This is a genomic window from Hahella sp. CCB-MM4 (genome assembly GCF_002260525.1).
GTDB lineage: Bacteria > Pseudomonadota > Gammaproteobacteria > Pseudomonadales > Oleiphilaceae > Hahella.
Genome location: NZ_MRYI01000003.1, coordinates 519,042 through 576,712, shown reverse-complemented (window position 1 = coordinate 576,712; position 57,671 = coordinate 519,042). Strand labels below are relative to the sequence as shown.

Genomic DNA, 57,671 nt, shown 5'->3' with positions numbered 1-57,671 from the left:
GTGCCGGGTCATGCGATGGCCTGGTACAGCTCCATTCCCTATTCATTGAGCCTGGATAATATCCCTGTTGGAGCCCAGCTGCCTTCGGTTATTTGGATGAGTCATTACGAAGGTGACCGTGGCGATGTTCGTGGTCAGGCTCAGTGGCATGACGGACGTTGGACTCTGGAGTTGGCCCGTGCACGGGACACCGGCTCTCCCTATGACATTGCCCTGGAAGACGGTGTGTATATGTGGGTGGCCCCGTTTGACCACGCCCAGACGCGTCATTCCTATCATCATCGTCCATTAAGATTGAGGTTTGCGCCGTGAGCAGGTCTCAAAGGATTCTGGTATCTCTTGTTGTGGCGGTATTACTGCCAGTATCGGTTGTGACGGCTTTGGCATTCAGCTCAGGCTTCCCCGGAGGGGATGACGAAATGAACGCCCGTCAGAGAGTGTCCGAGCAATTGGAGCGCTGGAGGAAACTGGATGCCGGTGGGGAACCGGTAGCTGTTCACCAGGGACCCTGGGCCTGTGTGGAAGATGTCGGGGAAAAGCTCATCTGGGAAGTCAAAAGCTGGCAGGAATATACCCACTATTACAAATCAAGTTATTCCTGGCGTCATCAGGAAACCGGGGAAAAGGACCTGGGCAGCTGTGTTTTTGGCAAGCAATTTGTGCCCTGTGATACCGAAGATTTGATTCAGCGTTTGAATCAGGCCCGGTACTGTGGCGTAACTTCCTGGCGTTTACCTACCTATGACGAACTGAAGTCACTGGCAGATCCGGAAACTGTTGCCGGGCAGCCTATGATTAATCGCTATCTGTTCCCTCGAACGGCCAGAGGACCCTATTGGACTTCAACTCTGGAGCCGGGTGCTGAATTGAATATCTGGACCTATGACTTTTATCAGGGGAGTGGGAAACCGCTGCCGCCCCATATTGCCGGTTGGGCAAGGTTGGTGTCTTCAAAGAATCAATAACCGAAGACGGAAAGGGAACTAAAGACGAAAGGGAGCGGCGTGATGTAATTTTCCGGTACTGCAAAGCCGGGCGCTGCAATATCAACGACGACGTAGAGAGAGGATAACGATGGTAAGGAAACATCATTACATCACCTTCGCCGCGGGAGTTGTGATCACCGCAGCAATGTCTAATGCGCTCGCTGCGCCGGAGCAGATTCGTGTTGTCTGGGATCATGATCCCGCCCATGAAGCGGTGATCGCTTTTTCCGAAGGTTCCGGAACGAATCCGTACATCAAGTGGGGAGATAACGCCGATGGAAATGGCTGGAATCAGCAAGGGTTCCAGAAAAGCCATACCTTTGATGGCAGCTTAAAGAGTTACTTTGTACGGCTCACGAATCTCCAGTCATCTTCAAATTACTATTTTCAGGCTTGTGACAGCGCCGGTTGTGGTGACTATTTCTGGTTCACGACAGCGCCGAATGAGAATGCAGACCTGACCTTTGTTGCCGGTGGGGATTCCCGCAGCAATCCCACCTCAAGACGCCAGGGTAACCGGCTGGTCAGTAAAATCAGACCCCGGTTTGTCCTGTTCGGCGGGGATCTGACGGATGACAATCGTGCCAGTGAGTTGGATGAATGGCTGGACAACTGGACCGAGAGTTATTCGGAAGATGTGATCGGGGGGATCGACTATTACCGCGTTTATCCTTTGGTGCCGACAGTTGGAAACCATGAGAACGACGATCATACCTTTATGTGCAAGGTCTTCGGTGTTGATGCGAATCGAGACGGCGCCTGCTCATTGGAGGACACCTATTTTGCCTTTTCAGTGGGCGGGGACCAGGCCCGCTTTTACACATTGAACACGGAGTTCCGCAACTCAGGCTACGAGACGGAATGGCGTGAACAGATGAATTGGCTGCAGTCCGATCTGGCCTCAGAGGGATCTTCCGTTTCCTGGCGAATGGTGCAGTATCATAAACCGATGTTTCCCCGCACGACCTCCAAGCCATACAAGTACGAGAAAATGTACGAGTGGGCAGATCCCTTCTTTGCCTACAAGATGAATGTTGCCTTTGAGTCCGATAGCCATCTGGTGAAATATACCTGGCCGGTGATACCCCAGAACGACGGTTATGCCCGGGCTGATGCCGGAACACTTTACGTTGGTGAGGGGAGTTGGGGAGCCCCGACCCGATCGGCAGACCGCTATTCGGATTGGATCATTGACCAGGACAGCTTTGCGCAAATGAAGATTGTGCAGTTCTCTGGCGAAAAAGTTCTGGTGCGCACCGTACGCTTTTCCGGTGAAGGAGAGGTGGTATCGTTGTCCCGGCAGGAGCGGGAGAGTGATCCATTGGCGCTTCCTCAAGGTCTGAATCTCTGGAAACCCCAATCCGTTGGAGAGGTGATGCCACTGTCCTTGTCGGGAGAAGGTTTGACCCGGGTGGACACTGATGATGGGCCTGATACTGGAGACATATCAACGCTGGCGGTAGCACAGGATGTCACCGTGGGAAGCGGAGGCTTCTATTCCAATGGTGACGAAGTGTATGCGGACGGTTCTGATTCCGGCCAGGAACTGCGGGCTATGCTGGCCTGGGATATGAACGGATTGCCGTCTGACGCAGAAGTGGAGTCGGCGGAATTGGCTTTGCAAATTGTGAACACTTCAAGTGGTGCCTACGGTATTTATGCCGGTGTCGAGACTTGGTCAGAAGGTAACGCTGACTGGGATGCCGCTGACCTTGGCACTAAATTGGGAGAATTCACACCCTCCAGCACCGGAAGTGTCAGCGTCCAAATGAATGAAGCCGGGCGCATCCTTGTTCAGGGCTGGGTGGATGGTTCGATGGCGAATCACGGGGTGATTATTTCCAGTGAAGGCACCACCAATGGGGTGGATTTTATCTCAAGAGAAGGCGGGCAGGGGGCCAAACTACTGGTGAAACACCAGTCCGGTGATCCCTCCAGTGGTCAGGGCTCGCAATCACTTGCGGCAGACAAGGACGTGACGCTTGGGTCGCAGGGACGCCGGAATAATATTTCCCGACTTGAGGCAGATGGCAGTGATGGAGGGGAGGAACTGCGCGTATTGATGCATTGGGATACCGGGGATATTCCGGCCTTAGCCAAAGTCACCGGAGTCAAAGCAGAGTTGTCTATCATAAACCGGTCGACAGGTAGCTACAGTCTCTATGTGGCCGGGCATGACTGGGATGAAAATTCCGCGCAGTGGAGTGATACGGAAAATGCTGGTGCTCGGCTCGCAACCTTTACACCCTCCAATAACGGCACGCTGACGGTCAATCTTGGTTCTGCGGGTGTGGAAGCGATACAGGGATGGTTAACTGGCACTCCCAACAATGGGATTGTGTTGATCTCAGATGGTACTCGTGACGGCGTAGATATTGATAGCCGGGAAAGCAGCCATCCACCCCGATTGATCGTTGAGTATGAATTGTTTTAATTAAATGGAGATGACGGCCTTTCTATCTAATAGCTGTCCTTATAAATAAAAGGCCGTCACTGTCAAACCTTTGCCAGAGAAGCTATCTCTGGCAGCCTCCTCAATTAGCTCAAATACCCCAAATAGCTCAAATACCCCAAATAGCTCAAATACCTTGAAAGTATATAAATGTGTCCTCGATATTGTGTCCATGTCATGCATATGGACTACGTGATATTAGTGCATTTAGACGACTGAACTTGGTTAATTTATATCTTATTCTCCAATACCTAATTTCAAATATATATTGATATCTATCGATATATTTAAAATTTGTAAAATCAAAAAAATATATGAACTGAGTCACATATATTTTGAGTATTACCTAAATAATTGCACTTTTTACCTATTTGAGACTGAGCCTTACATTTGGCGCGAACAGCCTACTTTATGCTGAAAGTGGCGGTTGTGATGCAAGTGCTGCTCTTTCGGAATGTATTGGAAATAGAGGATATATAATGCGGTTTTATCCCTGGATGAGTACTTTGTTACTGGCTGGAGCTATTGTGCTGACCGGCTGCGGCTCCGGAGGTGATTCCGGTTCTGATGGTAGCCGCTCAGGAGGCGACAATCAGTCATCTGGAACAGATAACAATACCAGTCCTCTGGAACGCGCTATTCAGACTGGTAACGCAATGCAGGCGGAAAGCAGTCGGGATCTGGTGCAGGCAGGGCTGGATACCATCGAGGCTATCCGTGATCAATACCTCCAGGCGAGAATCACTCTGTTTAATCTGGACGCTGACGGCACCGCCAAGGGCAGCGGCGACAGTTTGACCTCCATTACCTGGGATCCGACCCATGATGCTGCCCAACTGATCGCCAGCTATGGACGAAATGAAGCGGTTCTGATCTCCAATGCCTCAAAGAATGGCGGAGATGCTGCTCAACGGGGACTGGCTATTGTCGGAGAAGAGAAGACCCGATATCTGGTCATGGGAAGCAACCCCATGCGAAATCAGGCACGGGATGCGACGATCAATGAGCAAATGTACCAGTTCATGCGGAATGCTTTTACCTGGTTAACCGGCAGGAACAATTTCGCTGACCGGCCCCTGAAACTGGTGATCGCCCAGATGGACGACGGGTATTGGTTTCCGGATGCTACCCAGACCCGTAACTGGCTTAATGAGCGCTTCCCGGATCAGGTGAGTTTTAATGACAAGGGGAGCTGTGACGGAGACAAGCTGGCCGCCTGTTTAAGCGCCAAGCCAGACCTGCTCATCATCTCCCAGAAAAGTTCAGAGGAAGAGGCCGAGACCATCGCTGATACGGTGGAGCAGGCCATGGAAGCAGGCGTACCAGTACTGTATATGCATCTCGATGGGAACCTGACTTCACTGGGCAGTAAGCTGTTCGGTCTGTTCAACGTAACATATCAGGAAGATAACTACTGGAAGAAACTCTATCTGAATGGCTATGACTCAAGGGATCACATGGGAAGCATTCCCGATAATGTCGTGAAAGTTAACACCATGCTGAACCATTTTCTGCAGGAGGATTACTCTTTTGACTGGTCCGCCTGTGAGGATGAAGACTGTTCCGCGGTCAGTGGTTTGAACTCCGGATTTTTTGAGGGTGCCGAGGAAGTTCGCCGAATCATGACCAAGCTGGATGAAAGCAAAACCAACATTTTTAAAACCTCTGCAACCAGCGAAAGTCGTTATGAAAAGGTGTTGGCTTTGTTGGGGGACTATTACCGTTCTACCGTCAGCTACCCCATGGATAAGGAATCCACGGACGATATGGCCTTTCTTAAGTCTCTCTATGCAGACTATGCGGTGTACAACTACCGGAATATGAATCCGGTACAGACGGATATGGGAAATTTCAGCCGTAGCAATTTCGATCATGTAACGCCGGTGACCAAAACGATCACGATGGAGAGTAAGCGATATTTCAGGGCGGCTGGTGTATATGCATTGCCGGGACAGACGGTGACCGTTACCCGCCTGGATGACGCCGAGGTGGCGACCAGCATATTCGTCAATACCCAGCGTTCAGGTGCAACTCATCAGTTTCAGAAAGATGGTTACACCCGTCCGAAGTTCTTGCAGACGCCGAAGTTCAGTGTGGCTCCCGGTGAAACGATTTCCTTTACCTCCACCTATGGTGGTCCGATACAGATCCAGTTTGACACTAACGGACAGACTATCTCGCTTCGCTTCAATAATGTGGGGCAGCATCCTTTCTGGAATGGAGAAGAGGACAATGACAGCTTCGAAAGGGCATTGGCCGACGGTGATTATGACTGGGCTGAATTAGTGACTCCCGGTTTCGAAGTGCATTCCAAGCTGGAGAAGATGCGTGAGTCCATGCGGGATGATAACTGGAAAACAGGTGCTGCACTGGCCGCCGGGACCATGCGCTATATTCACAACTTCCCCCACATTTTGGCTGGCTTCAAAGGTCCGGGCATTGATGTCATACCTGAAATCCAGAACTTTGCCACGGCCCATAATCTGGATATTGCTTACATTGATCTGGTTAAACACATGAATGCAGACCAGGCAACCTGTGGTTACGGGTGTTCGGGCAATCCCTATGACGCCTATTGGGCATTTAGCCCCATCGGACATGGCGATATTCATGAACTCGGTCATGGTCTGGAGCGTTCCAGGTTCCGGTTCGAAGGTTGGGAAGGTCACGCCAGTACCAATCCTTATTCCTATTACTCAAAGTCCCATTTCTACCTGGATACCGGTAAAGCACCTGAATGCCAAAGTCTGCCTTTTGAAAGTATGTTCAACGTACTGCAGGACAGCGTCGGCCAATCTGATCCAGCCGCTTATGTGCGGGGCCAGAACCTCAATGGCTGGTCCAACGGGGTGGGGATCATGATCCAGATTATGATGAGTGCCCAGGGGGAAGGGACGCTAGGCGATGGCTGGAACCTTTTGCCGCGGATGCATATTCTTGAGCGGAACTTCAATTCGGCCTTGAGTAGCGAATCTGCCTGGCTGGCAGCGCGGACTAATCTGGGACTGTCGACCTACAGCTATGATGAAGCCAAAAATATCGAGCACAATGATTGGCTGGCAATCGCCATATCCTATGCATCAGGCCTGGATTTCCGCGATTACCTGACAATGTGGGCGTTGCCATTCAGTGACAAGGCCTCAGCCCAGATTGCCGCCTATGGATATTCCGTTGCGCCTCGCAAGTATTATGTGTCGGGCGGTGATGAATACTGTTATGGACTGAATAAAACCAGTATCGCTGTGGATGGTGTACAGACCTGGCCATAAAGGCGCTTTCTGTTTCTCATCATCTGCAGAGTATCGGCCGGCGCTTATGCCGGTCGTTTTTTTTCAGGTGCCTGTCAGATACCTGTGCATCTGTTTTACAAGCCCGTTTACAGATCTTGTCTTTGAGGAGCCGGATGAAATTATTCATTCCCCGCAAGCATAAGATTCTCTCTCTTTAGATTAAATCATAGAAACTCTCAACTCTTTTAGGGTAATGCCAGTGAGTCGGCTATTATATAACCATTAGGATACCAATAATAACAATTCTCTCGTGTGAGCAGGTCCATTTAAGCAAGAGGTAAGGTGTACATACTCGTTAGTCAATAAAAATGGAATTAATTACCTAATGTGAGAGGACCGTATGAACACAATAGCAACCTGGATTGCTGGAATATTCTTCATCATGACGCTGTCTCCCGGTACATGGGCAGCGTCCACTCAGGAGGTTAAAGCAAACTCACCACAAATACTCACCATTGCATCAAAGAAGTCATTCAAAGCACTACTGACCCATCAACCGCAGCTTAGGTCTGAAGTTAAATCAACCTATCAGGCAGTAGACTCACGCAAGATTACCATCCATAGAGAAAATGCCAGCTTCATCAAAGTTCATTTCAGAGAATTTAATATTCCTGAAGGAAGTTATGTGGAAGTCAGAAATGCTGCGGGCACTATGGTTCATCGTTATGGAGGAGAGGAAAGCTCCCTCTATACGAAGCAGGAAGGGGACGATGGTATTCGTTCATTTTCAGCACTGACGATCATCGGGGATACGGCGATTGTGGAATTCTTTCCCGGCAGCAGCGGAAAGCATTCCTATGCGGTTGAAATCGACTCTTTTATGGAAGGCTACCCGGAACAGGAAATTGAAGAGATGTCGATGATGGAGTCTGCGGCATTCTCCACCTGTGGGGTAAATGAACGGCGTGACGTGCAGTGCTGGGTGGACTCCCATCCGACTGAGTTTGAACGTTCTCGTCCGGTTGCCCGCCTTTTAATGAATGGCTCCGGGTTATGTACGGCCTGGCGGGTGGGAGCCGGCAATTATGTGTTTACCAATAATCACTGTGTGTCGTCCCAGTCTGATGTGTCTAATGCTGAAGTATGGTTTAACTATCAGCGTACGGGCTGCGGCAGCGGTAGTCTTGCTGGTACGACGGTTGTCACGGGTGCCACCATGCTGACCACAAATTACACACTGGATTACACCCTGTTCTCGGTAAATAACTTTTCACAGATTGAGTCTTTCGGTTATTTCGGGCTTGAAGTCCGCCCGGCTGACAGTCAGGAAAGGATATACATCCCCCAGCATGGCAGTGGCAATCCCAAGGAACTGTCCATAGAAAGTGATCAGAACAATGATGGACTGTGCAGGGTGGATTACCCTTCGGTCAGCGGCCGTGGTAATGGGACCGATATGGGGTACAACTGTGACACGATTGGCGGAAGCTCCGGCTCGCCCGTGGTGGCGGCCAGGACGAATCGTGTTATTGCGTTGCACCATTTTGGCGGCTGCCCTAATCAGGGAGTGTTGATCAATGAAATCTGGCCACAGGTTGCCAGCTATTTCAACAACGAAATTCCGCGGGGCGATAATGAAATTCCCAGCGGTAATCCGGTGGCAGACTTTACCTTCTCAGCCGACAGGTTGGAGGTCACCTTTACTGATAAGAGCACGGATAGCGACGGCAGTATTGTCAGCCATCAATGGGATTTGGGGGACGGCAATACCTCAATTTCACGTAACCCTGTGCATACATACGCCTCTGCGGGTGACTATGTTGTGGAACTCACCGTGACCGATGATGACGGCAAGACTGATAACAAAAAACAGAATGTCAGCGTTGGTGAGTCGCCGAGAATTGAGGAGACTGATTTGTCGGACAATTCAGGAGACTGGAAGCATTATACCCTGGATGTGCCGGCCGGATTCGCCAGGCTTACCGCTACCATCTCCGGAGGAAGTGGGGATGCTGATTTGTACGTCCGTTATGGCGCACAGCCCACAACCAACCAATATGACTGCCGTCCGTATTACAACGGCAATAATGAGGAGTGCTCCTTTGATAATCCCTCCGCGGGTCGCTGGTACTTGAGTATTCGGGCGTACAGGGACTATTCCGGAGTGACCTTAATCGGCGAATTGCAGTAACGGTTGGAGTCGTGTCGTAGCCACTGCAGCTGCCCCGCTGTGTTTGAGATGGCTTATTTGGGCAATAGCTATATACCTGCTTCGGCGAATCGCTATTGATCTGTAAGAGTCACCACAGCAGAGCGGGGTGGTTGCCGCCCCCCAAATGCCTGAAATAGATCATTGATTGATTAAAAAATAGTCTAACCTTTATAGGTGAAGGCGATCTTGTATCAACTATTTCAGAGGGGGAGCGTATGGATAGAAAGTTTGTTCTAACCGGGCTGGTGTATGCCCTCATCGGTCTTTCACTTGGGTTGTTCATGGGGATTTCCGAAGATCACGGGCAGATGGTGACTCATGCCCATATCATGCTGATAGGTTTTGTTGTTTCTATGATTTACGGCATTTGCCATAAGCTGTGGTTACCGCCGGTAAAATCCATGCTTTCCATTATTCAATTCATGGTGCATCAATGCGGTACCGTATTGCTGCTGAGTGGACTATTCCTGGTGTATGGCGGATTTGTCGATCCTCATATATTGGGGCCTTGGTTGGGGGTGTTCTCCATCATTGTTTTCGTCGGCATGATTCTGATGGCGGTGATGTTCTGGAAATCCTATAACAAGGTCGCCTGATACACTCATAAACTACGGACTGACTTAAACTACGGACTGGGGATACGCCTGGACTGGCCCCCGGTCCGCCTTGTCTGGATCATTCGATGTCAGGGATGCGTCATGAAAATACTTACTTTCTGTCTGTTTTATACTTTTCTGTTTCTTTCTTTTCTGAGCCGGGCAGAACTGGTGCCTGTTAACGGTATGATGGAATCACCCCGGACCTTCAACGGTTTTGTCCACTTTCCGAGTAATTACGATCCTGTGAATGTTCAGGGGTACCCTCTACTGATAGCGTTTCACGGATTGGGTGAATGTGGGGATGCCACCATCAATAATGGTGATGGGACCTATTCGCTTGATATGGACATTCTGAGTAAAACCTCCAATGTCGGGCCTGCCAGATTGATTCGGGACGGGCTGTGGGATGAGTCTTTACCCATGATTGTTTTGGCTCCCCAATTGCCCGCCGGGTCCAGCGGTATATGCGGAATGTATAAGGACCGGTATGAAAAAATCTATAACCACGCGATTGCCAATTACAATGTGGATCTGGATCGGGTGTATGTCACAGGGCTGAGTCAGGGAGGTAACGGCACCTACAATGTACTGAGAGATCGACCCGACACCATCGCTGCGGCGGTTCCAATTGCTGCCTGGTATCCCCAGGAGTTTGATTGCGAAGCGATACACCATATTGCGGTCTGGGCCTTCCACGGCGATCAGGATAAGACCGTCGGTTACAACTCAGGAAAGAGTGCGATTGACAAGAAACTGAATGGCTGTGGCGATCCTGACTATCCTCCACGATACCCCGCCAAACTGACCAGCTTTGCAGGCATTGGTCATAACTCCTGGGATGGCGCTTATGGGGTAAAAGAAGATCATGTTTTCAGGGATGGAAACGGGGATATTATCGCCGTGAAAAACTATTTTCTGGAGCTGGCGTACGATCATCTGGACAGCCATGTAGATGCAGCGGGCAACTATGGAGGGGATGGGTATTATTATCATTACAATGAGTTTGGCCGCTATGTTGTATACCACTGGTTGCTGAGCTTCTCGCGGAATGCGGATGACTCTCCAGGCCCTGGGGACGGTCAGTATCTATTGCTGTCCGGCGAAGACGTTCACTGGGATGCATTTCGAATATTCAGAGACACGCTTTGGCAGGGAGATTATGATTTGCCGGCAATGGGCGTCGATACGCTGGTCGTGTATATGAAAAACCTTGGCGTCACCCCACTATCCAAGCTCTACATTCACCTCAACGACGCCGTTAATAAAAAAGACCTTGGATTCAATGTGGAAAATTATGCCAGCATAGGAGACGACTGGGTTCGGATTGCGATCCCACTGGCAGACTTTGTTGCTCTTGGAGTGGATATCCGCCATTTCCATTCAGCACGTCTTTTTATCGGACCGAATGCTTCTATGGCGATGGCGGTTGATGAAATTCGATTTGAAGGTCCGGCAAATAGTTTTGTGCTGTTTGGCCGAGACTATCGCTCCCAGGCATTCAAAGCGAACGGCAATTTGTCGGCTGCTGAGGCTACCGGAGAGGATGTTGGAGACTAGGTGTCCGCCCACCCGGATTCTGGTCTAAGGCAAATCAGATCGCAGTCGAATACCCGTTAGAAAAATAGAAAATAGATTCAGGCATTGAGGAGTACATTGAAACATATGAGAGTGATGGCCATTTCCGGCAGTTTACGAAAGCTGTCTTACAATAGCGCTGTAATTGAGGCCATGTCCCTGCTAGCGCCTGAAGGTATTGATTTCGTCGTCTATAAGGGAATAGGGGACCTGCCCCTGTTTAACCCCGATCTTGAAGATCGTCATATCGCTGCCGTGGAGGATTTGAAAGGGGAGCTGGCAAAAGCGGATGGGCTGGTCGTTGCCAGCCCTGAATATGCCCATGGAATTTCTGGAGTGTTGAAAAATGCCCTGGATTGGCTGGTAAGTGGAGAGGAGTTTGTCTACATGCCTGTGGCACTGATTAATACCTCCCCCAGAGCCTCCCATGCCCAGGCCGCTTTACGGGAGGTGATTACCACCATGTCCGGCAACATCATCGAGGAAGCGTCAGTGTCAGTGCCTTTATTGGGAAGTGGACTGGATGCGGACGGCATCGCAGGACATGTCGAGATTGCCCAAGCCCTGGTGAACTCACTACAAGCTTTCTCGGCCGCCATTGCCTTGAATCAAGAGCTCAACAATCAATAACTCAAAAGCCAAGAGCTCAAAAGCCAAGAGCTCAAAAGCTGAGATGTTTCTCCAGCGTCTTATAGACTCTGGTATCCCTGAGCATTGCGATATGATCAAGATGCTCAATAAACACTTTTTCCATGTCCGGTGCAGTTAAATTCATGTGCTCCGATCGGTGTTCGCCCAGCGCGCTGCTGACGGGGACGAGCCCATCTCCAATCAGATCGTATCCTGCTGGCGTGGTGAGGTCGGAAGCGATAAAAAGATGTCTGGAGCCTGGATGTAAGGGCTCAATCATCGTTCTCACATCCTTTCGGGACGATTCGCCGGCCATTGCTTCTGCTTCGGTAATATAGCCAAATCTCAAGTCCCGGATGCCTTGGCTGCGGATATTGCCCAGTCGTGCGAATGGTTTCACGTAAGGAGTGATTTGTATCAGGGAGTTTGCCAGATTACCGGCCCGTTCCAGAGGCGCGCCAAGATGAGGGGTTCCTATGTAGGCTGCCTGTGAAAGCGAGTCGAGCCAGCGTTGATTGGTATTTTGCGCATGAAGACAGGCACTACGAATGACCAGGCCTCCCATGCTGTGGCCGATCAGGGTAAGGGGAAGATCTCCCATACCGTTGAGTTCTAGCAGATCGGCCAGTCTGTTTCCATTCTGATATATATTGAGGCCGCTGTTGTACCGTAGCCAGATAACCTGCTGCCCTGCCTCTTCGAGTTGTCGGACATAGCGAATATGTGACCTGGACAGCCAGTCCAGTTCCGAGTGACAGAGTCCGTGGAGAAACAGCACTCGTCCCTTCGTTGAAGCCGTTTTGCTGTCAGCCATCTTATGGCCGTGTAAATCGACAAAAGCCATCTGTATGGCCAGTTTGTTGTGCCAATGTTCCAGTTTGTCTCCGGTGATCCCGTTCAATGCCGATCTCATCCTGCGCCAGCGGGAATCGGCGAAGTCTACCTCTCCGGGAGAGGTGGCCTCCATCAATTGGGACAGCCAGTCAAAGGTTCCGCTGACAATCTGATAGGGCAGCGGCGCGTCAGTCGACCTGATTTGACCTTGAAACGGGTTGCGTTTCAGGTTCAGGGAAAGACCTGGTGTTGACGATATGGTGGCATGCATTTCAGCCACCAGTCTGGAGACTTCTCCCGCTGAGCGCAGGCCGAGATGGGTGAGGGCATGAGCCCTGGTGGCTAGAGATTTCCAATCGTAACCAGTGCGGCCTTTGCTGGAATCTGGCGGGCTTTCCTCAAGCTGAGCCTGCTCGAGCGTCTTATCGAACTGGGGCTTCTCATTATGATGAGAGCGATTGCCGTTCATGGGATATCCTTCCGCAGCTGCTGAACAGGGCTGTTAAGGGTTCCAGCCAAAAAGCTTAAGATTAACTCTTCCCTGCCGGACTTCTACGCCGTCCAGTATAAGCTGACTCTGTTGTCGTAAAAAAGAGGGACTCCCGGGAGGAAATGAAATACGTCCCTGGCTGTTGAGGACTCTGAACCAGGGAATTTCGGTCTCTTCCGGTAATTGTCTTAACGCATAACCCACGTAGCGTGACAAGCCGGGAAGTCCTGCCATACGGGCTATCTGGCCGTAACTTGACACTTTTCCCTTGGGAATTCGGCTGACAACAAACCAGATGGCCTGGATTCGATCGTTTACCTCAGAGGCAGGCATACAGTAATGCTCTTTTGAATAAGGCTCTTGTGAATAGGGGGAGGCAGGAAGAAACTGAGAGCCGCCCAGGCCCTCAATCTCTGCTGTTACGGTCAATGCAGACCTATATTCTTATGCCGCCGTCCACTTCAACAACGCGGCCTGAGACATAGTCATTCTCGATGATGTAGGCCACAGTATGAGCAATTTCATCCGGTTGCCCCATTCTGCGAAGCGGAATCTGCTTGGTCATCATTTCCAGGGCTTCCGGTTTCATGGAGGCTGTCATTTCTGTTTGAATAAAGCCGGGGGCAATTGCCATGCTGCGAATACCGTATCGGGCCAATTCTTTGGCCCAGGCAACCGTCATTGCCACAACGCCGGATTTGGCGGCAGAGTAGTTGGTCTGGCCAAAATTGCCGGCCCGTGAAACGCTGGAAATATTAATAATGCAGCCTTTGCGGCCGGATTCAATCATCTGGACTGCGGCTTCACGTCCACAAAGGAATACACCGGTCAGGTTGACGTCAATGACCGCCTGCCATTGTTCCAGGCTGAGCTTTTTGGTGACTTTCCCGTCCTGAGCCTTGAGCAACATGCCGTCACGCAGGATTCCAGCGTTGTTGACCAGCGCGTCCAAGCCTCCGAAATCCTGGCTGATGGCGCTGAAAGTCGCTTCTACCTGATCTTCTTTGGCGACATTACAGACGTAGCCTTTGGCTTGCCCGCCGGCTTCTTCGCACAGCTTCACCGTTTCATTGAGTTTGTCTTCCAGCATATCGATCAGGGCCAGCCTGGCACCTTTTGCGGCCAGATACAGAGCCATGGAGCGTCCCAACCCTTGGCCACCACCAGTAATAGCAACAACAGCGTCTTTAACTTGCATAGTTTTTATCCTTCTTAACCTTTTGGGTTTTGTTATTGTGGCGGACAGGGTGGCGTCCACCATTCACGAATCGAAAATTAAATCTTCAAGGGCGATAAATTATCGAAGGTGGGTTGATATTTCCATATTTGTAACCATCTTCATAACTGTCATTGTACTTTTTACCTATCCATTCCCCTGATAAAGGGCCAGATTGAGATCTCATGTTTAGCCGTCTTCCATTCCTGATACCGTTGGTTGCCATTTGTGAAATATTCCTGATTATCAAGGTAGGAGGGATGATTGGCTTCTGGGCCACCGTCGGCATTGTGATTCTCACCGGGATGACCGGTGTCTGGCTGCTCCGCCGTCAGGGGTTCAGTCTGATTGCCCAGGTCCAGGAGAAGATGAATCGGGGTGAAATGCCCACATCAGAGTTAATGGAAGGTGTGGCCCTGCTGATGGGCGGCGTCATGCTGATCACGCCGGGGTTTATCACTGACGTATTGGGGTTAAGCCTGATTTTGCCATTTACCCGAAAGGGGTTGATCGGATTTCTTCAAAAACGTTTGGTAAACAGCTCCAGTATCCGTACTCAAACCTTCTATCAACAGGGATCGTTTTATTCCGGGCCGGACATCGGAGGCAGTCAGGCAGGAGGGCGCTCGCCGTTCAACGAGCCTGGCGGAGACGATAGCGTGAGGGTTTTCGAGGGGGAATACACTCGCGAAAACAATGGCCAGGATAGCAAATCGGAAAAAAATTAACTTTTTTCCAAATTTTTTTGTTTGGGGGTGTTGAAATTGAGGCTGATACCCCCATTTATCCAACCACAATTTATTGCTGCTTACTGCAGGCGTCTATTGCTCTGAGTGGGAAGTAGCAGACTATCAACCACAAAAAAATCGGCTAGTTAAATCTAACTGGGAGAAATAACGAGATGAATATTCGTCCATTACACGATCGTATCGTGGTACGCCGTAAGGAAGAAGAAACTAAGACTGCAGGTGGTATCGTTCTGCCTGGCAATGCGGCAGAAAAGCCTTCTCAAGGTGAAGTACTGGCTGTGGGCGAAGGCCGTATCCTGGACAACGGCGACGTGCGTCCTCTGGCGGTCAAAGTCGGTGACAAAGTGGTATTCGGCCAGTATGCCGGTAGCACTGTTAAGATTGACGGCGAAGAGCTGCTGATCATGAGTGAAAGCGACGTATTCGGTGTTCTGGAAGACTAATTCTTCCGCCATCTCGATACGCGAACCCTATTGATTGTCATCAACTCTAACTAACAGGATTTATAACTATGTCAGCTAAAGACGTGAAATTTGGTGATTCCGCGCGCAAGCGTATGGTTGAAGGTGTCAACATTCTGGCCGACGCCGTTAAGGTTACTCTCGGACCTAAAGGCCGTAACGTTGTTCTGGACAAATCTTTCGGCGCTCCTACCGTTACTAAAGACGGTGTTTCCGTCGCCAAAGAAATCGAACTGAAAGACAAGTTCGAAAACATGGGTGCTCAAATGGTGAAGGAAGTTGCTTCCCAAACCAACGACGAAGCTGGTGACGGTACCACTACTGCAACTGTTCTGGCTCAGGCTATCCTGAACGAAGGTCTGAAAGCGGTTGCTGCCGGCATGAACCCAATGGATCTTAAGCGTGGTATCGACAAAGCGACCATCGCTGCCGTTGAACAAATCAAGAGCATTTCCCGTCCATGTGGCGACAGCAAGTCTATCGCCCAGGTTGGTACCATCTCTGCTAACAGCGACGAGCGCATCGGTGCCATCATCGCTGAAGCCATGGAAAAAGTTGGTAAAGAAGGTGTTATCACTGTAGAAGAAGGTACCGGTCTGGAAGACGATCTGGACGTGGTTGAAGGTATGCAGTTCGACCGTGGCTACCTGTCTCCTTACTTCATCAACAACCAGGACAACATGAGTGCTGAACTGGAAGATCCTTTCATCCTGCTGGTTGACAAGAAGATCTCCAACATCCGCGAACTGCTGCCTGTACTGGAAGCTGTTGCCAAGTCCTCCAAGCCTCTGCTGATCATCTCTGAAGATCTGGAAGGCGAAGCGCTGGCAACTCTGGTTGTTAACAACATGCGCGGTATCGTAAAAGTTGCAGCTGTTAAAGCTCCTGGCTTTGGTGACCGTCGTAAAGAAATGCTGCAGGACATCGCTATCCTGACCGGTGGTACCGTTATTTCCGAAGAAGTGGGTCTGACCCTGGAAAACGCTACCCTGGACGACCTGGGTACTGCCAAGCGTACCGTGGTAACCAAAGAAAACACCACTGTGATCGATGGCGCTGGCGCTAAAGGCGATATCGAAGCACGTGTTGCTCAGATCCGTCGTCAAATCGAAGACACTTCTTCTGATTACGACCGTGAAAAGCTGCAAGAGCGCGTAGCCAAGCTGGCTGGCGGTGTTGCGGTCATCAAGGTTGGTGCTGCTTCTGAAGTAGAAATGAAAGAGAAGAAAGCACGTGTTGAAGATGCTCTGCACTCAACTCGCGCAGCTGTTGAAGAAGGTGTGGTACCTGGTGGTGGTGTGGCTCTGGTCCGTGCCCTGCAGGCTATCGGTGACCTGAAAGGCGACAACGCTGACCAGAACGTTGGTATCAACCTGCTGTGTCGTGCTATGGAAGCTCCTCTGCGTCAAATCGTTGATAACGCTGGTGGCGAGCCTTCAGTGGTTGTCGACAAGGTTAAGCAAGGCGAAGGCGCATTCGGCTACAACGCTGGTTCTGAAGAATACGGCGATATGCTGGAAATGGGTATCCTGGATCCTGCTAAAGTTACCCGTACTGCACTGCAGTCAGCCGCTTCTATTGCTGGTCTGATGATCACTACTGAGTGCATGGTAACTGACGCTCCTGAAGATAAATCTGCTCCTGCAATGCCTGACATGGGCGGCATGGGTGGTATGGGCGGTATGATGTAAGTCATCCCCCCCGATCCGAAAAAACCCCGGAACTTCCGGGGTTTTTTTTGGCATTGATAAACCTTACCTATGGAGCCTTGATGAATCATGGGAATCGATCTAGTGATTCAGAGGTGGTTTGTTAATGTACACGCCAAGGCTGGAAATCATTCAGCAAAATCTTTAAGTGGCTGATAGTCACACAACTCCCCCAAATAGTATGATATGGTGCGCAGCGATTTGACTCTGTGTTGGGGAAAATTGTCTCGAAATTAGAGTATTAACGAACGTTAACGCCGAAAATTATCCTCAGGCTTGCTATAGTGCTGCTAATTGATTAGAAAGTTCGGCTACTGACACAATTGTCACGAGGTCGATAGTTGTGGTTCTGCTGGTCACGGTTCTGTTGTCACAATGTGTCGACCTGTCATGGATCAGTTGAGGCAAAGATTTATTCCGTCATGAATCGACGGTGACTACGAAGACAAAAGAACCCCGGGTGAGAAGGGGCACGGCTTCGCAGGATAACTAGAATAAATGGAAGTAAGAGAGTAAGTAATATGCGGTATTTAAAGGGCTGGAAGTGATTCTTAAATCCTTAGCGATAATCGTTGTGGCCGCCCTGAGTTATCTGACTGCTCTAGTGTTGTACATGCCAGTGAGCTTCGCCTGGGAATATGCTCAGGGAGTGCTTCCCCTACAGCAGTTACCGGTCAAGGTACAACAGACGAACGGGACGCTTTGGGACGGCGAAGCCCTGCTGAACAGCTCTCAGCTGCAAGGCGTGGTTTCCTGGGAATTGTCCCCGCTGAGTCTGATCACTTCCGATTCCCTGATCCATATTGATTTCAGATCTGACCGTATTGAGCTGAGTGCCAATGGAGCGCTTAAAGGGTCTGAAAATGCCGAGGTGAATGGCAATCTGGTTCTGGACCTCGCTGCTCTGAATCCAATGCTGCGGCAACATCGCTTGGATCTGAGTGGGATTTTAACCATTCAGCGTCTGAATGCTTTGGTGGATACCAGTACTGGTAAGCCAATACAGCTGACCGGCCAGGGTAAATGGGCCGGTGGGACCGTCAGCTACCCTATGGGTAGGCAGGTCCAGTCTGCGGTCATGCCGCCATTAGTCGGTCAGATTACCCAGAAAGGGCAGGAAATTGCGCTTGAGGTAGCAGAAGAGGCAAGTGGTAAGGCCGTTATGCAGGCGCAGCTGAGCCCCGATGGCGTGGCAAAAATCCAGATTCGAAGACGCCTGCTTGATTTGGCTGGTGCGCCCTGGAGTGGAAATTCCGGGCCGGACGATGTGGTCTTCAGAATTCAGCAGAAGGTGATATAGACCCATGCAATCGTCTACTATTGCCAAGCTTGCCTGGTGGATACTGGTTGTTTTGATTGCGACGGTAGCCTGGCAGTCTGCCAAGTTAACCTGGTTGATCTGGGAGGGAGCTCCAAATGCCGTTGTACTGGCTTCAGGGGGAACGGCAAAATCCAGTACCGGTGGAACCTCTGCTCCGGGAAATTATTTGTCCTGGAATCTGTTTGGCAAAGCCGAAGCCAAGCAGGAGCAGGTTTCCCTTAAGCAGGTTGAAGCGCCGGAAACCAAGCTGAGGCTGGATTTATATGGCGTTGTGGTGGGTGTCGAAGGAAAACAGTCCGGGGCAATCATTGCAGAACGGGGGCGTAACGCCGAGTATTATCGGATTGATGAAGAGCTGCCGGGAAATGCAAAATTGGCAGCGGTTTATCACGATCATATACTACTTAGTCGCGCCGGGGCGCTGGAAAAACTGACCTTTGAAGAAGGCGCCACAATTGCTGCTGCCAACATCGAGGAAGTCTCCCGGCCGGATCCTTCTGGTGCTGTGGGTAGCCCGGAAGAGTTTATGAATGTGGCACAGCAAAGGCTGGCTGAAGATCCCAGAGCTGCGCTGGCCTCCGTAGGGCTAAGTCCTAACAGTTCGGGAGAAGGGCCGTCGGGGTATGTGTTCAACGGAAATAATCCAATGCTGGGAGCTATGAGCATGCAAAAGGGCGATGTAATTCGCTCTGTAAATGGCCATGTTTTGGGTAACATTGAGGAAGACAGGCAAAAGCTGCAGGAACTCTACGAAAGCGGAATGCTGGAAGTGGAGATAGAGCGTGATGGCGCGGTATTCACCATCAACTATCCTTTACGCTGATTGCTTAAATACGCGGATACCAACTGATCATAAAAATCTATGGATATGAAAACGATAAAAACCTCTGTTTTGGCTCTGTTGTTGTCATGCTTTCTGATAGGAGGGGCATGGGCTGAAGATCAAACCTGGAAGGTAAACCTCAAGGATGCGGATATTCGCGCATTTATCACTCAGATTGCTGACATTACCGGCTACAGCTTTGTAGTTGATCCCCGGGTAAAGGGGAAGGTTACCGTTATTTCCAACGCGCCTATGTCTCAGGAAGAAATCTATGAAATGTTCCTTTCGGTACTGAACGTTCATGGATTTGCGGCCATTCCATCTGAAGGCGTTATCAAGATTGTTCAACAGAACGAAGCCAAGCAGACGGCGGAAAATCTCAAGATTTTTAAATCTGTGCCAAAGGAGCAATTGGTCACCAGGGTGATTCAGGTGAAGAACGCCAACGCACTGGAGCTTGTGCCTATCCTGAGGCCAATGGTGGCGAAGTATGGTCATCTGGCGGGTGTTGCAGCAGCTAATGCCCTGATCATCAGTGACCATGTGAATAACATCCAGCGTATCGAGAGAATTGTTGGAGAGTTGGATAGCCCCTCCAACTACGAGTTGGAAGTTGTGCAGCTCCAGGAAGCCTGGGTAGGCGACATGGTGAAGCTGCTGGAGGAGTTAGCGCCTGCTGAGCTCGGTAAGGGGCCAACCAAGTCTGCCAATAAATTCAGTGTGGTGGCGGATGAACGAAGCAACAGATTGATTCTGAAAGGAGACGAGAACTTCCGTGACAAAATGCGGGAGTTGATAACCAAGCTGGATCAGCCGGCAGCCGTAACCGGAACCACAAAAGTGATTAACCTGCGTCATGCCGATGCGGAAAAGCTGGCTGAATTGTTAAAAGGCTTGATGGGCGATATCGCTCCCGCCAAAGGTGGTGAAGGCACAGCTGCTCCGGGCTCAGGTAAAGTCAGCATTTTCCCCGATGAAGGTTTGAACGCTCTGGTTGTCCGGGCGGAACCTTCCATGATGAAGGAAATTGAGGCTGTTATAGAGCAGTTGGATATTCGCCGGGCGCAGGTTCTGATCGAAGCGGCTATCGTGGAGATCAGTGACGGTCTGAGTCGTCAGCTGGGCGTACAGCTGGCCGCAGGTGACATTAGTGGTGACTCAGGGCCAGCAGGTCTGACTAACTTCACCAACGTGGGTATTTCTGCATCAGCTGTATTAAGTGCGATTGCATCACAAACCACAGACATCGCTCTGGGTGATATCGCCGCGATCGGGGTGGGTGAGCAAAATGAAGGCGGTGCACAGTGGGCAGCGCTGATCCAGGCATTGGCAACCAGTGGGCAGGCAAACCTGCTGTCTACTCCGTCCATTATCACCATGGACAACCAGCAGTCTGAAATCATTGTCGGCCAGAATGTTCCGTTCCGTACCGGTCAGACAGCCACGGGAACAGATGGGACCACGAATCCTTTTACAACCATCGAGCGTCAGGATGTTGGTTTGACCCTCAGAGTAACCCCTTCCATTAGTGACGGCGATCTGGTGAGACTGGAAATTGAGCAGGAGTCCTCTTCGATCGCTCCCTCAAATGAGAACGCATCGGACTTGATTACCAATAAGCGTCAGATCAAAACCTCTGTTTTGGCGGATAACTCAGAAACCATCGTTCTGGGAGGTTTGATCAGTGAAAATTACCGTACCAGTGAAGCCAAAGTGCCTCTGCTGGGAGATATCCCACTGTTAGGTGTTCTGTTCAGGAGTACCTCCAGAACAAAGGATAAGCAGAATCTGTTGGTATTCCTTAAGCCCACAATTCTGCGGGATAAAGAAGAAGCTTCGGCTATCAGCATGCAAAAGTATAATGCTTTGTGGGAGCTGAACTTCAACATTAAGAAGAACGCAGAAGGCGACGAGCATGCAGCGAAAATGGTCAAGCCGGATATCAATGATCTATACAAGGCCAATAAGCTGGAACAATAAATAGATCAATAGATGAAAAGCAAAAAGCCGGGATTACCCCGGTTTTTTTATTTCCCTGATAGCGTCGACCTTATTTCCGAATTTCAAATTGATTGTCAGCCGCATCTCTTTTGAGAGCTGGTGATTTCGATCGGCAACATTGCTGCTCCACTATAAGCTTTTTGCAAAGGTCTCTGGTATGACCGGAGGCATTGGACTATCAAAAAGCTCTATTACCAGTCGCAGAAGCTGATACTCCTTCAATGACACGGCTTCGTCATAAAGTACTGCATCTGCGCAGGCGTCAATCACTGCAGGTTTCAATAGTGGACTGAGTCTGCTGATCTGGCGAATGGCTCGCTCCAGATTTGAAGAGGAAATCGAGGGCAGGTATTCCAGTGTCAGCAGCGGAAAATGTAATGCTGCAATCTCTTTAAACAATGACTCTGGTCCCCTTGACGGTTGGCCAGTGCTCCGAGTGCCCAGGTAGCAAAACATGGAAAGCAGCGTGGCCACTTCCTGGCTTAGGGGAGCTATTTTTCCAATAGTCTTACCGGCCGGAGCCTGTCGCAGATGCTTGGCAACAAAAGATAAGAGTACAAATTCTGTGAAGGTGGTCTTTTGGTCGGCGGACACCAGTTCCCTGAGTGTGTTGACAACGTGCTCTCTGAGCACCTGAGGGCAGGTTTTCAATACGGCAGTTGCCAGCTCCAAAAGTGCCATTAATGTTTCGGCGGGCACCTGATTCAGCTTGCTCCAGCAATCCTCGTAATGTTGATGGGTAAGAATCGGCTGACCGTCTGAGCACCTTTGCGAAACATTGGTGGAAGCCATCAGGCTGGTCTCTTTCAGTACCAGGCCATAAAGCAGCAACTCGCAATAGCCGGGATCGTGCAAGGCATTTCCAAATAATGAGTTCAGCGCTTTAACGACCTTTGAAGCCCATTGCTGATCGGCTTGTGACACAGTTCCCGCAAGCTGATGGATTCCTTTGGAGCTTGTCGTAGGCGTTGGCTGGGAGGGAGGTGGTGTACCGTTGGCGGTCGATGGGGCAAATCCGCTTATCCCGGCTGCTGTTGAAGTTTCCTCGCCTTGATATTCTCTTTGCTGGCGAAGCTTTCCTGCATTGTGTCTGGATCTCAGGCGGCTAAGCAGTTTGGGGTCGATAGCCTCAATGCGCTGATTGATCGGCGGGTGTGAGGCAAACCAGCTGCGAAGCTGCACCGATTCGCCGAAGCACATATGGTTTACCTCTTGCGCCTTCGAAGTACCGTGCAGATATGAATGTTGGTCGGTATAACCAATCTTGAATAATGCGCTGCCGATGCCGTCAGGATTGCGGGTGAATTGAACTGAGGAGGAATCCGCCAGTAATTCCCGTTGCCTTGATATCGCAGCTTGAATGAGTCTGCCGAAAAACAGGCCGGTATAGCCGACGATAAAGAGTGCGACCCCTGCGCCTAACAGGGCAAAAGAGCTTCGAACATCCCGTCGGCTATTTGATGTTGAAGAAATGCCGCCGATTCGTGAGCCATGGAAAGCGCTTCGACACAGGAAGCCGCCAATCGCTCCTATTAATAATATGCCTGCCAATACTGACACTATCTGGATGTTCAGGCGAGTATCGGCGTTATGAATATGGCTGAACTCATGACCAATGATGCCCTGAAGTTCATCTCTCGAAAGCTGGTCGAGCGCCCCCTGAGTGACGGTGAGTGTCATGTCTTCCAGGTGGTATCCGGCCACAAAAGCATTAATGCCCGCTTCGTTTGGCAGAATGTAAAGCCGGGGCATTGGAACGCCCGAGGCGATACTCATTTCCTCGGTAATGTTCCTCAACATTCGCTCCTGCGGCAGTCGGGTATTCGGGGCAACCGGTACCGCGCCCAATAGCCGGGCAAGACTTTCGCCACCTTTGTTTAATTGCACTAATCGCCACAGCGTTCCGCCGGTGACCGTTAGGACGACGGCTCCGGAGGCCCACCAGAAGGGCTCCTGAAACCAGTCGTTCAGTGTCAGTGTGGCATCTGCCCAGCTTCGTATCCCCCAAAATGCTATGGCGTTCAGGATAGCGATCATTGAGGCTAGTGCCAGGGCAAAGTAAAGGAGCAGCCAATAGGTTTTACGGTGGGCTTTTGCCTGTTTCTCAAAAAAGTCCATAGATCAGGTGAGGGCTCGGGTGTCGGGGCTCTCCGGCAGCAGGAAGAGGGGCTGCCGGGAGAATGGGGGCGGCATGATCAGTTAAAGCTGACTTTGACCGCTTGTTTCACTTCTTCTGACTCAACTTCAAACATTTCCGTTTCCTTGAATCCAAAGAATCCGGAGATGAAATTATTGGGGAATTGTTCCCGGTACGTGTGGTAGTGCATGACGGAATCGTTGTAGGCCTGGCGGGAAAAGCCCACTTTGTTTTCGGTGCTGGTGAGTTCTTCCATCAATTGTTGCATGGTTTGGTTGGCTTTGATGTCAGGATAGTTTTCAGAAACCGCGTAGAAATTGGCCAAGGCTTTGTTGAGCATGCCTTCCGCCTGGGAAAGTTGTTTGATCTTGCCTCCGTCATCTGGATGCTGGGCTGCAGCCTTGGTGGCGGTTACCGCCTGGTTGCGTGCTTGCATGACTTTTTCGAGGGTGTCTTTTTCATGCTTCATATAGGCTTTGGCAGATTCCACCAGATTCGGGATCAGATCATGGCGCCTCTGAAGTTGTACATCAATTTGGGCAAAAGCGTTTTTAAAGCGGTTTTTGAGTGAGACCAGTTTGTTGTAGATGGAGATCAGGTAGATCACCAATACCACAATGACTCCAATTCCAATCATGGTTGAAACGCTCATGTATACTCCTTTCTATGGGTCTGAATAGGTCGATAGATCTAAATCGGTCTACGGATCTAAATCGGTTGATTCTATGCTTCGGCAGCACTGGCGATAGCGAGGCAGTACTGTAAAAATTCATCTGCCGGTATCGGGCGACTATACAGGAATCCCTGCGCCAGGTGACAGCCGTCGTGCTTCAGGAATCGTTCCTGTTCCTTGGTTTCCACACCTTCTGCGATAACTTCAAGGCGCAAGCTTCGGCCCAGTTGGATGATCGCGTGCACAATCTGGGTGTCGTCTTCATCCTGTAACAGATCGCGGACAAACTGCTTGTCGATTTTGATTTTGTAGATAGGGAGCTGTTTCAGGTAGCTCAGGGACGAATAGCCTGTCCCGAAATCGTCTACTGCGCATTGCACCCCATATTCCTTGAGCTGTCTGAGAGTGGCGATGGCATCCCCGAGATTTTCCATGAAGCTTGTTTCAGTAATCTCGAACTCTATATTGCTGGTGGTCAACTGGTGTGATTCCAGTATGGACAGTACTTTGGGGACGAAGTTTTTCTGTCTGAGTTGTTGTGGCGAAAGATTTACCGCCACTTTGATGTCCAGGCCCTGAGTGCTCCATTCGCGGATTTGCCGGCAGGTTTCGTTCAGCACCCATTCCCCGATTTCCACAATGGATTCGTTTGCCTCGGCAAGGGGGATGAACTGGTCCGGCGGGATGAATCCCTTATCCGGATGTTGCCACCTGATCAAGGCTTCTGCACCTATCACCTTGCTGTTGCTCAAATCTATCTGCGGCTGGTAAACGACAAAAAACTGTTTGTCCTGAATGGCCTGGGCAAGGTCTTTTTCAAGCCGTTTCCGGTCTCGTATTTCGCTGTCGACGCTGGCCACATAAAACTGGAAATGATTCTGCCCTTGTGATTTGGCCAGCATCATAGTTTGTTCCGCTTTCTGCATGATCCTCTCGGCATCACCGGCATCTTCTGGATATAGAGTGATGCCGATAGTGGATGAGGTCGGGATCAGCGTGCCGTCAATTTCAAACGGGCGGCTAAGCTCGTGCAAGAGTGTTTCCGCAAAGCTGGCCACACGATAGTTGCTGGTGACGTTGAATAGGATGAGTGCAAACTGGTCACCCCCCAGGCGGCACACCGTATGTACACCTTCCCGCTGGGAAAGCAGTCTTTCCGCGTAGGACTGGAGAATCTTGTCTCCCTGGGTGTAGCCGATCTGTTCATTGATGGACTTGAAGTCGTCGATACCGATACAGAAAATGGCCAGCTTTTGGTTGGTCAATTCGGCTTCGTCGATCGCCGAGGCGACATAGTTGGTAAACAGTAGCCGGTTGGGAAGGCCGGTGAGGGAATCATATTGTGATAGTTTGAGAACCCGGGCTTCTGCGGCATGACGTTGCTTCTGGTGTTCTTCGATGGATTTTAAAAGAGAGTTGGCGGAGTGTACCCACAGACCCAGTTCGTCTTTTTCGTGCTCCCGTGGTGTTGGGATGGATTGTAGGCCGGGTTCCGCGGGATTAATTCTCAATAGTGCTGAAATAATGTCTTTGAGCGGCTTGGTCAACAGATAGTGGTAGACCAGATAGAGGACAACGGCCAATACCAGGGCACGTAACAGGCCGGTGACGAAAATCGAAATTGAGCGCTCAAGAAACAATTCTGAAGCGTAAGCTGTATCCAGTACTACGGACAAATCCCCATAATAGGTGGGTTGGGGAGTGGGGCGGTAAAGTGAAATTTTATAGCCGCGCTCCTCTCCGAATACAAAGTCTGTAAACCAGCGATAGTCCGCATGAAGCAACGGCTTTGATTTTTCGGCCAGGACCAGGTTGTTGGGGTGTGATATGACGGCGTGTCGAATAGAGCGTTTTTCGAAAAGCCCTTCCAGTACCTGGGCCGCAAGATCCGGATCAATGTTGTAGACGGCCTGTGTAGCTGGATCTCTGACTACTGCCAGCATCTGTCTGGCATCATCATTCATTTCGTCAGAGGTTCTGACCGCTTCGAAGACAATCTGACCGGCGCTGAGAATAAAGCCGACAATGAGTGCTGTGATGAGCACGCGGTTCATTAATTGTGCCGACAGGCTCTGATGCCAGGAAAGCCGGGGTGATTTATCCATATCCATTCGTGAGCTGAGTACAGTGGGGAACAACGTTGAAGTCAGTGTAAAGACTTCAATATTAACGAACTAAGTGTAGTGTCTTGCTGTTGAAACCCCAAATTATCTGCCATTTGATCATCATTCGTCCGTCTCCTTATTATTTTGATTTTCAAACCTGATTATCTTCCAGTAGCACTATGAATATCAAAAAAAAACCGGAGCAGAGGCTCCGGTTTTTTACTTACTTTAGTCTTAATTAACCAAGGTTCTTCGCGACGAAGTCCCAGTTAACCAGATTCCAGAAAGCATCCATGTAAGCAGGACGGGCATTGCGGTAGTCGATGTAGTACGCGTGTTCCCACAGATCGACAGTCAGCAGAGCTGTTTTGCCGTCAGTCATTGGAGTGCCTGCATTGCTAGTGTTGGCGATCTCGAGAGAGCCGTCTGCATTTTTTACCAGCCAGGTCCAGCTGGAACCGAAGTTGTTGATGGCTCTGTCGGTAAATTGCTTCTTGAATTCTTCGAAAGAACCGAAAGCAGCATTGATTGCATCAGCAACAGCACCGGTAGGCGCTCCGCCACCGTTAGGGCTCAGGCAGTGCCAGTAGAAAGTGTGGTTCCAGATCTGAGCTGCGTTATTGAAAACCGGGCCGCTGGAAGTCTTGATGATATCTTCCAGGCTCTTTCCTTCATACTCACTTCCGGGTACCAGACCGTTCAGCTTGTCTACGTAGGTCTTGTGGTGTTTGCCGTAGTGATATTCAAGAGTTTCTTCTGAAATATGAGGGGCAAGTGCATCTTTCGCGTATGGGAGTTCTGGAAGTTCAAAAGCCATGGTGTTCTCCATTTATAAATGTATTGATCCCAACTCTATCACATGATCCTGGTCGGATATGAACGAGCGATTATGGGTACGGTTTCCCCAGCTTCCCACGACGGGTGCCGGGATTGTTATGAAGTCTGACTACGATTTGTGGTTGCTGTCACTGTTTGGCTGCAATCATTGCATCAGTAGTGGTGCAGGTGTGTCATATCCTGTGCCTGCAAGCCCCGAGAGTGTTACCTCTTCCCCAAGCTCAAAATCATAGCATGCCATATTAATGGGGACTATCCCGAAAAATTCAAAGTTTTCAATGGCATTAATTAATAATAAGTATCAGGTCGGAACCTTTTGCTCTGTGGCAATGGATTGAAAGCTGGTAATTGTGAGCTGGTGATTAAGAGCTGGATCAGGTGTCCAGCTCAGGGTTCCAGGTAAATGGGGCATGTTCCGGAACAAATGGAAGACAGCGCTCTATCTTGTCTTTGAGTTCGTCGTAACTTTCTGCGTTGACATTGATATGGCCGACTTTGCGACCCTTGCGCTCATCTTTACCGTAGAGATGCAGATGAGTGTCCCTGAGTTTCAGGATTTGGCTTGGGTCCACGGACCTGCTGATCAAATTGATCATGCCGCTGACCCGGTGAGGAGCCGTGTCGCCCAGAGGTAGCCCGAGGATTGCCCGCAGATGGTTTTCAAACTGTCCCGTATGAGCGCCGTCCATGGACCAGTGGCCGGAGTTGTGCACCCTGGGTGCCATCTCATTGGCCAGCAGGCCTTCTGGAGTTTCAAACAGCTCCAGTGCCAAAACGCCCACATAGTCAAGGTGATCCATCAGAGTGTGGATATAATCGGACGCTGTATTCTGGGTTTGCTCAGAAACGAGGGGGGCAGGCGCAATGGTGTATCTTAATATGCCTTCATGGTGGATATTTTCGACCAGAGGGTAGGCGACGAATTCGCCTTGGGTATTGCGCGCGGCTATCAGCGAGACTTCCCGGGAGAAATTGACGAACGATTCCACAATCAGTCGTGGGTGGCGGATGCTTTCCCAGGCGGCTTTGGCCTCACTTGGTGATTTGAGAACAGCCTGGCCCTTGCCGTCATAGCCCTCTGTTATAGATTTGGCAACGACTGGAGTGCCGAGTTCGGCGGCTGCTTTTTCCAGCTCTTCGGCACTGGATACGATGCGATATTCCGGTGTGGGGATATTCAGTTGTCTGAACAGTCCTTTTTCCAATTCCCGGTTTTGGCACACTCTCAGGGCTTCCACGCCTGGATACAACGGTTTACGGGAAGCGATATTCCGGGCCAAATCTAGTGGAAGGTGTTCGAACTCGTAGGTGACTACATCCACTGAGTCCAGGAAGCGGTCGAGTTCCTGTTGGGTATTTTCCGGATCAGAAAAAATTTGCCCCAATCCGGCGGAAGGTGCTCCGGATGTATCGTAAAGAGAAAACTCCAGACCCAGCGGCAACCCTGCCAATGCCATCATTCGGCCGAGCTGGCCGGCCCCCAGTACTCCAACTTTGGTTGGGCGTGTCTGGCTGAATGCGTGTGAATTAGAAGGATTGGCCATAGGATTCGTGCACCAGGATGCTGAAATAACTTGATTAAGGTTGTCTGGGATCGGGATTGTCGAGAACTCTGTCAGTCTGTTGCTGACGGAAAGTTCTGATGGCTTCCCGGACCGTGGTGTCGGTGGTACCCAGTATCTGGGCCGCCATCAGTCCCGCATTGGCAGCACCTGCCGTACCTATGGCTAAGGTGCCAACAGCAATTCCGGCGGGCATCTGGACGATGGACAGCAGTGAGTCCAGACCTTTCAGTGCTTTTGACTGTACTGGAACTCCCAGCACAGGCAAGACGGTTTGTGAAGCGACCATGCCTGGCAAGTGGGCGGCACCGCCGGCGCCAGCGATAATCACCTTGAGGCCTCTGTCCTCAGCAGATTTAGCATAATCAAATAACTTGTCAGGGGTGCGGTGGGCCGACACGACCTGAGTCTCGTAGGGCACTCCAAGAGTGTCCAGCATTTGAGCGGCGTGCTCCATGGTGGGCCAGTCAGACTTGGACCCCATGATGATCCCAACTAAAGGCTGCATGATGTCTCCTCAATCGACGCCAGCTGCTATGAACACTATTCTTCAGTGAAGCAGGATGAATTCTGTGCCGTGTGCAATTAGGCAATTAATATACGAAAAAAAAGAGCCGCATAGTTTAGTGAGTCGCCTCAGGTGATGCAAACCTCTTAAGGCCAATAAATACGGCTATTTAAAGGAGGGAAATGCCTGGAAACGACAGGAGGTCAATGAATACGCGGAAATTGGCGAGGTTTTCTCAGCTCCTGTTCTTCTTGGGCGTCGGTTCCCATTCCAGATAGCCGGGCTTTATCTTGACAAGGAAAATCGGAATAATATTCAAAAATTCAAATTGTTATTAGTCCTATCCTGCGAAGATTCAATTTTTCGCGGATAAGCTCTGGGTTAGAGAGGAAATATGGACACCATAAAGCCGGAAAAAGATGAAGTAGACCGGTTCCGTTCACAGCGACGCCCCCCCAAGACTGCGTCTGCGACGGAAAAAACTGTCACCGAAGACAAGCCTGCTGCGCCGGTGCAGAAGCACGATCCTAATACGGTCAGTCTGACAAAGTCAGCCCAGTTTGCACTGGTGTTTGTGTTTTTGATGGTGGTGATTTTGGCCGGGTTTGGGTATTGGCAGGTGAACTCCCAGCAAAATACGATTCAGACTTTGGAGCAGCAGCTGGATCAAGCGCGTCAGTTTATTTCCCAAAGTAAGCTGATCACTGCAAGGCTGGAAGGGCAGATCAACCAGACTGATGCCACCATGGCGCAAAGCGGTAATGAGATGGCCAGGGAGCTGAAGTTCCTGGATTCGGAAATGCGCAAACTGTGGGATGTTGCCAATAAGCGAAACAAGACGTGGATTGAGGATAATCAACAGGCAATCACCGCATTGCAGGCTGACCTGAAGGCCAACAATGATCGTACGCAGGGATTGGCCGGGGAGGTGACGGGTCTGGTGGCAATGGATGATTCTCATAATCAGAGCATTGCCAAGCAAGAAGAGGCGATTGCCAAGTTGTCTGAAAGCAGCACGGCATCCATCAATCAATTAAAGAAAGCCACAGAAGAAATTCAAGCGGGACAATCGCTTCTGGAAGGCCAGATGGGGCAGAGAATTCAAAAGCTTGAGGATTCTGTCTCGTCCCAGACGCAGTCTCTCGCGAGGGTTGAGCGTAATGTCACCAAGCTTGGGCAGAATAATTATGATGCGCGGTTGAAAGAGCTTGAAGAGAATTTGAGTGGTCTGGATAAAACCCGAAACCAGTTGGTTCAGCGATTTGTAGAGCTGGACAGCCGCATTAGTGAGATCGCGTTGGAAATTCGCGCTCTGCAATCCAAGAAAGCCGGTGGAGCCCAGTAAAGGGCTCCCGTTCAAGATATCAGCTTTTTGATTCAGGCATTAAGGCCTGGATGTTGTGTTGTAGGTTTGGTTGTCGAAGTTAGGCGGACGGAAATCCGGGACTATCTGTACTTCCACCAGCTGGCCAAACAGGAGAGTCGCCGCAATTGAGGTTTCCAGCCGGGCCAGCCTGTCCGGATTATAGGCTGCGGCTTCTCTATCTGCTTCTGCTGCCTGCTGATTCTTATTATATTCAGGGCCTCCAGCCGCTGGAGGCGCAAACAACCCCGCCACAAAAATCTCCGCCATCTCCGGATTGTTCATGATTGCCAGCGTGATGGTTTCCATTGTGGTCTTGTTGGCGGCTTCCTGCTCTGGAATAAAATTGATCAGTGCCTCCGAAAAGGTAATATCCAACCCATCTCCGTTTTCAAAAATCATTTCAAAGCTGGCTTCCGCCGGCTTTAAGTCCGGCAGCAGTGAGTCGGGGATTTCCAGGTTTTCTTCAGCTGTACAGATGAGCGAAATGCCCAAAAAAAGAGTAAGAAGGGCGATGCCCGGTGTGCGAGTGACAGGCGCAACTTTGCTAATGTGTTCGGCTTTATATAGTAGTGTCATTGGACACCTCCAGATAAGACATCCCAGTCTTCGCCCGTATTCCGCTACTACATAATCCAATGGAGCCCAGGCGACTCTCTGTGTCGATTATCTTTAGTTTTTTGTTATACGTTTATTGGTTTTATGGATACAGCTTTTAGTTTGCCGCTTTAAAAGCGGGCGACTGCTTATGGTTATAGAACAAGTGTAACAATTGAGATGTAGATTTCAGTGATGTAATTAGAAGTTTTTGATGGTTTTTTAGTCGGAAATAATATAAATGAAGGGTGAGGACCGGGATGTACGGCAACGCTATACTGGGTTCTCTACTTCGGCGCTTGTTCTATATAGCTCGTTCTATATAAATGTATAAATGGAATTTGGGGGGACTATGACGGTATCAGAAGTCTTAAGTCAGCAGTTTGATCGCACTGCGCATTTTGTCGATTCATTGCGCTCGAAGTACGCCAAAGCCTATTCGAAGGCATTGGAGTCCGGCCGGGAGACATTAAAAGAGGCTGGAGAGCTTTCATCAAAGATTGAGCCCAGGATGAGGGATTTTGCCTCGACTCAATGGAATCAGGCGCAAACGTTCATGGGAGATATAAACCGTGGGTTGGCGGAAAAATCGATTCCGGAGGACCGGCGCTGCCACATTGTTAATCATCGGCTTCAGCGCAAGGCAGAAGAGGCAATAAAGGAAGGCGGGACTGAGTGAGTCCGGCCGGGAAAAACTGTTGGTAATTTAGCCAGAATAAAGGCCAGGAAAAAAAATTGAATTCAGTGTTTGACAGGCTGCGATAAATCATTAAAATGCGCATCTCCATTTGAGACGTGGGTGGTTAGCTCAGCTGGGAGAGCATCGCCCTTACAAGGCGAGGGTCGCAGGTTCGATCCCTGCACCACCCACCACTTCTCTGGATCGCACAATATGTGCAGTACAGGGGAATGGTTTCGGAGCGGTAGTTCAGTTGGTTAGAATACCGGCCTGTCACGCCGGGGGTCGCGGGTTCGAGTCCCGTCCGCTCCGCCAACTTTCATTTGGAACCAGTTCTATGGACTGGGTGGTTAGCTCAGCTGGGAGAGCATCGCCCTTACAAGGCGAGGGTCGCAGGTTCGATCCCTGCACCACCCACCACTTCTCTGGGTCACAGTTTTGTGGCTTGAGAAGGAAACGGAGCGGTAGTTCAGTTGGTTAGAATACCGGCCTGTCACGCCGGGGGTCGCGGGTTCGAGTCCCGTCCGCTCCGCCAACTTTTTCAAAAGAGTCGAATTTTATCTTGCCATTCAGGCAACTCGACCCTTATCTCTTAAGAATCTTTATTCTCTATCATGTGTATGACATCTGTATGTCGTATTCATTTCTGTACTTTTCATTTGCTTGTTTGTCCTGACGATCCCGCATATTGCCAACTTGTAAGGGAAATCCTGACTCGGATGTCATAAATTTGTCATTCTCATGCCGTAGTTTGGAAGGAATAATCTGCTGTTGGAGGAATATATGCAGGACTATATTGATGAGTTGGTTGAACTCAGTTGGGAAGAGTTCGATGATGATGACGATCTGGATGATGGAGAAGAATGGTAGCCCGCCAGGTTGCTATTCTTCAGTGTTGTTGTGTAACTCCCTGAAAGGTTTGGGGTTGGTGTTAAACCAGCGCTTAAATGCGCGATGAAAAGCCGCTGGGGATGAAAAGCCTAAAAGAAATCCGATTTCACCGATAGACAGCTCCGTCGCTGTGAGGTATCGGGCTGCGATACTCTTTCTTGTGTTATCAACCACTTCGCTAAACTTGATACCCTCTTTTTGAAGCCGTCTTTGCAGTGACCATGGTGTCAGTCCCAGTTGGCCGGCAATGTCTTCCAGTTGAATTTCCTTTTTCTGTAATAGTGGCGTGATAATTTGTCGTACTCTTTCTTCAAATGGCTGCGCGCCCAGAAGTGCCGAGAGCTCACGGTTGCATAGTTCCACTGCATCCTGATGTGAGGCGGTGTGGGCGTAGCAGGATGGTTTATGCAGTGCCTCTTCTTTGAAGATCAGGGCGTTTCTTGTCTGTTCAAATTTTACCGGACACTGGAAAAAATCATGATATTCGGAGGCATATGGCGGGGAGGGGAATTCAATATGAACTTCCTGTACCAGATTTTGGCTATCGGTTATCCAGCCTGAGAGATGGTGCCAGCTGGCAAGAATGCAATCGACAACAAAGAGGTTGAATTCGTTGTAGGGGCTGATCGAATAGAATTGCGCAATGCCGCGACTGTTCTCAATATAGAAGCGGCTTGTGCCCCGCTTGTTTTCGCTGCTGAGGCGCTCGTAATGTATCCAAAGCCGCAGAGCAGTTTCCAGGTTGGCTGATGTCATGCTGGCATGCCCGGCCAGACCCAGATGAGATATGGTGATGCATTGGCCCATTCTCAATCCGAGTTCAGGAAGTTGAAATTGCTGGATCAGGGCGTGTCCCAGGCGCATGAATCTGGGGATGCTGATGCGGGCTTTCGGTGTGGCCAGAAATTCATTGGTAATGCCGAACTGCTGCATGATTTCGTTGGCATTGAATCCATGTCGAGCCACAGCCCTGGACATGAGCTCAACGTAGTTGACTGAAATGTCCCCTAATTGCATTCGTAATGATCCCAGTACACGAAGAAATTAAAATCAGGTGTTATTTAAAGGTAAAAAATTGTTTCCTGAAGATATTGTTAGATAGTCAGCATCATACTAATTTAGTGAAGCCTTAAAAAGTTTAATAAGTTGAGCTGGAGTTTTTCGGGGAAGAAGCTTGTCTGAGTGCCGGATGAGTCTCTTGAGAGCCGCCAGTTCGAAAATAAATATCAGGCTGTGAATCAGTTACTCGTGTGATGAGAGGAGAATAACATGTCGTCATCCGCGCCAGGTTTGGAAAAATACCCTAATTTGTTGTCGCCATTGGATCTTGGGTTTACCACATTGCGTAACCGGACACTAATGGGATCCATGCATACCGGACTGGAAGAGTCTCCCAATGGATTTAACCGTTTGGCAGCGTTTTACGCCGAGCGGGCCCGTGGTGGGGTAGGGCTGATCGTGACCGGTGGAATTGCGCCAAACCCTGAGGGTGCGGTGGCCAAGGGGGCGGCCAAAATGGATTGCCCTGAAGACGCTGAGCATCACAAGGTTGTTACCCAGGCGGTGCACGAAGCTGGTGGAAAGATCTGTATGCAGATTCTGCATGCCGGACGGTATGCGTACAATCCAAAACTGGTCGCGCCTTCAGCCATCCAAGCACCGATCAATATGTTTACTCCTCACGAGCTGACCACGGAAGAGGTTGAAGAGCAGATTGATGCCTATGCGCGATGCGCCAAATTGGCCCAGGAGGCGGGTTACGACGGCGTCGAAATTATGGGCTCCGAAGGGTATTTTATAAATCAGTTTATTGTCAGCCACACTAACAAGCGCACTGATAAATGGGGCGGCAGCTATGAAAATCGGATTCAAATGCCGATTGAAGTAGTCCGTCGGGTCCGTGAAGCTGTTGGGTCAGACTTTATTATTGTTTACCGGTTGTCCATGCTGGATCTGATTGACGATGGCAGTTCCTGGGATGAAGTGGTGCTGCTGGCGAAAGAGATTGAGAAAGCCGGTGCTACCATAATTAACACGGGGATCGGCTGGCATGAGGCCCGGGTTCCCACTATTGCTACCATGGTGCCACGGGCTGCTTTCACTAAAGTGACCGCTCGACTGAAGAAGGATGTTTCCATTCCTTTGGTGACCACTAACCGGATCAATATGCCTTCCGTGGCAGAACGAGTGCTGGCGGAAGGCGACGCCGATATGATCTCTATGGCGCGTCCATTCCTGGCGGATGCGGACTTTGTGCAAAAGGCTGCGCAGGATGCGGAAGACGAGATTAATACCTGTATCGCCTGTAACCAGGCTTGTCTGGATCATACTTTCCAGATGAAGTTGACTTCCTGTCTGGTAAATCCCCGGGCTTGTCATGAAACCGAGTTGGTTTACGTCAAGACGGCCTCTCCCAAGAAGATTGCAGTCGTAGGTGCGGGGCCGGCGGGTCTTGCTGCTTCAACGGTGGCAGCTGAAAGAGGGCATCAGGTCACTCTGTTTGATGCGGGTGATAAGATTGGCGGGCAGTTCAATGTCGCCAAATTGATTCCTGGGAAAGAAGAGTTCTATGAAACGCTGCGCTATTTCGACCGTATGCTGAAAAAGCATGGTGTTGAGGTGCGGTTGAATACCCGTGTTACGGCAGAAGATCTCAAAGAATATGATGAAGTTCTGCTGGCCACAGGTGTGACGCCAAGGGTTCCGGATTTTGAGGGCGTGGATCATCCGAAAGTGATCGGCTATCTCGACGCTCTATTGCAGAGAAAGCCGGTAGGTCAAAAGGTGGCGGTTATCGGGGCTGGCGGTATCGGCTTTGATGTCTCTGAATTTATAACTCACGAAGGACAATCTCCGAGTCTGGACGTTAACGCATTCATGCGGGAATGGGGAGTTGACCTGTCCGTGGAGCATCGCGGAGGCGTGCAGGGCGTTGAGGCTGAGGCTGTTGCTACCCCAAGAGAAGTGTTCCTGTTACAGCGCAAGGCCTCCAAAGTTGGTAAGAATCTCGGCAAGACAACCGGTTGGATTCATCGGACATCATTAAAACATCGTCATGTGAAAATGATCTCTGGTTGTGAATATCTGAAGGTGGATGACGAAGGTTTTCACATCAATATCAATGGCGAATCTCAATGCTTGCCTGTCGATACCGTGATTATCTGTGCCGGCCAGGAGCCGTTGCGCGAGCTTTATCAGCCGCTGGTGGATGCAGGGGTTTCCACCCATCTGATCGGTGGAGCTGATGTGGCTGCTGAGCTGGATGCGAAACGAGCTATCAATCAGGGAAGTCGTCTGGCGGCAGAGCTCTGATTATTCTCTTGTCTGATTATTGATTATCCCTTTAACAGGTGTGCCCGGATTAGCTCGGGCACACTTTTCTATTTTTATATATCGCAATTTTTGGCATACCGCATTTTTCCTGCAATTCGAGATTGCGGTTCTATTTTCCAAATTCCTATTTTCGAATTCCTATATTCACTACCGAATTTTAATCTCTTTTCTGGCTGCTGCTTCCTTCATTCGGCGTCTGCTTGTGGTGTTCTATCCCCGCCATGCACACTAGTTTCCTGGAATTCTCAAGCCGCGTATTTGGGTGCTGGGAAATAAATTCCTTTCCCTGATTCGCAGCTGGGCTAAACTTCCTTTAATTGTGCGCTTTTGTATACGAAGCGTAGCTAACTGTATATTTGGGGAGATTCACCCAAAAGCCGGACTGACAGGACGTCATTTACATGCTAGTTTTTACAGGCTCTTCAAACATAGAAGCGGGGCCAAAGGGAGTTTTAGTCATAGTTTATAGGTAGCGTCTACGGGTTGGATATTGTAGACAAGTCAGGAAATCGAAATGGCAAGGCCAAGTAAAGACGATTACGAAGCAGTTCTCTTTCTGGAGGATCAGTATGTCTCCAGACAAATGCGTTATAGCGAATTTGAAGCCATTCTTGACAATGTCGTGCCATTGAGTGATTTGGCGGATACTGAAATAAGCGCGGTGTATGTGCAGATGAATCAACAGCTGGCACCGCGGGCGTTAGTGTTTTTTAAACTCTATTTTGACGAAGAAGGGTTGGCAGACCCGGAGTGGAATGTTCCTTTAAAGCGGTTGGCTTCAATCTCCGGTTCAGGGCCTGATCTTGGTGGTGGTCCCATTCGATTGGCTTGTCGCAGCCAATGTGCAATTTCCTGGCATCAGCGGGATCTGTGGGATCCGGATATGCGTCCTGGGGGTAATGATTTTCAAGTGATTAAAAAGGCTTTGATTGAGAATCGCCTTGGCTTTGAATACGTGGCGATGGAAGACGATGATGTACCGGTTCTACAGGCTGAGCCAAAGCCTGCCAAACCAAGCAAACCTGCCAAGTCAGCCAAGCCCGCAGACGATGAAGATATTCCTGTGCTGATGCCGGAAGCCGTGTCAAAGCAGGCTGATGCGGAGGCGACACTCAAGGATCTGGAGCAGAAGCACCGACTTAAGCTGGCCAGAGTGCTCAAGGAGCAGCGTCTTCGGATAAAAACGCTTGCCAGCCAGCATCAGGCAGAAATCGAAGAGCTTACCCGTAAGTCCAGAATTGAGTCCCAGGCCCATAAAAACAAGCTGCAAGAGCTGGAGCAGAGCCTCAAGCAAACCAGGGTCTTGTACGAACAAACCAAGACTAAGTTGCAGAAAAGGAGCGATCAATTTCTTAATCTCCAGGACGAGATGACCAAGTACAGAAAGAAATTGGCGGTATTGGAAAAAGAACTGTCTGCGGCGCTGACCGGGGAAGAGGCCGAACGTCTGAAGCAGCGAATGGAAGGGGAGCTGACTATCCTCAAAGAGCAGTTGGACCGGCGTGAGGCAGAGATCTACTACCGGAATGAAAGGGAAGAGCAGTTGCGCATGGAAATCCAGAAACTGAAGGAAGATCTGGATAGCTCCGGAGACAGTCTGATGCTTAGTCGGCTGTCAGAGCTGGATGTGGTTTTTGTCGTGTATCATCCCGGTGCGGGCCATCTGACACTTCCTGTGCAGGATATTCAGCGTTACATGGACAATCCGCTTGGCTACGTTGCGGAGCGTTGCTCCGTATCTGAAGAGGTCTACAAGGAATGGCTGGATCATTATGAGAAGCCTTCCTGTGATTTCAAAGTACCTGGACGGGGAGTCTGCGGGAAGTCGGTAAACAGAATTGCGGCGCCTTCGGACTTTGTTCCCGGTGAAAGTAATCGTTGTGAAGAGCATCAGGTAGGTTGATTTCTGTTGCGCGATCCAGTTCCTGAAATCCACTCTGTCCCCCTGTCTGATGTAAACCGGTTCGGTCACGAGCTGTATGTCGTCAGAGGGGATCTCACCCATCCGGAAATCTCCGGCAATAAGTGGTACAAGCTGAAATATAACCTGCGGTCTGCCCGGGAGACTGGCGTGCGGGCTGTTCTGAGTTTTGGTGGGGCTCATTCAAATCATCTTCATGCGCTGGCTGCAGCAGGACGTGAGTATGGCCTGGATACCTTGGGAGTGGTGCGCGGCGACTGGAGGACCACTCTGACCGCGACTTTGCAGGATGCTGTAAGTTGGGGAATGCGTTTAATTCCAATATCCAACACAGATTATCGAAACCGCAATGACCGCGCTTGGGTCTCCGGACAACTTTCCGAATGGCTGTGTCGTTCAGATGTTTGTGAATCAGGTTTTCGTCCTGAAGAGGTGATGGTGATTCCTGAAGGGGGGAGTAACCTGGAAGGTGTTCGTGGTGTGCGGGACTGGGCGAGGGCGATTTATAGCAGATTTGCCGATCCTGTCACTCTGGTGATGCCGGTAGGCAGTGGTGGAACCATTGCAGGCTTTGCCGCAGAAGCGTCTCCACACCAGGTAATGGGAATTTCTGTCGTTAAGGACGATTCCCGGCCCCAATATGTTAACAGGCTGCTGTTGGGCGTTGGTGAAAAGCAGTCCGCCTGGGAAATCGTGACAGGCTTTGAAGGTAAAGGCTACGGAAAGTGGAGTCATGATCTTGTTGTGCGCTTGAATGATGTTTATGCCCAGACCGAAGTGCCGCTGGAACCGGTTTACAGTGGTAAAGCTTTTCAGGCGATGACTGCTCTGGCTGAAGCGGGCCGCATCACGACAAAGCAGATCGTGTTTGTTCATACCGGTGGCTTGCAGGGAGGTCGAAGTGTGCCGGAGCTGCGGTGGCTGTAGTGGATTGTGGTGGTAATGGATTTTGGTGGCAATGGATTGTGGTGATAATGGATTGTGGTGATAATGGATTGTGGCGGCTAAATGGACTGCGGCGGTAATGGATTGTAGCGACTAAAAGAGGTTAGCGGGCTCATCTCTAGTGACTCCACGGCCTTGTCCTGCCAGTGGTCGCTCACCACAAAAAAACGGGAAATTTCAGTCAACTCTTCTTTTGATTCAGGCTTCATGGCGGCAATCAACATCGGGCGTCCATTGGCCTCCAAAAGATGCTTTCGCAGCACAGAAAAATCCATCGTGTGGTCGACGCTGCTGCGGGCTCTGCTCAACCATCGGAGCTTGGGGAGTATCGCCCAGCGATCACTGATCGGCTCCAGTTGATGAATCGACTCTAAAGGCAACCATCTGCCAAATGCCGCCTCCGGATGGCAGAAAGCCGGTGCGGGGAGGTCGTCATTCAGAGGCTGAAACAGGTAGCCCTTCATCAAAATCTGCTTGGCAGGCGGTGTATTGATATCGAGTCTTTTTAATGTTTCTTGGCTTTCCCTTCGATCAGACAGGAGAATCTGCTGCTGAACCAGTTTGTGAAGTTTCAGGTCCAGTCGGTCGATGGAATTTGGACCAAACCAGGCACAATCCGCCGCGTTCAGTTTCTGGTCTGTATCGGCAGGAGCAGGCAGGCCAACCCCCAGGTAATATTTCACTGCAATTTCCTGATGAATAATGGCCTGGCTTGCCTTGTCCTGTAAAAGAAAGTCGAATTCTCCCAGCGTTCTTTTTTCGTCTGTCACCTGGAGTCCGTGGGCAAGTAGGCTGTGGGATTGGCTGTGCTCTATCGAAAAACGCCACAGGGTTTCAAAGTAGGGGCCGAGAAACCGGCTTTTCTGTTGCTTGACGGCCTCTGCCAGTCGTTGTGGGTCGACAGTCGATATGTCGATCAACGGTGTGTCCGCACCATACCCGGGAAGGTCAACTAATGATGGACTGTGGACTACCCAGTCGAGGTCTGCCAGGAATTGTTGTATATCGTGCAAGGTTAGGTCATGCCTGAGAATTGCTGAAAGATTACAGGATATTGGGAAGACCCTGTACGTGCAATCCTCTACAATGCGGCTGAAGTTGGTTACCATTAAGCAATGAACCACGTTTCGCTATAACAACCTAAGGGTATCTATGGAACAATTCAGAAACATTGGCCTGATCGGGCGAATGGGTAGCTCTCAGGTGGTGGACACCTTGAAGCGGCTTAAATCCTTCCTGTTTATGGAAGGGTATTCTGTGATTATCGAGGAGTCGACGGCCGCAGTCATGCCAGGCCATGGAGCCCAGGTTTCCAGCAAGAAATTGCTGGGGGAAATATGTGATCTGGTGATCGTTGTTGGTGGTGATGGAAGTCTTCTTGGTGCCGCTCGTGCACTGGCCGGTTCTAATGTTCCGGTGCTTGGTGTGAATCGCGGGCGTCTTGGCTTCCTGACCGATATCCTTCCCTCTGAAATTGAGGACCAGGTCGGCGAGGTTCTTAACGGCAAGTACATAGAAGAGTCCCGCTTTCTGCTGGATGCCTACGTCAAGCGCGATGGCGAGCCTATCGGTTACGGATGTGGTCTTAACGATATTGTGCTGCATCCGGGCAAGTCCACTCGAATGATCGGGTTTGATCTGTATATTGAGGGACAGTTTGTGAACAGTCAGCGTTCCGACGGCCTGATTGTGACTACCCCGACCGGATCGACAGCCTACGCGCTTTCTGCCGGCGGACCAATTATGCATCCCCGTCTGGATGCGGTGGCCCTGGTGCCCATGTTTCCACACACTTTGAGCAGTCGGCCGATTGTGGTGGACGGAAATAGTGAAATTAAAATCATCATAGGTGAATACAACGAAACCTACCCCCATGTTAGTTGTGATGGGCAGACACATATTACCTGTGCCCCGGGGGATACGGTGACTATCGGTAAAAAGCCCCAGAAATTGCGGTTGATTCATCCTATGAACCATAATTTCTATCAGATCTGCCGAGATAAACTGGGTTGGTCAAGTAGTAAGAATGACGGAGTGTACTGACGGATGTCTGAAGTAAAGATCGAGTCAGAATCAGAGCGTTTCAGCGGCTATGACTTCATTGGTGATGTTCATGGCTGTGCCAAGACGCTGGTGAGGCTGCTCGAAAATATGGACTACCGGAAAGTGAACGGGGTCTATCAACATAAAGACCGCCAGGCAATTTTTGTTGGTGATATTGTCGATCGGGGGCCTCGGATCAGAGAAGCTCTTCACCTGGTCAGAGATATGGTCGAGCATGGTGCTGCCCGTATCGTCATGGGGAATCATGAATACAATGCACTGGGATACTGCACGCTGGCACGGCCGGGAAGTAATAAGGCTTATTTACGTGAGCATACACCCAGGCATGAGCGAGTCATTCGGGAAACTCTGGAACAGTTTGCCAACTATGGTCATGAATGGAACCATTTCCTTGAATGGTTCATGACGTTGCCCATCCTGATTGATACGCCTGAGTTCCGTGTTGTTCATGCGTGCTGGGATCATGGCCTGATTGAGTCGTTTTTGCAGGCCCATCCTGACGCAGTTATCGATGAAGATTTCCTGCATGCGTCAACTGTCCGGGAAAGTTTTGCCGGGCATGTGATGGACCGCCTTTTACGTGGTACGGATATGCCTTTGCCGAAAGGCCTGGCAATGAAGAGTGGGGACGGGTATGTCCGCACATTTTTCCGCACCAAATTCTGGGCGGAAGACCCGGATACATATGATGATGTGGTGTTTCAGCCAGACGGCTTGCCAGAAGCCGTCAAGCATCGGCCATTGGCAGATAGTGAGCGTGAACGTCTGGTGTTTTACGGTCCTGAAGAGCCCCCATTGTTTGTCGGTCATTATTGGTTGTCCGGGCACCCGCGTCCGGTTCGGCAAAATATCGCCTGCCTGGATTACAGCGCCGTGAAATACGGTAAATTGGCGGCATATCGCATGAATGGTGAGCGGGTATTGAAGAAAGAAAATTTCGTCTGGGTGGATGTGTCCAGAGACATTTCACCGGAGGCGGGGCTGAGTTATTAGGGCCAGTTAACAGAATGGAAAAAGTTCTCGAGCTTGGGGTCGAAGTGGATATCGAGCCCCTCTACCGTTATTTACAATCACAAAGAGTTCCCGTTCAGATTTCTGAAGAGGCCGGTAAGCAGATTGTCTGGGTGCGCGACCCCAGTCTTCGCCCCATGGTTCTGGAAGCGGCCAAACGATATCTTCAGGATTCACAGCTGCAAGGGCAGGTGAAGGACTGGTTCGATGGTCGGCAGATCGCAAAGTGGTCGCCTTTATCACGATTTTCCGGTTACCCCACTATTCTGGTGTTGCTAGTCAGTCTGCTGGTGACGGCGGTATGGACCGGTTTTGGCGAGTTTGATTCTCACCGGTATTTTTTGTTTCTGGATCGCTACGCCTTTCCATTTCCCATGATGGCTTCTCCTATTGAGGGGCTTAAGTATCTATTGCAGGAAGGGGAGTACTGGCGTTTGATTGCCCCTGCATGGCTACATTGGGGAGTGATGCATTGGTTGTTTAACTCGCTAGGGGTGTGGGTCTTTGGCCGCAGCCTGGAGCGCTATCTGGGGCCGGTCGGCCTGCTTGTTCTGGTTTTCGTCAGCGCATTGATATCCAATGTCAGTCAGTTTGTGACCAGCGGACCTGGCTTCGCCGGTTTTTCCGGTGTGGTCTATGCCATGATCGGTGCTCATGCGGCTGGCTTGATGCTAGCTCCCAAGAAGCCGATCTGGGTGCATCAAAGCCTGGTGGTGTTAAGTGTTGCCTGGATGTTTATGGGGATTTTTGGATTGTCAGACCTGTTTGGTTTGCATCTGGCCAATATGGCTCACTTTATGGGATTTGTATGTGGGTTGATCGGTGTCGGGATTGTGTTGCTGGTGCGCAAAAGCAGTCAGGATTAAGCCGGAAGGTATCTCTTTGTCCTGGAAAAGATCCGTGGTTTCAGTTAAGGAAGCTGAAAAAATATGGAAGTTGAGGATAAAAAAACGAGGGCGGGGAAGTTGCCAGAAGAAACCGATGTGATGACGGTGACTCTGAACGGCGCAATTTCCGCCTGACCCTCTAATATGCTGTGAATACTCTGATGAGAGTTTGTGTGGGATCAAACACACAATGCAAATGATAATGATTTGCAATTGCAAGTCAACAGTTTTGTTTAAAATTTCCAAATTAAGGTTCAATAACGGCTGTGTGATATAGTCTCCAGCCTGTTTCAGCCCCTATCAGGAGAACGCATGTCTTTTGTTGAAGTCGCCAAAAACCTGACTCCCGAAGTCTACGAATCATTGAAGCGCTCCCTGGAGCTGGGGCGTTGGCCTGACGGAAGATCCTTAACGGCAGAGCAAAAGCAGATTTGCATGGACGCCATTATTGCTTATGAGTCCAGCAACAATGTCCCGGAAGAGCAAAGGGTTGGATATATTGCACGGGATAAGCCCACTCCTTGTGCCAGCAAATCTGAAAGCCAACCGGCTTCAGGCATATGGACTCCCGGTGATAGTGAAACCAGGCATTAAATAAGCCATGGCTTTACATGGACAATAGCTTTACATAAACAAATGAAATGGCGGGCCATGTGCTGAAATCGCCGGTCGGCGGTTTTGGTGCGGGTGCTAAGAGGTGATATTTTGACGGAAGCAGTGCAGGGTTGTCTGGAAAAGATGGGCAGCCATCTGAACGCAGACCCTGGTAAGCCAGTGGATTATCAGATGGTGATCGGGGAGCAGAAAGTTGACCTGAATCCCAGTCTTGGGAAAACCATCGAGTTGAAATTCAGTGGCAATATTTTTTGTTGCCACTGTGGGCGTAAGACCAATAAAAGCTTTAGTCAGGGATTCTGTTTCCCCTGCTTTAAAAAACTGGCTAGATGCGATTCCTGTATCATGAGCCCCGAAAAATGCCATTACTACGAAGGGACTTGTCGTGAGCCGGAGTGGGGAGAGACCTATTGCATGGTGCCCCACGTGGTATATCTAGCGAATTCTTCCGGGCTGAAAGTAGGCATTACCCGTCAAACCCAGATTCCCACTCGTTGGATCGATCAGGGGGCTGCCCAGGCTCTACCCATATTTCAAGTGCATAACCGGAGAATGTCAGGGCTGGTGGAAGATTTGTTCCGCTCTGAATTGAATGACCGTACGCATTGGCAGGCGATGTTGAAAGGGGAGCCGGAGCCGCTGAATCTGGCCGCAGAACGGGAGAGATTGTATGGTCTTTTTGATCAGAGGGTTTCACATCTGATTCAAACTGAGCAGGGAGCGGAAGTGACAAAACTTTTAGACACTGAGATGGTAGAAATCGCTTATCCTGTGCTGGAATACCCTGTTAAGGTAAAGAGTATTAATCCCGAAAAGACGCCCGAGATTGGTGGTACTTTGCTTGGTATAAAAGGGCAGTACCTTATTCTGGATACCGGGGTTATCAATATTCGTAAGTTCACGGCTTACGAAGCGGAGTTCAGGGCCATATTGTAAGGCCGGCCGCAGGTCGTAGATTTAAGTCAACTTAATGCTGAATAGCGCTTGGGAAGGTCGGTGTCTATCCAGCAGAAGCTATCGAATAAATGTGAACAGGCCCTGATGGGTGACCGTTACACAGCAACTTACAATTAGAAGATCTCAGCATGAAAGAAAGCCAGCCACGCACTATTTATTTGAAAGATTATCGTCCCCCCAATTTTATTATTGATGAAACTCATCTGAGGTTTCAGCTGTACGAAGACGGCGCCAGGGTGACTTCTCATCTTCATATCCGTCGTAATCCAGAAGCTGTCGATTTCCAGAATGTTCTTCGTCTTGATGGTGTGGAGTTGGAGTTGCAGCATCTGGTACTCGATGGAAGAGAGCTGCAGTCAAACGAGTATCAGCTTGATGATGAGGGGATTACCCTGGAGCGATTGCCCAAGGCGTTTGTACTGAATGTGGTGACCTGGATCAAGCCCCAGGAAAACACCTGTCTTGAAGGGCTGTATCGTTCCAGTTCCATGTTTTGTACTCAGTGTGAAGCGGAAGGATTCCGACGCATCACGTATTATCTTGACCGCCCTGACGTGATGTCGAAGTTTACCACGACCATTGAAGCTGAGAAGGCCCGCTATCCGGTACTTCTGTCAAATGGGAATCCCATAGAAAACGGAGAGTCGGAAGACCGCCACTGGATGACCTGGGAAGACCCGTTTAAGAAACCATGCTATCTGTTCGCATTAGTGGCCGGTGATCTCAAGTATGTTGAATCGCATTACAAGACCATGTCCGGACGTAATGTTCAGCTTCGTATCTATGTGGAGCCGCACGACCTCGAGAAGTGTGACCACGCAATGGATTCACTGAAGCGTTCCATGAAGTGGGATGAAGAGGTGTACGGGCGCGAGTACGATCTGGACATCTTTAATATTGTGGCGGTCAGTGATTTCAATATGGGGGCAATGGAAAACAAAGGATTGAATATTTTCAATTCCTCCTGTGTTCTGGCCAACCCTAAAACTGCAACAGATGCCACCTTCCAGAGAGTGGAAGCCATTGTTGCCCACGAGTATTTTCACAACTGGTCGGGTAACCGGGTGACATGCCGCGACTGGTTCCAGTTAAGCCTTAAGGAAGGCTTTACTGTTTTTCGTGATTCCGAGTTCTCTGCCGATATGCACTCCCATGCAGTAAAAAGGGTTGAAGACGTGAACCTGCTGCGTACTGCTCAGTTCGCAGAGGACGGTGGTCCTATGGCCCACTCGGTCCGCCCCGATTCCTATATGGAAATATCCAATTTCTACACCTTAACGGTGTATGAAAAAGGAGCGGAGGTCGTTCGTATGCTGCATACGCTGCTGGGGGCTGAAAAGTTCCGTGAGGGAACTGACCTCTATTTTGAGCGGCACGACGGCCAGGCGGTAACGACAGATGATTTTGTTGCCTGTATGGAGGAGGTCAGTCAACGGGATCTTTCGCAGTTTCGTCGTTGGTATACCCAATCAGGAACGCCGCGGGTTTCGGTGACGGATGAGTATGATGAAGAAAGACAGCAATATCGCCTGACGGTAAAACAGTCCTGTCCGCCAACTCCAGGACAGGATGTGAAAGAGCCTTTCCATATTCCTATGAAGCTGGGGTTGGTGGGTGATGATGGGAAGGATATTTCCATTCCCCACGATAATGGTGTCATAGAAATCACCGATTCTGAGCAGTCTTTCGATTTTCAGGATATTCCTTCAAGGCCGGTGCCTTCGCTGTTTCGACATTTTTCTGCGCCGGTGAAGATCGATTACAGCTATTCCCGGGATCAGTTAAGGTTCCTGATGTCCCATGACAGTGACGGATTTAACCGTTGGGATGCCGGCCAGCGTCTGGCGACCGGCGTGTTGAACGACATGGCTGAGGCAGCGCGGGCCGGAAATCAGATAAGCGTTGATCAGGCATACCTGGAGGCATTTTCGTCAGTTCTGGGAGATCGTGGTGACGATTATCCAATGCTTGCCAAAATGATGGCAGTGCCTACGTTGTCTTTCCTGGCAGAGCAAAGCGATACCATATATGTGGACGCTCTGGTGGCTGCCAGGGAAGGTTTGCAGCAACGTCTGGTAGACGAGTTTGAAACCGCTATCGTGGAGCGTTATCAGGAGTTGGCGAAATCCTGTGATAACGCCGGTACTGATAGCCGTTCGATGGGTACACGTTCCTATAAGAATGCTCTGCTGATGTTGCTGGCTTCAGGGAATGGAAAAATGCTGGATGAACTGGCCTATGAGCAGTTCTCGAAAGCGGAAAACATGACCGATGAGTTGTCGGCGCTGGCAGCGCTCGTAACAGCCAACAGTCCGCAGGCGACAACTGCGCTGGATAGCTTTTACCAGCGTTGGCATAAGGATGCCCTGGTGATGGAAAGCTGGTTCAGTGTCCAGGCCGGTAGTGAGGCATTCGGTAGTCTTGCCAAGATTGAGCAATTGACCGGGCATCCGCTGTTCTCAGAAAAGAACCCTAATAAGGTCAGGTCTGTCGTGGGAGTATTTGCCGGCCAGAACTGGAAACAGTTTCATCAGGCTGATGTCAGCGGCTATGAATTCCTAGCGGACTGGATATTGAAATTGAACAAATTGAATCCGCAAATCGCATCACGCCTGGTAACGCCGCTTACCCGCTGGAAACGATTTGAAAGTTCCAGAAGTGACGCGATGAAGAGCAGTCTGGAAAGGATCGCGCGCGAGCCGGCCCTGTCCAAGGATGTCTATGAAGTTGTAAGCAAGAGCCTTAAATAGGCTCTTTCTTGCGTCGATTTGTTAATAAATATCAATATTTGGTTACTAAAAGAATAGCTATTCTGATAGACAAACGCAGTTGCTTGGTTAAGCTATGGTGTATCAAGGCGTTGCAAGCATATCTGCGAGCATTTTTTCAAGAATACAGCCCTTGGTTTGTGAAGTATTCGCGGAATAAATGCGCAACTAAAAATAATAATTATTCGTCAAATAATAAAAAACTTTTACCATGGGTCCTTTGTCCCGGTGATTAATCCTGAGACACTGCCCCATAGGCCGAACACCCTGTAAAGACTTACGATCAGGATACACATGTCTATGAACCATAAAAAAATAATACTTGGTGGTCTGTTGGCATTTGCCCTTTCTACCACTACCAGTGTGCACGCTGCAGTATCCGCCGCCGAAGCGGCAAGACTGACAAAGGACCTGACACCGTTTGGAGCTATTAGGGATGGCAATGGAAAGGATATTCCGAAATGGACAGGAGGTATTACTGAGCCGCCAGCTGAGTACCAGCGGGCAGGACAGCATCATCCGGATCCATATAAATCGGATAAGCCTGTCGCCACGATTACCGCACAGAACATGGATAGTTACAGCCCATATCTGACTGAGGGGCTGAAAGCTCTATTCCGAACTTATCCCACCACCTTTAAGGTTCCTATTTACGAAACTCGTCGATCACACTCTGCGCCTGAGTGGGTTTATAAAAACACCTTTGAAAATGCTACCCGTGCTGTTTTGGGCAAAGATGGTAATGGTATTTCCGGTGCCTATGGCGGTATCCCATTTCCTATTCTGCATGAGTCGAATGAACGTCAGGCTCTGGAAGCTATCTGGAATCATCTGACCCGGTGGCGCGGTATCTTCGTCACCCGTCGGGCTGCCGAAGCGGCAATTCAACGGAATGGTGAGTACAGCCTGGTGAATTCCCAGCAGGAAGTCTTCTGGAATATGTACAATCCGGAGATTGATGAAAAGGGGCTGAAGAACACGCTGTTCTACTATCTGTCCTTCACTATTTCACCGGCGCGCCTCGCCGGTGGCGCTGTGTTGGTCCATGAAACGCTGGATCAGGTAAAAGAACCTCGCCAAGCCTGGGGTTACAATGCCGGTCAGCGCCGGGTGAGACGTGCTCCGAACCTAGCCTATGATTCACCTATCGCAGGTGCTGATAACCTAAGAACGGCCGATGACACCGATATGTTTAACGGTGCACCTGATCGATATGACTGGAAATATGTCGGCCTGAAGGAAATGTATATTCCTTACAACAGTTACGAGTCCGCGCAGGCCGGTCTGAAATACTCTGACCTTTTGGGTATTTCTCACGTTAATCCGACCTATACCCGCTTTGAAAAACACCGGGTTCATGTGGTGGAGGCCAATCTGAAAAAAGGCGCACGCCATATCTATTCCAAACGGGTTTTCTACATTGACGAGGACAGCTGGAATATCGCTCTGATTGACCAGTATGACGGTCGCGGGGATCTGTGGCGTGTCAGCATGGCGTTGCTGAAGAACTATTATGAGTTGCCCGGTACCTGGACAGCTCTGGATGTGTTCTATGATCTGCAGGCCCGACGTTATCACGTCCAGGGTTTGGATACCGAGGAACGCTCCACACTGGTATTCACCGATGAAGTACCTGATCGCCGGTATTTCAGTCCGCAGTCGCTACGCCGTCGTGGTAAGCGCTGATACTTTCTATAGAGTCCTGACTGTTCTATAGAGTCCTGACTGTTATGGAATGATGCAAAGCCACTGATTATTGGTGAAAAATAACAGGCTTATCTACCTGGATAAGCTTGTTATTGTATGGGCTTTTACTATCTTTTCTAGTGAGCGATCAGAAGCTTGAGTGGGATTTCATGCGCTCGCTTAGCCAGCCTGTGGCTGGATTCTACCTACAAAAAATTTATAACAACTACGCTAACACAAAGGCTGAATGGAATGAGGTATATAAAACCATTACGAAATCTCCTCGCTGTATGTGCACTTGGTCTGTCAATTGGAGTTGCTGGAGCCCAGGACCGGGATGTGCTTGAGACTCCGGCCATGGATACCGAACATGCCACTGAAACGTTGCTGCTGGATGTCACCAGTGCAGGCAATCGGTTGGTCGCAGTAGGTCAGCGTGGTCACATTATATATTCCGATGATGACGGTAAGAGCTGGAGTCAGGCTTCTGTCCCGGTGTCGGTGTTAATGACGGCAGTTTATTTTACCGATGAAAAGAACGGTTGGTCTGTTGGTCATGGAGCCATCATTCTTCATACCGTGGATGGAGGGCAGACCTGGGTCAAGCAGTTCGATGGTAAGGCGGCTAATGAGATGGTCATTGCCCAGGCTCAGAACAAGGTCGCCAGGATCGAAAAAGAGATGGACTCAGCAGATGAAGCTAATTTGTCTGACCTGGAATTCCAACTTGAGGAAGCCCAGTACGCATTGGAAGATGCCGAGTTCGATGCTGATATCGGTCCGAGTAAGCCGCTACTCGATGTCTGGTTCCGGGATAGCCAGGTAGGCTTTGTTGTTGGGGCATATGGGTTTTTCTTTAAAACCGTAGACGGTGGCCAAACCTGGAGCAACTGGGGGGCAAGGCTCGATAATCCGGAGCGCTTTCACCTGAACTCAATTAATCAGATCACCGGTGGCGCTCTGTTTATCGTCGGGGAGGCCGGTATTGTTCATCGTTCCACAGACTTGGGTGAAACTTGGGAAATGCTTGAGAGCCCCTATGATGGGTCGCTATTTGGTGTAAGTGGCAACGGCAACGTGAATGAGGTCCTGGTATACGGGCTGCGTGGTCACCTATTTTATTCGCAGGATGTTGGGGAGTCTTGGGAGCAGGTCGGTACCGATGCTGATCAGACAATTATGGCCGTCGCTATTGGTGATAAAGGGCAGTTGGCTGTGGTGGGTAATTCAGGATTGATGATGCTTAGCGATAACTATGGTGAGACATTCCGGATGCATACCCGTGACGACCGTCTGGCATTGCTGGGAGCCAGATTTTTGCCTTCTGACCGGCTGCTGCTTGTTGGAGAGGGCGGCGTTAGCGTGATTCGCGGCATTAGCAAATTGAACTAAGTAATTATTCGATCACTACCCAATAAAAAATTCTTAATGACAGGGGAAACCTGAATGTCGAACAAGTTACATGATCAGGGTGATCATTTTATCCTGACCCCAAAGGCAGAGCCTTGGCTGGAGCGGCTGGTCTTTAATAATCGCCTATTTATCCTGGTTGCCTTTCTGTGTATTACCGCCTATCTGGCGTACAGTGCTTCACAAATCAAACCTGACGCCAGTTTTGAGCGTCTCATTCCGCTTGAGCATCCCTATATTCAGAATATGCTGGCCAACAGGGATGACCTGCAGAACCTTGGTAACTCAATCCGTATTGCGGTTGAGGCTAACGAAGGGACAATATTCGATGAACGCTACATGGACACCCTGAAGCAGATCACCGATGAGGTGTTCTATCTGAGCGGGGTTGACAGGTCTGGTGTGAAATCGCTCTGGACGCCAAACGTTCGTTGGGTGGAAGTCACCGAAGAAGGGTTTCAGGGCGGCACCGTTATTCCAGATGGGTACAGCGGAGACAAGAGAAGCCTTGATGATCTTCGCCAGAATATCCTTCGTTCCGGTGAGGTAGGAAGTCTGGTGGCTGACAACTTCAAGTCCACGATCATTTACGCACCCCTTCTGGAAGTGGATCCCGAAACAGGAAAGTCGCTGGATTACAAAGCCTTCTCTCAGGAACTGGAAGCCAAAATCAGGGATAAATATCAGGCCCAGAATCCCAAAATCAGCATTCACGTCATCGGTTTTGCGAAAAAAGTTGGTGATCTCATCGAGGGTATCGGAGCCATCGCCAAGTTTGCGGCAATTACCGTGGTTCTAACGTTAGTGTTGCTCTTCGGGTATTCCCGTTGCTGGTCCGGTACCCTGACGCCCATATTCGCTTCCATTGTGGCGGTGATCTGGCAGCTTGGTATTCTGCGTCTGCTGGGGTACGGGCTGGACCCATATTCTGTGCTGGTACCGTTCCTGGTGTTTGCCATCGGGATCAGTCACGGGGTGCAGATAGTCAATGCCATGACCTTGGAGTCCGCTCGTGGTTTCGACGCGATGACCTCGGCCAGGTTGGCTTTCAGGGGGCTTTATATTCCAGGCATGCTGGCGTTGGTGAGTGATGCCATGGGCTTTCTCACGCTCCTGTTCATCAAAATAGATGTTATAAAAGATCTTGCTGTGGCAGCCAGTATCGGCGTTGCGGTGATCATTATTACCAACCTTGTTTTGCATCCCATCATTCTCTCTTATGTCGGGATCAGTAAAAGTGGTATTCGCTACGTCCAGAAAAGCGATGAGAAATCAGATCGCAAGTGGCATTGGATGTCTTATTTTGCGCATCCGTCTGTAGCGCCGATTTCTATCATGATTGCGCTGGTGGGTACCGGTCTGGGGTATTACTACAAGCAGGATCTGAAGATCGGAGATCTGGACAGAGGAGCTCCCGAGCTGAGACCGGAGAGTCGTTACAATATGGATAACGACTACATTATTGGTAATTACAGTACCAGCTCAGATATTCTGGTTGTGATGGTAAAAACCGGAACTGAGAAGTGCTCCAGTTATCCTGTTATGAAAGCGATGGATCACCTGCAATGGACGCTTGAAAACACCTCGGGTGTGGAATCTACAGCTTCATTGGTGACGGTATCCAAGATCGTGACCAAGGCGCTTAATGAGGGGAACTTCAAATGGTATGAGCTGTCTCGCAATCAGCAGATTATCAACTCCTCGATTCAGCGTGCGCCATCCGGCCTGATCAATTCTGATTGTAGTCTGACGCCGCTGGTAGCCTTCCTGGAAGATCACAAGGCGGAGACACTGCAGCGGGTCGTGGATGTGGTGGAAAAATATGCTGCTGAAAATAACACTGAGGACTTCCAGTTTCTTTTAGGTGCCGGAAATGCCGGGGTGGATGCGGCGACCAATCAGGTGATATCGAAAGCAAAAGACATGATGCTGATATTTGTATATGCGGTGGTCAGTCTTTTGTGCTTTATTACGTTCCGATCTCTCAGGGCGGTTGCCTGTATCGTGATTCCGTTGGGGCTTACCTCTGTCTTGTGTGAAGCGCTAATGGCGCAAATGGGAATCGGCATCAAGGTGGAAACCTTGCCGGTAATCGCTTTGGGTGTCGGTATCGGCGTAGATTACGGTATTTACATCTTTACCAAATTCGAGCATTACCTGCTTGAAGGTAAGACGTTACAGTCCGCATACTTTGAGACTCTGCGTTCTACTGGTAAAGCGGTTATGTTTACCGGTATTACGCTGGCGATCGGTGTGTGTACGTGGATTTTCTCCCCCATTAAGTTTCAGGCTAATATGGGGCTGTTACTATTCTTTATGTTCCTGTGGAACATGGTGGGAGCTCTCTGGTTGCTGCCGGCGCTGGCACGCTTCCTGTTGAATCCTGAGAAGATGGTGGCCAAAGCCAGGGCGGCTGAGGCAATATAATCAGGGAATTAATTAGAACCTAAAAATGCTTGTAACTGGTGGTAGTGACGTAATGAAGCGAATCGTCATTGGTGTCATATTCGTATTGCTTGGTATGCCATGGAAAGCGTTGGCTGCGGATGTGACCCATGTCACTATCGCCACGGGCAACGAAACCGGGGTTTATTTTCCGGCCGGCGGTGCCATATGCCGGCTGGTAAACAAAAACAGTAAGGAAAACGGGTTTCGTTGTTATGTGGAAAGCACGGAAGGCTCTCCCTTCAACTTAAGAGCATTGAGGTCCGGGGAAGTGGACTTCGCTGTGGTCCAGTCGGACTGGCAGTATCATGCTTACTATGGTTCAAGCATCTTTAAGGAGGATGGGCCGGACAAAAATCTACGTTCGGTATTCGCCATTCATCCGGAAGCATTCACTGTTGTTGCCAGAGCTGACGCCAAAATCAAATCCTTTGAGGACATCAAAGGAAAGCGCGTTAATGTGGGCAGTGAGGGAACAGGGCAGAGAAGTACGCTGGAAGTATTAATGAAGGCCTATGGATGGACTTTTAGCGACTTCAAAGAGGCCAGGGAAATCAAAGCCATTGAACAGCCGCGTGCACTTTGCTCCAATGATATTGATGTCATGCTCTATGTGGTGGGGCATCCCAGTGGTGCTGTTAAAGAGGCAACAACCCTTTGTGATAGCGTACTGGTTCCCGTTAAAGGTCCCCAGGTGGATAAACTGATCAAGTCCAACACCTATTATCGGCATGCGACGATTCCCATGGGAATGTACCGGGGGACAGACTACGTCGTTGATACCTTCGGGGTCGGTGCGACCTTTGTCACCTCATCTGAAACCTCTGATGAAGTTGTGTATGCCGTGGTAAAAGCCGTGTTCGAGAACTTTGATTTGTTTCGGCGGCTGCATCCGGCGCTTGCCAATCTAAAGAAAGAGCAGATGGTGCTGGATAGTTTGACAGCGCCACTGCATCCCGGCGCGGAGAAATACTACCGGGAAATCGGGTTGCTTAATCAGTAGCTGCTATTTATTAGTGGCTTCTATTTATTAATAGGCCCCTAGTCAAATACCTCCGAGAATATCGACCCTCAAGCCGGCGGTTAAGATCGCTGCTTGAGTTTCTTGTTCAGGTTGTCCCACAAGAGTTGATAGGCCAGATTGCCGACGCTGCGAAAAGCGAATTCTCCCACCGGAGCCCGATATTCGCCCATCTTTTCAATATCACTGCAATATGGGATATAGCCCAGTGGGCGCTTGCCAATGAGTTTTTGGCATTTGTCTGAAAACTCCCTGTGCAGGTTCTTGCGTCGGTCAATCATGGTCAGGACCGGGAATAGCTTGTCGATGGAAATCCCTTTTTCCCCCATGATTTCTTCCATATTTCGGTAAGTCTCAAAGGATAGGTGTGTCGGAACCGCTGGAGCCAGAACCAGATCGCTGGCCGAGAGGACCTCTAATGCCAGTTCTGATAGGGAAGGTGGGCAATCCAGAATAATGACCTGGTATATTTCCCCAAGCGCGGACAGCCATTGCCTGACGGGGTTCCCTTTGGTATTCGAAAGCAACACATCAAGATTGCGATAAGATAGGTCGGAAGGAATGATGTCCAGATTGCTGAAAGGGGATTCATGGATAAGTTCCGAGAGTGGCACTTTATCTTTAACCAGCTTGGTGACCTTAAGCTTCTTTTTCTGACTGGTATTGAAATACCAGCTGGCAGCGGCCTGGGCGTCAAGATCCCACAACAAGGTCCTGTAGCCCTGTCCTGCGCTGTAGTATGCCAGATTAACTGCAGTGGCTGTTTTCCCCACGCCCCCTTTCAGGTTGTATATGGCCACGACTTTCATTGACTGCCATGCTCCTTGGTAGCTGTTTTATAATGTAATTTTCCCAAGAATACTCTCTGGGAATAGTATCTCAACTTTTAAGTTGGTAGAATCACCAGCCCATTTTTTAACGACAAGTGATCTTTGGTACGGATCACCACTGTATAGGAAACGATTATGCCTGTAATTACCCTACCTGACGGAAGCCAACGCGAATTTGCCAATTCTGTTTCTGTACTGGACGTTGCCAATGATATCGGCCCTGGTCTGGCCAAGGCAGCTCTGGCTGGAAAAGTGGATGGAACGCTGGTTGATACCTCTTATGTCATTGAAAATGACACCCAGCTGGCCATTATCACAGAAAGGGATCAGGATGGGGTGGATGTTATTCGTCACTCCTGTGCCCATTTGCTTGCCATGGCAGTTAAAGAACTGTTTCCTTCGGCGCAAGTGACTATCGGTCCAGTCATTGAGGACGGATTTTACTACGATTTCGCTTTTGAACGGCCGTTCACTCCAGATGATCTGGCTAAAATCGAAGCGCGAATGAAAGAACTGTCAGATGCGGACTTTGCTGTCAGTCGTTCTCTCATGTCCCGGGACGAGGCCGTTGAGCTGTTCCGTAAGATGGGGGAGGACTATAAGGTCGAAATCATTAAGGATATCCCGTCAGAACAGAATCTGTCTTTCTATTCCCAGGGTGACTTTATTGATCTCTGTCGTGGCCCTCACGTACCCAGCACCGGCAAGATCAAAGCCTTCAAGTTGACCAAGGTAGCGGGTGCCTATTGGCGCGGAGACTCCAATAATGCGATGCTGCAGCGTATCTACGGTACTGCCTGGGGCAACAAAAAAGATTTGAAAGCCTATCTTCATCGTATTGAAGAGGCTGAAAAGCGTGACCACCGTAAAATTGGCAAGAAGCTTAACCTGTTCCATATGCAGGAAGAAGCTCCTGGTATGGTGTTCTGGCATTCAGATGGCTGGACTCTGTATCAGGCGGTAGAACAGTACATGCGTGCTCAGCAGCGTAAGCATGGATACAAGGAGATCAAGACTCCCCAGGTAGTTGAGAGAACTCTGTGGGAAAAATCCGGCCATTGGGAAAAGTTTCGTGAGGACATGTTTACAACTCAGTCCGAAGATCACGATTTCGCAATTAAACCAATGAACTGTCCTTGTCACATTCAGGTGTTCAATCAGGGGCTCCGGAGCCATAAGGATCTTCCCCTGAGACTGGCTGAGTTCGGTTCCTGCCATAGGAACGAAGCATCCGGTGCGCTGCATGGTTTGATGCGCGTCCGTGGATTTACCCAGGATGATGCCCATATCTTCTGTACTGAAGACCAGATTCAGGCTGAGGTAAGTCGCTTTATCGATTTCCTGCACGAAGTGTATGAAGATTTCGGTTTTAACGAGATCATTTACAAGCTTTCAACCCGTCCGGAAAAACGTGTGGGTTCTGATGAAAGTTGGGATAAGGCAGAGAAAGCTTTGGCAGATGCTCTGGATGCCAAAGAGTTGCCATGGGATGAGCTGCCCGGCGAAGGTGCTTTCTATGGTCCAAAAGTCGAGTTCTCGCTGAAAGATTGCCTGGGTCGACTTTGGCAGTGCGGCACTATTCAGGTAGATTTTTCTATGCCTGGCAGACTGGGTGCAAAATATGTTGCTGACGATCAGAGCCGAAAAGTGCCGGTAATGTTGCACCGTGCCATTTTGGGATCGTTTGAAAGATTTATCGGAATTTTGATCGAAAACTATGAGGGGGCTTTCCCGACTTGGCTGGCTCCAAATCAGGTTGCGGTGCTCAATATTACCGATAATCAGGCCGAATATTGTAAAAAAGTTGCAGAAATGCTCAATGAAGAGGGCTTTAGGGCACATCTGGACTTGAGAAACGAGAAGATCGGCTTTAAAATTCGCGAGCATACTTTGAACAAAGTGCCCTATCTAGTCGTAATCGGCGATAAAGAAGTAGAAGCACAAACACTAGCTATCCGGACTCGCCAGGGAGAAGACCTTGGAACGATGTCCTTTTCTGCGTTTTCAGAAATGCTTAAAGAGAAAGTAGCATTACGCAGTCGGAGCCAAATATCCGAGGGGGAATAATTTCCCCTCGGTAAAGAAAGTCTGATAGCTGGATCTGTTCACACCAATACGGAGAGATTGATATTAAGCGCAACACGCCACAAGGCAAAGATCGTCCAAAAATAAATGAAAATATTACCGCTACAGAGGTGCGTCTGATTCTATCGGATGGTACCCAGGTGGGGATTGTCCCTCTGAGCGAGGCCTTGGAAAAAGCTGAACAGGAATCTCTGGATCTTGTGCAGATAGCGGATGCAGATCCGGTAGTGTGCAAGGTCATGGACTACGGCAAGAAGATCTTCGAAGAGAAGAAGCAGAAAGCCGCGGCCAAGAAAAAGCAGAAACAGACTCAAGTAAAAGAGATGAAGTTTCGCCCAGGGACGGAAGAAGGGGATTATCAGGTAAAACTGCGCAACCTGATACGTTTCCTTGAACACGGGGATAAGGCCAAAATTTCGATTCGCTATCGCGGTCGGGAAATGGCTCACCAAGAGCTCGGCATGCAACTGCTGCAAAGGATCGAAAAAGATCTGGAGGAGTTTAGTGTGGTCGAGCAAAGGCCCAAGATGGAAGGGCGTCAGGCAATGATGGTGTTGGCCCCGAAAAAGAAAAAGTAGTGCCCCTCAGCTCATCACTGGGGAAGCTTGCATTACAAATTTATTAAACATATGAATGCGGAGTTGTTCAAATGCCTAAGATGAAAACCAAGAGCTCGGCTGCCAAGCGGTTCAAAAAAACTGCTAACGGCTTCAAGCATCGTCAATCCTTCACCAGTCACATCCTGACTAAGAAGAGCACCAAGCGTAAGCGTCACCTGCGTCCTAAAACCCAGGTTCACGCTGCTGATGTTCCATTGGTCAAGCGTATGCTGTGTCAGTAATTTATTGTCATCATTGATTCTGAAGGATTGAAAATATGCCTCGAGTAAAACGTGGTGTGACGGCCCGTGGTCGTCATAAAAAAGTTTTAAAACAAGCCAAGGGTTACTACGGTGCGCGTAGCCGCGTATTTCGTGTAGCCAAGCAGGCAGTCATCAAAGCCGGTCAGTACGCATATCGCGACCGTCGTCAGCGTAAGCGTCAGTTCCGCGCT

Annotated in this window: 46 protein-coding genes and 4 tRNA genes (2 of these 50 cut by a window edge); 37 read left to right on the top strand and 13 right to left on the bottom strand. The window is 49.9% G+C overall.

Going from position 1 to position 57,671, the window contains the following annotated elements:
* From BTA51_RS09675 to BTA51_RS09640, 8 genes are all read left to right on the top strand, one after another.
* On the top strand, nucleotides 1–312 hold the final stretch of the coding sequence (locus BTA51_RS09675; protein WP_094707219.1) for an ethylbenzene dehydrogenase-related protein. The gene continues 1,293 nt to the left of window position 1, outside the view; 312 of the gene's 1,605 nt are visible here — the last part of the coding sequence; its start codon lies off the left edge, out of view; its stop codon occupies nucleotides 310–312.
* Nucleotides 309–965 (top strand): DUF1566 domain-containing protein, encoded by a 657-nt coding sequence (locus tag BTA51_RS09670; protein WP_094707218.1) that lies wholly within the window; start codon nucleotides 309–311, stop codon nucleotides 963–965. Before BTA51_RS09675 ends, BTA51_RS09670 begins: the two co-directional genes overlap by 4 nt.
* 109 nt (nucleotides 966–1,074) lie before the next feature.
* Nucleotides 1,075–3,420, top strand: a complete 2,346-nt coding sequence (locus BTA51_RS09665; RefSeq protein WP_094707217.1) for a DNRLRE domain-containing protein — start codon at nucleotides 1,075–1,077, stop codon at nucleotides 3,418–3,420.
* Between the two features lie 497 nt (nucleotides 3,421–3,917).
* Complete coding sequence (locus BTA51_RS09660; RefSeq protein ID WP_094707216.1) at nucleotides 3,918–6,707, top strand: ImpA family metalloprotease; 2,790 nt, start codon at nucleotides 3,918–3,920, stop codon at nucleotides 6,705–6,707.
* Between the two features lie 361 nt (nucleotides 6,708–7,068).
* A complete protein-coding gene (locus BTA51_RS09655; protein ID WP_094707215.1) occupies nucleotides 7,069–8,859 on the top strand; it encodes a pre-peptidase C-terminal domain-containing protein in 1,791 nt (596 codons plus the stop codon).
* Between the two features lie 236 nt (nucleotides 8,860–9,095).
* Nucleotides 9,096–9,476 (top strand): TonB-dependent receptor, encoded by a 381-nt coding sequence (locus BTA51_RS09650; RefSeq protein WP_094707214.1) that lies wholly within the window; start codon nucleotides 9,096–9,098, stop codon nucleotides 9,474–9,476.
* A gap of 102 nt (nucleotides 9,477–9,578) precedes the next feature.
* Entirely contained in the window at nucleotides 9,579–11,036 is a 1,458-nt protein-coding gene (locus tag BTA51_RS09645) for a hypothetical protein (protein WP_094707213.1), read from the top strand.
* Between the two features lie 105 nt (nucleotides 11,037–11,141).
* A complete protein-coding gene (locus BTA51_RS09640; protein ID WP_246840985.1) occupies nucleotides 11,142–11,684 on the top strand; it encodes an NADPH-dependent FMN reductase in 543 nt (180 codons plus the stop codon).
* 31 nt (nucleotides 11,685–11,715) lie between these two features.
* Here the strand turns inward: BTA51_RS09640 and BTA51_RS09635 are convergent, their stop codons facing one another.
* From BTA51_RS09635 to BTA51_RS09625, 3 genes are all read right to left on the bottom strand, one after another.
* Nucleotides 11,716–12,987 (bottom strand): triacylglycerol lipase, encoded by a 1,272-nt coding sequence (locus BTA51_RS09635; RefSeq protein ID WP_094707211.1) that lies wholly within the window; start codon nucleotides 12,985–12,987, stop codon nucleotides 11,716–11,718.
* Between the two features lie 33 nt (nucleotides 12,988–13,020).
* Nucleotides 13,021–13,341 carry an MGMT family protein gene (locus tag BTA51_RS09630; protein ID WP_094707210.1) on the bottom strand — a complete coding sequence of 107 codons (321 nt, stop codon included), beginning with the start codon at nucleotides 13,339–13,341 and terminating at the stop codon, nucleotides 13,021–13,023.
* A gap of 103 nt (nucleotides 13,342–13,444) precedes the next feature.
* Nucleotides 13,445–14,206 carry an SDR family oxidoreductase gene (locus BTA51_RS09625; protein ID WP_094707209.1) on the bottom strand — a complete coding sequence of 254 codons (762 nt, stop codon included), beginning with the start codon at nucleotides 14,204–14,206 and terminating at the stop codon, nucleotides 13,445–13,447.
* Nucleotides 14,207–14,409: 203 nt separating this feature from the next.
* On the opposite strand from BTA51_RS09625, the gene BTA51_RS09620 reads away from it, so the two are divergent.
* The 6 genes from BTA51_RS09620 to gspD all read left to right on the top strand — a co-directional run bounded on the left by BTA51_RS09620 (nucleotide 14,410) and on the right by gspD (nucleotide 21,267).
* Nucleotides 14,410–14,952: an FxsA family protein gene (locus tag BTA51_RS09620; RefSeq protein ID WP_094707208.1), complete on the top strand. Its 543-nt coding sequence runs from the start codon at nucleotides 14,410–14,412 to the stop codon at nucleotides 14,950–14,952.
* A 173-nt stretch (nucleotides 14,953–15,125) separates the two neighbouring features.
* Nucleotides 15,126–15,416: a co-chaperone GroES gene (gene groES, locus BTA51_RS09615; protein ID WP_094707207.1), complete on the top strand. Its 291-nt coding sequence runs from the start codon at nucleotides 15,126–15,128 to the stop codon at nucleotides 15,414–15,416.
* Nucleotides 15,417–15,484: 68 nt separating this feature from the next.
* On the top strand, nucleotides 15,485–17,125 hold the full coding sequence (groL, locus tag BTA51_RS09610) for a chaperonin GroEL (protein WP_094707206.1): 1,641 nt from the start codon (nucleotides 15,485–15,487) through the stop codon (nucleotides 17,123–17,125).
* A gap of 562 nt (nucleotides 17,126–17,687) precedes the next feature.
* Nucleotides 17,688–18,443 (top strand): type II secretion system protein N, encoded by a 756-nt coding sequence (gene gspN / locus BTA51_RS09605; protein ID WP_168188114.1) that lies wholly within the window; start codon nucleotides 17,688–17,690, stop codon nucleotides 18,441–18,443.
* Nucleotides 18,444–18,447: 4 nt separating this feature from the next.
* Nucleotides 18,448–19,287: a type II secretion system protein N gene (locus tag BTA51_RS09600; protein WP_094707205.1), complete on the top strand. Its 840-nt coding sequence runs from the start codon at nucleotides 18,448–18,450 to the stop codon at nucleotides 19,285–19,287.
* Nucleotides 19,288–19,332: 45 nt separating this feature from the next.
* On the top strand, nucleotides 19,333–21,267 hold the full coding sequence (gspD, locus tag BTA51_RS09595; protein ID WP_246840983.1) for a type II secretion system secretin GspD: 1,935 nt from the start codon (nucleotides 19,333–19,335) through the stop codon (nucleotides 21,265–21,267).
* Between the two features lie 150 nt (nucleotides 21,268–21,417).
* On the opposite strand, the gene BTA51_RS09590 is transcribed toward gspD, so the two are convergent.
* From BTA51_RS09590 to purE, 6 genes are all read right to left on the bottom strand, one after another.
* The gene (locus tag BTA51_RS09590; protein WP_094707203.1) at nucleotides 21,418–23,406 is read right to left on the bottom strand and encodes a M48 family metallopeptidase; all 1,989 of its coding nucleotides are present in this window, start codon (nucleotides 23,404–23,406) and stop codon (nucleotides 21,418–21,420) included.
* A gap of 77 nt (nucleotides 23,407–23,483) precedes the next feature.
* On the bottom strand, nucleotides 23,484–24,077 hold the full coding sequence (locus BTA51_RS09585) for a LemA family protein (protein ID WP_094707202.1): 594 nt from the start codon (nucleotides 24,075–24,077) through the stop codon (nucleotides 23,484–23,486).
* Between the two features lie 71 nt (nucleotides 24,078–24,148).
* A complete protein-coding gene (locus BTA51_RS09580) occupies nucleotides 24,149–26,203 on the bottom strand; it encodes a bifunctional diguanylate cyclase/phosphodiesterase (protein WP_210404795.1) in 2,055 nt (684 codons plus the stop codon).
* A gap of 238 nt (nucleotides 26,204–26,441) precedes the next feature.
* Entirely contained in the window at nucleotides 26,442–27,020 is a 579-nt protein-coding gene (gene sodB, locus BTA51_RS09575) for a superoxide dismutase [Fe] (protein ID WP_094707201.1), read from the bottom strand.
* A gap of 394 nt (nucleotides 27,021–27,414) precedes the next feature.
* The gene (locus BTA51_RS09570) at nucleotides 27,415–28,584 is read right to left on the bottom strand and encodes a 5-(carboxyamino)imidazole ribonucleotide synthase (protein WP_094707200.1); all 1,170 of its coding nucleotides are present in this window, start codon (nucleotides 28,582–28,584) and stop codon (nucleotides 27,415–27,417) included.
* A 34-nt stretch (nucleotides 28,585–28,618) separates the two neighbouring features.
* Complete coding sequence (purE, locus tag BTA51_RS09565) at nucleotides 28,619–29,110, bottom strand: 5-(carboxyamino)imidazole ribonucleotide mutase (protein ID WP_094707199.1); 492 nt, start codon at nucleotides 29,108–29,110, stop codon at nucleotides 28,619–28,621.
* Nucleotides 29,111–29,504: 394 nt separating this feature from the next.
* Between purE and BTA51_RS09560 the strand changes: the two genes are divergently transcribed.
* Entirely contained in the window at nucleotides 29,505–30,455 is a 951-nt protein-coding gene (locus tag BTA51_RS09560; protein ID WP_094707198.1) for a hypothetical protein, read from the top strand.
* Nucleotides 30,456–30,494: 39 nt separating this feature from the next.
* Here BTA51_RS09560 and BTA51_RS09555 read toward each other — a convergent pair whose 3' ends face one another.
* A complete protein-coding gene (locus tag BTA51_RS09555) occupies nucleotides 30,495–31,052 on the bottom strand; it encodes a hypothetical protein (RefSeq protein ID WP_094707197.1) in 558 nt (185 codons plus the stop codon).
* A 370-nt stretch (nucleotides 31,053–31,422) separates the two neighbouring features.
* Here BTA51_RS09555 and BTA51_RS09550 point away from each other — a divergent pair, with 370 nt between their 5' ends.
* The 5 genes from BTA51_RS09550 to BTA51_RS09530 all read left to right on the top strand — a co-directional run bounded on the left by BTA51_RS09550 (nucleotide 31,423) and on the right by BTA51_RS09530 (nucleotide 32,284).
* On the top strand, nucleotides 31,423–31,749 hold the full coding sequence (locus BTA51_RS09550) for a hypothetical protein (RefSeq protein WP_094707196.1): 327 nt from the start codon (nucleotides 31,423–31,425) through the stop codon (nucleotides 31,747–31,749).
* 118 nt (nucleotides 31,750–31,867) lie between these two features.
* Nucleotides 31,868–31,943: transfer RNA gene (locus BTA51_RS09545), tRNA-Val, on the top strand.
* Nucleotides 31,944–31,987: 44 nt separating this feature from the next.
* Nucleotides 31,988–32,064: transfer RNA gene (locus BTA51_RS09540), tRNA-Asp, on the top strand.
* 29 nt (nucleotides 32,065–32,093) lie between these two features.
* A tRNA-Val gene (locus BTA51_RS09535) sits at nucleotides 32,094–32,169 on the top strand.
* Nucleotides 32,170–32,207: 38 nt separating this feature from the next.
* Nucleotides 32,208–32,284: transfer RNA gene (locus BTA51_RS09530), tRNA-Asp, on the top strand.
* 347 nt (nucleotides 32,285–32,631) lie between these two features.
* Here BTA51_RS09530 and BTA51_RS09525 read toward each other — a convergent pair.
* Nucleotides 32,632–33,657: an AraC family transcriptional regulator gene (locus tag BTA51_RS09525; RefSeq protein WP_094707195.1), complete on the bottom strand. Its 1,026-nt coding sequence runs from the start codon at nucleotides 33,655–33,657 to the stop codon at nucleotides 32,632–32,634.
* Nucleotides 33,658–33,909: 252 nt separating this feature from the next.
* Here BTA51_RS09525 and BTA51_RS09520 point away from each other — a divergent pair, with 252 nt between their 5' ends.
* The 3 genes from BTA51_RS09520 to BTA51_RS09510 all read left to right on the top strand — a co-directional run bounded on the left by BTA51_RS09520 (nucleotide 33,910) and on the right by BTA51_RS09510 (nucleotide 38,821).
* Nucleotides 33,910–35,952 (top strand): NADPH-dependent 2,4-dienoyl-CoA reductase, encoded by a 2,043-nt coding sequence (locus BTA51_RS09520; protein ID WP_094707194.1) that lies wholly within the window; start codon nucleotides 33,910–33,912, stop codon nucleotides 35,950–35,952.
* Between the two features lie 535 nt (nucleotides 35,953–36,487).
* On the top strand, nucleotides 36,488–37,876 hold the full coding sequence (locus BTA51_RS09515) for a DNA repair ATPase (protein WP_094707193.1): 1,389 nt from the start codon (nucleotides 36,488–36,490) through the stop codon (nucleotides 37,874–37,876).
* A 6-nt stretch (nucleotides 37,877–37,882) separates the two neighbouring features.
* Entirely contained in the window at nucleotides 37,883–38,821 is a 939-nt protein-coding gene (locus tag BTA51_RS09510; protein ID WP_168188113.1) for a 1-aminocyclopropane-1-carboxylate deaminase/D-cysteine desulfhydrase, read from the top strand.
* Nucleotides 38,822–38,898: 77 nt separating this feature from the next.
* On the opposite strand, the gene BTA51_RS09505 is transcribed toward BTA51_RS09510, so the two are convergent.
* Nucleotides 38,899–39,852 (bottom strand): DUF1853 family protein, encoded by a 954-nt coding sequence (locus BTA51_RS09505; protein ID WP_168188112.1) that lies wholly within the window; start codon nucleotides 39,850–39,852, stop codon nucleotides 38,899–38,901.
* Between the two features lie 139 nt (nucleotides 39,853–39,991).
* Between BTA51_RS09505 and BTA51_RS09500 the strand changes: the two genes are divergently transcribed.
* The 10 genes from BTA51_RS09500 to BTA51_RS09455 all read left to right on the top strand — a co-directional run bounded on the left by BTA51_RS09500 (nucleotide 39,992) and on the right by BTA51_RS09455 (nucleotide 53,685).
* A complete protein-coding gene (locus BTA51_RS09500) occupies nucleotides 39,992–40,882 on the top strand; it encodes an NAD(+) kinase (protein WP_094707190.1) in 891 nt (296 codons plus the stop codon).
* A gap of 3 nt (nucleotides 40,883–40,885) precedes the next feature.
* Nucleotides 40,886–41,896, top strand: coding sequence for a metallophosphoesterase (locus BTA51_RS09495; RefSeq protein ID WP_094707189.1), 1,011 nt, complete (start codon nucleotides 40,886–40,888; stop codon nucleotides 41,894–41,896).
* Between the two features lie 14 nt (nucleotides 41,897–41,910).
* On the top strand, nucleotides 41,911–42,780 hold the full coding sequence (locus BTA51_RS09490; RefSeq protein WP_094707188.1) for a rhomboid family intramembrane serine protease: 870 nt from the start codon (nucleotides 41,911–41,913) through the stop codon (nucleotides 42,778–42,780).
* 333 nt (nucleotides 42,781–43,113) lie between these two features.
* Nucleotides 43,114–43,395 (top strand): YeaC family protein, encoded by a 282-nt coding sequence (locus BTA51_RS09485; RefSeq protein ID WP_094707187.1) that lies wholly within the window; start codon nucleotides 43,114–43,116, stop codon nucleotides 43,393–43,395.
* 111 nt (nucleotides 43,396–43,506) lie between these two features.
* Entirely contained in the window at nucleotides 43,507–44,352 is an 846-nt protein-coding gene (locus tag BTA51_RS09480; protein ID WP_094707186.1) for a DUF2797 domain-containing protein, read from the top strand.
* A gap of 149 nt (nucleotides 44,353–44,501) precedes the next feature.
* Nucleotides 44,502–47,123, top strand: a complete 2,622-nt coding sequence (pepN, locus tag BTA51_RS09475) for an aminopeptidase N (RefSeq protein ID WP_094707185.1) — start codon at nucleotides 44,502–44,504, stop codon at nucleotides 47,121–47,123.
* A gap of 318 nt (nucleotides 47,124–47,441) precedes the next feature.
* Nucleotides 47,442–48,827 (top strand): DUF1329 domain-containing protein, encoded by a 1,386-nt coding sequence (locus BTA51_RS09470; protein ID WP_094707184.1) that lies wholly within the window; start codon nucleotides 47,442–47,444, stop codon nucleotides 48,825–48,827.
* Between the two features lie 252 nt (nucleotides 48,828–49,079).
* Nucleotides 49,080–50,219 carry a YCF48-related protein gene (locus tag BTA51_RS09465; RefSeq protein WP_094707183.1) on the top strand — a complete coding sequence of 380 codons (1,140 nt, stop codon included), beginning with the start codon at nucleotides 49,080–49,082 and terminating at the stop codon, nucleotides 50,217–50,219.
* 54 nt (nucleotides 50,220–50,273) lie between these two features.
* Nucleotides 50,274–52,664, top strand: coding sequence for an RND family transporter (locus tag BTA51_RS09460; protein ID WP_094707182.1), 2,391 nt, complete (start codon nucleotides 50,274–50,276; stop codon nucleotides 52,662–52,664).
* A 52-nt stretch (nucleotides 52,665–52,716) separates the two neighbouring features.
* Nucleotides 52,717–53,685, top strand: a complete 969-nt coding sequence (locus BTA51_RS09455) for a TAXI family TRAP transporter solute-binding subunit (protein WP_094707181.1) — start codon at nucleotides 52,717–52,719, stop codon at nucleotides 53,683–53,685.
* A gap of 80 nt (nucleotides 53,686–53,765) precedes the next feature.
* Here BTA51_RS09455 and BTA51_RS09450 read toward each other — a convergent pair whose 3' ends face one another.
* Nucleotides 53,766–54,512, bottom strand: coding sequence for a ParA family protein (locus tag BTA51_RS09450; protein WP_094707180.1), 747 nt, complete (start codon nucleotides 54,510–54,512; stop codon nucleotides 53,766–53,768).
* 156 nt (nucleotides 54,513–54,668) lie between these two features.
* Here BTA51_RS09450 and thrS point away from each other — a divergent pair, with 156 nt between their 5' ends.
* The 4 genes from thrS to rplT all read left to right on the top strand — a co-directional run.
* Nucleotides 54,669–56,600, top strand: a complete 1,932-nt coding sequence (gene thrS / locus BTA51_RS09445) for a threonine--tRNA ligase (RefSeq protein WP_094707179.1) — start codon at nucleotides 54,669–54,671, stop codon at nucleotides 56,598–56,600.
* 56 nt (nucleotides 56,601–56,656) lie between these two features.
* Nucleotides 56,657–57,196 carry a translation initiation factor IF-3 gene (infC, locus tag BTA51_RS09440; protein WP_168188119.1) on the top strand — a complete coding sequence of 180 codons (540 nt, stop codon included), beginning with the start codon at nucleotides 56,657–56,659 and terminating at the stop codon, nucleotides 57,194–57,196.
* Between the two features lie 71 nt (nucleotides 57,197–57,267).
* Complete coding sequence (rpmI, locus tag BTA51_RS09435; RefSeq protein ID WP_094707177.1) at nucleotides 57,268–57,459, top strand: 50S ribosomal protein L35; 192 nt, start codon at nucleotides 57,268–57,270, stop codon at nucleotides 57,457–57,459.
* 35 nt (nucleotides 57,460–57,494) lie between these two features.
* A protein-coding gene (gene rplT, locus BTA51_RS09430; RefSeq protein ID WP_020406610.1) for a 50S ribosomal protein L20 crosses the window boundary here: on the top strand, nucleotides 57,495–57,671 show its 5' portion. The gene runs 180 nt beyond the window's last position; only the first 177 of its 357 coding nucleotides appear in the window; it begins with the start codon at nucleotides 57,495–57,497; its stop codon lies beyond the right edge, outside the window.

Excerpts from the sequence above, each read along its gene's own strand:
- BTA51_RS09665 (WP_094707217.1), top strand. The coding sequence starts at position 1,075 with ATGGTAAGGAAACATCATTACATCACCTTCGCCGCGGGAGTTGTGATC.
- BTA51_RS09660 (WP_094707216.1), top strand. The coding sequence starts at position 3,918 with ATGCGGTTTTATCCCTGGATGAGTACTTTGTTACTGGCTGGAGCTATT.
- BTA51_RS09655 (WP_094707215.1), top strand. The coding sequence starts at position 7,069 with ATGAACACAATAGCAACCTGGATTGCTGGAATATTCTTCATCATGACG.
- BTA51_RS09650 (WP_094707214.1), top strand. The coding sequence starts at position 9,096 with ATGGATAGAAAGTTTGTTCTAACCGGGCTGGTGTATGCCCTCATCGGT.
- BTA51_RS09645 (WP_094707213.1), top strand. The coding sequence starts at position 9,579 with ATGAAAATACTTACTTTCTGTCTGTTTTATACTTTTCTGTTTCTTTCT.
- BTA51_RS09640 (WP_246840985.1), top strand. The coding sequence starts at position 11,142 with ATGAGAGTGATGGCCATTTCCGGCAGTTTACGAAAGCTGTCTTACAAT.
- BTA51_RS09635 (WP_094707211.1), bottom strand. The coding sequence starts at position 12,987 with ATGAACGGCAATCGCTCTCATCATAATGAGAAGCCCCAGTTCGATAAG.
- BTA51_RS09630 (WP_094707210.1), bottom strand. The coding sequence starts at position 13,341 with ATGCCTGCCTCTGAGGTAAACGATCGAATCCAGGCCATCTGGTTTGTT.
- BTA51_RS09625 (WP_094707209.1), bottom strand. The coding sequence starts at position 14,206 with ATGCAAGTTAAAGACGCTGTTGTTGCTATTACTGGTGGTGGCCAAGGG.
- BTA51_RS09620 (WP_094707208.1), top strand. The coding sequence starts at position 14,410 with ATGTTTAGCCGTCTTCCATTCCTGATACCGTTGGTTGCCATTTGTGAA.
- groES (WP_094707207.1), top strand. The coding sequence starts at position 15,126 with ATGAATATTCGTCCATTACACGATCGTATCGTGGTACGCCGTAAGGAA.
- groL (WP_094707206.1), top strand. The coding sequence starts at position 15,485 with ATGTCAGCTAAAGACGTGAAATTTGGTGATTCCGCGCGCAAGCGTATG.
- BTA51_RS09600 (WP_094707205.1), top strand. The coding sequence starts at position 18,448 with ATGCAATCGTCTACTATTGCCAAGCTTGCCTGGTGGATACTGGTTGTT.
- gspD (WP_246840983.1), top strand. The coding sequence starts at position 19,333 with ATGAAAACGATAAAAACCTCTGTTTTGGCTCTGTTGTTGTCATGCTTT.
- BTA51_RS09590 (WP_094707203.1), bottom strand. The coding sequence starts at position 23,406 with ATGGACTTTTTTGAGAAACAGGCAAAAGCCCACCGTAAAACCTATTGG.
- BTA51_RS09585 (WP_094707202.1), bottom strand. The coding sequence starts at position 24,077 with ATGAGCGTTTCAACCATGATTGGAATTGGAGTCATTGTGGTATTGGTG.
- BTA51_RS09580 (WP_210404795.1), bottom strand. The coding sequence starts at position 26,203 with ATGGATAAATCACCCCGGCTTTCCTGGCATCAGAGCCTGTCGGCACAA.
- sodB (WP_094707201.1), bottom strand. The coding sequence starts at position 27,020 with ATGGCTTTTGAACTTCCAGAACTCCCATACGCGAAAGATGCACTTGCC.
- BTA51_RS09570 (WP_094707200.1), bottom strand. The coding sequence starts at position 28,584 with ATGGCCAATCCTTCTAATTCACACGCATTCAGCCAGACACGCCCAACC.
- purE (WP_094707199.1), bottom strand. The coding sequence starts at position 29,110 with ATGCAGCCTTTAGTTGGGATCATCATGGGGTCCAAGTCTGACTGGCCC.
- BTA51_RS09560 (WP_094707198.1), top strand. The coding sequence starts at position 29,505 with ATGGACACCATAAAGCCGGAAAAAGATGAAGTAGACCGGTTCCGTTCA.
- BTA51_RS09555 (WP_094707197.1), bottom strand. The coding sequence starts at position 31,052 with ATGACACTACTATATAAAGCCGAACACATTAGCAAAGTTGCGCCTGTC.
- BTA51_RS09550 (WP_094707196.1), top strand. The coding sequence starts at position 31,423 with ATGACGGTATCAGAAGTCTTAAGTCAGCAGTTTGATCGCACTGCGCAT.
- BTA51_RS09525 (WP_094707195.1), bottom strand. The coding sequence starts at position 33,657 with ATGCAATTAGGGGACATTTCAGTCAACTACGTTGAGCTCATGTCCAGG.
- BTA51_RS09520 (WP_094707194.1), top strand. The coding sequence starts at position 33,910 with ATGTCGTCATCCGCGCCAGGTTTGGAAAAATACCCTAATTTGTTGTCG.
- BTA51_RS09515 (WP_094707193.1), top strand. The coding sequence starts at position 36,488 with ATGGCAAGGCCAAGTAAAGACGATTACGAAGCAGTTCTCTTTCTGGAG.
- BTA51_RS09500 (WP_094707190.1), top strand. The coding sequence starts at position 39,992 with ATGGAACAATTCAGAAACATTGGCCTGATCGGGCGAATGGGTAGCTCT.
- BTA51_RS09495 (WP_094707189.1), top strand. The coding sequence starts at position 40,886 with ATGTCTGAAGTAAAGATCGAGTCAGAATCAGAGCGTTTCAGCGGCTAT.
- BTA51_RS09490 (WP_094707188.1), top strand. The coding sequence starts at position 41,911 with ATGGAAAAAGTTCTCGAGCTTGGGGTCGAAGTGGATATCGAGCCCCTC.
- BTA51_RS09485 (WP_094707187.1), top strand. The coding sequence starts at position 43,114 with ATGTCTTTTGTTGAAGTCGCCAAAAACCTGACTCCCGAAGTCTACGAA.
- pepN (WP_094707185.1), top strand. The coding sequence starts at position 44,502 with ATGAAAGAAAGCCAGCCACGCACTATTTATTTGAAAGATTATCGTCCC.
- BTA51_RS09470 (WP_094707184.1), top strand. The coding sequence starts at position 47,442 with ATGAACCATAAAAAAATAATACTTGGTGGTCTGTTGGCATTTGCCCTT.
- BTA51_RS09465 (WP_094707183.1), top strand. The coding sequence starts at position 49,080 with ATGAGGTATATAAAACCATTACGAAATCTCCTCGCTGTATGTGCACTT.
- BTA51_RS09460 (WP_094707182.1), top strand. The coding sequence starts at position 50,274 with ATGTCGAACAAGTTACATGATCAGGGTGATCATTTTATCCTGACCCCA.
- BTA51_RS09455 (WP_094707181.1), top strand. The coding sequence starts at position 52,717 with ATGAAGCGAATCGTCATTGGTGTCATATTCGTATTGCTTGGTATGCCA.
- BTA51_RS09450 (WP_094707180.1), bottom strand. The coding sequence starts at position 54,512 with ATGAAAGTCGTGGCCATATACAACCTGAAAGGGGGCGTGGGGAAAACA.
- thrS (WP_094707179.1), top strand. The coding sequence starts at position 54,669 with ATGCCTGTAATTACCCTACCTGACGGAAGCCAACGCGAATTTGCCAAT.
- rpmI (WP_094707177.1), top strand. The coding sequence starts at position 57,268 with ATGCCTAAGATGAAAACCAAGAGCTCGGCTGCCAAGCGGTTCAAAAAA.